We start from the raw sequence: 57,671 nt of genomic DNA, 5'->3' as shown, positions 1-57,671 counted from the left end.
ACGCGCACCGGCACCGGTGTCGATCTTGGCGAGAATTTCTTCCAGGCCCATGCGGCCCTGACCGAACAGCTCGCCATTCAGATAGATGCTGGGCACCGACATGATCTTGCGATCAGTCACTTCGTCCTGGAACAGTGCACCGTCGATAGCGACATGCTTGATGCCAGGGTTCAGTACTGCCATCAGGTTCAATGCCTGGACAACGTCCGGGCAGTTCTGGCAGGACTGCGAGAAATAGGTTTCGAAATGGAATTCGCCTTGAAGAGCGCGAACCTGTTCGATGGTTTCCGCACTGACCTTGGGTGGGTAACCGCCAACTTGCAGCAGCGCCAGGACCAGCGAGGTGAATTCGTGACCCATGGGGATACCGGCGAAACGCAGGCTGATATCGTGGCCAGGGCTGCTCAGCGAGAACGACGGCGTACGTGCGTCGGTGCCGCTGTCATTCAGGGTGACATCTTTGGAGACACTGATCACATCATTGAGCAGTGCAAGCATTTCCTGAGACTTCGCGCCGTCATCAAGGGACGCGACGATCTCGATGGGGCGAGTAACCCGCTCCAGATAGGATTTCAACTGGGCTTTAAGATTGGCGTCCAACATGTGGCGGCTTCCTGTTTACAAAGGGTAGAAATAACAACGCCCAGGCGATTACCGCCCGGGCGTTTTTTGGGGCGATGCGGTTTACTTGCTCAAGAGCTCAACGCCCCCAGCCGATTCATGCGACTCAGATCTTGCCAACCAGGTCCAGGGACGGAGCCAGAGTAGCTTCGCCTTCTTTCCACTTGGCTGGGCAGACTTCGCCCGGGTGAGCAGCAACGTACTGAGCAGCCTTGATCTTGCGCAGCAGCTCGGAAGCGTCACGGCCAACACCACCGTCGTTCAGCTCGACGATTTTGATCTGACCTTCAGGGTTGATCACGAACGTACCGCGATCTGCCAAGCCGGCTTCTTCGATCAGCACGTCGAAGTTGCGCGAGATAGTCAGGGTCGGGTCACCGATCATGGTGTACTTGATCTTGCCGATTGCAGGCGAAGTGTTGTGCCATGCAGCGTGGGCAAAGTGGGTGTCGGTCGAAACGCTGTAGATCTCGACGCCCAGCTTCTTGAACTCTTCGTAGTTGTCAGCCAGGTCTTCCAGCTCGGTCGGGCAAACGAAGGTGAAGTCGGCCGGGTAGAAGAATACGACAGACCACTTGCCTTTGAAGTCGGCGTCCGAAACGTCAACGAAAGCGCCGTTCTTGAACGCGGTAGCCTTGAACGGTTTTACTTGGCTGTTGATGATAGGCATCGGTATATCTCCTGATGGGTTGGATGGGTTGTTAATTCGATGGAGTGAAGCTTACGCATGATCAGTGACAATCGCTCATTGGCAAACCTGATGTCACTGATTGCTTTTCACTATGAAGGCAGCTTATCGATAGAAGAAACCTTCGACCCGTTCCCTGTCTCCAGGTTGCCCGGGAACGGCGCGGCGTCAATGTAGCGCATCGCCGACTTGATGTCCCTCCAGCCTACATAAGACATCATTGACTTGAGGTCCCAGCCGTTGCTGTGCGCCCAACTGGCGAAGCCTCGGCGTAGCGAGTGACTGGTGTAGTGCTCGGCGGCAATGCCTGCACGCTGGAGAGCCTGACGCAGCAACGGGATAACGCTGTTGGCGTGCAGCCCCTCCTCACCAAGATTACCCCATCGATCCACCGCCCGAAACACCGGACCGCGCACCAGCGCCGCGCAATTGATCCACTCTATATAAGCCTGCACCGGGCACAGCCGCTGCAAGGCAGGCGTCTGATACGTTCTGCCCAGGTTATCGCGATCACCCTTGCTGCGCGGCAGATAAAGGCTGATGCCCGAGCGGGCGATGGCCTTGACGTCCTGCACTTGCAGGCGACACAGCTCGTCGCTGCGAAAGCCGCGCCAGAACCCCAAGAGGATCAGCGCCGAGTCACGACGACAACGCAATAGCCGCGGCTGATCGTGTTGCGCCTCTGCATCACGTATCTCGATCTCCAGCCAGGCAATGACTTTCTCCAGGTCCTGCAACTGCAAAGGCTCGGCCTGCTTCTCTTGTGCCGGATGCAATGCACGAATGCCCTTGATGACCTTACGCACCACGGGTGCCTTGGTAGGATCGGCAAAACCCTGACTGACATGCCATTGCGCCAGTGCTGACAGGCGCAGTTTCAAAGTGTTGACCGATAGCTTTCCGGCATGGCTGGCCAGGTAACGCGCCACGCTTTCGCTGGTCGCCGGCAGAAACCCGCCCCATGTCACTTCGAAATGCTCGATGGCCGCCCGATAACTGCGGCGTGTGTTGTCACGGGTTGCGGCATCGATATAGCGATCAACGTCATTCATGGCTCGAACCTGGAAAGAGCGCCGAAAAAAGAACTGACAACGCCTGACAAGGGATAATACGCCAATATCCCGGGTTAATTAATTCAAAAAATGGCAAATTATTCCTAATAATATAGTATGTAATTACAGAGTACATACCACAGTACGAAATCGTAGGGGGACACATGGCTCGGGGCGGCGTAAACAAGGCGCTGGTGCAGAAAGCAAGGGTCTCCCTGCTGTCCAGAGGTGAAAACCCCAGCATTGATGCAGTACGTATCGAAATGGGTAATACAGGCTCGAAAACCACGATTCACCGGTACCTCAAAGAGCTGGACGCCACGCATACGCCAGCGCCGGACATCAACGAGGAGTTGAGCGGTCTGGTAGCTCATCTTGCCCAGCGTCTTCAGGAACAGGCTCAGGAACGCATTGATCAGGCCTGCGACACGTATCAGGCTGATCGCGCCACCCTGCAGCAACAATTGGCGACGACTCAACAACAGATCAGCGAACTGCAGGAACACGCGCAGCAACGTCACGAAGCTCTGGAACAGCAGGCTGCCGCCCTGCTTCGCACGCAAAATGCCCTGCAAACCGAACAGACCGAGCACGCCAGACTGCTTCAGGCCAACCGGGACCTGGAGTCGCGCCTGCACGACAAGGACGGTCAGATCCACTCGCTTGAGGAAAAACATCAGCACGCCCGTGAAGCGCTGGAACACTATCGCGACTCGATCAGAGAGCAGCGCGAGCAGGAACAGCAACGCCACGAAGGTCAGGTTCAGCAACTGCAAATGGAGCTTCGACAGGCACAGCAAGGCATCGCCATGCGCCAGGAAGACATCACACAGCTGAACCGTGACAACGAGAGATTACTGGCTGAAAACCGCAGCACACTGCGTGAGCTGCACGAACGAAAAGACCTGCTGAACCAGGCCACTACTCAGGCTGCCGCCCTGGCAGAACAACAGCATCACGCCCGCACCCAATGCGCTCTGCTGGAAGAACGGTTAGGCAGCCTGCAGGAAGAGAGCTCCACGCTCAAACAAGCCATGACAGAGGTTCGGCAGCAGAACCGGATGCTGGAACTGCTGCTGACCAAGAAGGAAGCAGCACTGGAAAACCTGCAGAACGGCCTCAGCCAGCCCGACAAACCCACGACCAATGGAAAAAAGCCAAAAGACAAGGCATGACAAGCAACGCTCAGACAGCCGTTACTGCGCAAGGCAAGAGCAGGTGGACATGAGTGCCCTGACCTTCATGGCTTTTTATCTGCACATGCCCGCCCGCCTGCTTGATGAAACCGTAGACCATGGACAAACCCAACCCCGTTCCCCGTCCTACGGGCTTGGTGGTGAAAAACGGGTCGAACGCCCGATCGATGACGTCTTGAGCCATTCCACAGCCGTTATCTTCTACGCTGAGCCTTACGTAATCGCCAGGTGCCAGCCCGTCTTTCTGAGCGGCAAGCGTTAACAGCTGGCTGCGCACCCGGAGCGCCCCTCCGACCGCAACAGCGTCACGCGCGTTGATCACCAGATTCAACAAGGCATTTTCCAGTTGATGCTCATCCGTATGCACGCAATTCAACCCCTCCTCCAGCTCGATGTGCAATTGTGCGCGAGCGCCGACCGTACCTCGCAGCAGCTCTTCCATAGACCGGACCATATGATTGATATCCACTGTCGTGACATTCAGCGACTGACGACGAGCAAATGTCAGCAGCCTCCGGGTCAACGCAGCCGCACGATTTGCGGAACTGGTCGCAGCATCCAGATAACGATCAACTTCCTCCACCCGGCCTGCCGCCACACGGAGCCTGATCATGTCCAGAGCACCCATCACGCCGGAAAGCACATTGTTGAAGTCGTGGACGATGCCGCCCGTCAACTGGCCAATTGCGTCCATTTTTTGCGCATGGCGCAAGACCTCTTCAGCCATTGCTCGCTCGACGATCTCGGCCTGCAACAATTCATTGGCAGTTGCCAGCTCGCGAGTGCGCTCGGCAACGCGCAACTCCAGACTTTCATTGAGTACGCGCAGCGCCTCTTCAGCGCTGACCTGAGCCGTAATGTCGGTATGAGTGCCCAGCCAGTGGGTGATGTGGCCCTGCGCGTCGCGCATGGGCAGTGCACGCGACAGAAACCAGTTGAAGACACCGTCCTTGCCGCGCAGTGGAAAGGTATCTTCCCAGATAGAGCCCGTCGAAAAGCAGTACTGCAAACGCGCCAGCACACGCTCGCGATGCTCGGGATGCAGTAACGAACGCCAGCCCAGAGCCTTCATCGCCTCGAGCGACGTCCCGGTGTATGCGTACCAGCGCTCGTTATACCAATGGGCCTGCCCGCGAGGACTTGCAGTCCAGGCCAGCTGACTCATGTTGTCAGCCAGGGTTCTGAACTGATGCTCGCTTTCCCGCAATGCATCAATGTGCTGCGCGATTTCACAATCCTGCCCGGCCAGATGCAGGCGCATTCCGGCCGATGATTTTTCTCTGTTCACGTCGGGTTCCGTCCTTTTCAAGCCTTGTCCCGGAGCTCTTCCTGACCTCCGGGTATTGCGCTGCCTGACGTTAGCGTTTGGCAGGCGTGCGCATGGTTACAAACTCTTCTGCAGCAGTCGGGTGTACGCCGATAGAGTCATCGAACACCTGTTTGGTCGCGCCAGCCTTGATGGCAATTGCCAGACTCTGGACGATTTCGCCCGCATCCGGCCCTACCATATGGCAGCCCAGTACGCGGTCGGTTTTCGCATCCACAACCAGTTTCATCAAGGTGCGTTCCTGATCGTCAGTCAGGGTCAGCTTCATAGGCCGAAAACGGCTTTCGAACACCTGCACATCGTGACCAGCCTTGATCGCGTCCTCTTCAGTCAGCCCGACTGTACCGATGTTCGGCAGACTGAAAACCGCCGTCGGAATGTGATTGTAGTCTACCGGGCGATACTGCTCCGGCTTGAACAGCCGACGTGCGACGGCCATGCCCTCAGCCAGCGCAACCGGAGTCAGTTGCACGCCACCGATGACATCGCCGATGGCCAGAATGGAAGGCTCGCTGCTCTGATAATGCTCATCGACCTTGATATAGCCATGCTCATCGAGCTTGATGTCGACACTGTCCAGCCCGAGGTTGTCGAGCATCGGCCGACGGCCAGTTGCGTAGAACACGCAATCGGTCTCGAGTGTGCCGCCGCCTTTCATGGACAATAGCAGGCTGCCGTCGGCCTGCTTGTCGATACGCTCGATATCGCTATTGAAGCGAATCGTCATGTGACGCTTGAGCAGTTCCTCATGAAGATGAGTACGGACCCCGCCATCGAAACCGCGCAAAAACAGCTCGCGACGATAGACCAGCGTGGTATCTGCACCCAATCCATTGAAGATCGAGGCAAATTCCACGGCAATGTAACCACCCCCTACGACCACAACTCGCTTTGGCAACGTCTTGAGGTAAAACGCCTCATTGGACGTAATGGCATGCTCGCGTCCTGGCACATCAGGCACCTGTGGCCAGCCGCCGGTTGCGATCAGAATGCGCTCGGCGCTGTAGGACTGGCCGTTGATCTCGACTCGCTGCGGGCCGACCAGCCTGGCGTGGCCTTCGAGCAGGGTAACGCCGCTGTCGACCAGCAGTTTGCGGTAGATGCCATTGAGGCGATTGATTTCGCGATCCTTGTTGGCGATCAGTGTGGACCAGTCAAAACTGGCCTCACCCAGCGACCAGCCGAACCCTTTGGCATGATCGAAATCTTCGGAAAAATGCGCTCCGTAGACCAACAGCTTTTTGGGCACGCAACCCACGTTGACGCAGGTTCCACCCAGATAGCGGCTCTCGGCCACGGCAACCTTGGCACCGAAACCGGCAGCAAAACGTGCCGCCCTGACGCCGCCGGAGCCGGCGCCAATTACAAACAGATCAAAATCAAAGGCCATCGATATCTCCTTGGCAGAGGCACAGCATAACCGCTTGGCGGCCAGTCAGAAATGACAAAGCCACCCGAAGGTGGCCTTGTCCCGAGCGTCATCAATCGAAAATCAATGCGCTTTGCCGGTTTTGTAAAAGTGTTCAAAGCAGAAGTTGGTAGCCTGGATGTAGCCTTCAGCGCCACCGCAGTCAAAGCGCTCGCCCTTGAACTTGTAGGCCAGTACGTTGCCTTCTGCAGCCTGCTTCATCAGGGCGTCGGTGATCTGGATCTCCCCACCCTTGCCTGGCTCAGTCTGTTCGATCTTCTCGAAAATGTCCGGAGTCAGGATGTAGCGGCCGATGATCGCCAGGTTGGAAGGCGCATCTTCAGGCTTCGGTTTTTCAACCATGTTGGTCACGCGAAACAGGCCCGGCTTGATTTCTTCACCGGCGATCACGCCATACTTGTTGGTTTCCTGCGGATCGACTTCCTGAATGGCAATGATCGAGCAGCCATAATGCTTATGCAGTTTGACCATCTGCGCCAGCACGCCATCACCATCAGGATTTACGCACAGGTCATCCGCCAGAACCACGGCGAATGCTTCATTACCAATCAGCGGACGACCGCTGAGAATGGCATGACCCAGACCTTTCATTTCAGTCTGGCGAGTGTAGGAGAAGCTGCACTCGTCGATCAGTTTGCGAATACCAACCAGGTACTTTTCCTTGTCCGTGCCCTTGATCTGATGCTCAAGCTCGTAGCTGATATCAAAGTGATCTTCAAGAGCACGCTTGCCACGACCGGTCACGATGGAAATTTCGGTCAGGCCTGCCGCGAGGGCTTCCTCAACACCGTATTGGATCAGTGGCTTGTTGACCACCGGCAGCATTTCCTTGGGCATGGCCTTGGTCGCTGGCAGGAAGCGAGTGCCGTAACCGGCTGCTGGGAACAAGCATTTCTTGATCATAAAAGTCCTTCGTAAGGGCTGTTGGTGTTAACGGCGCAGTCTAATCAGGAGGCGGTCACCTTACAATGCCCCGCCTTTGGCCGTACGATGCCATGATAGAGGAATCCTCAGGCAGATAGTTCCGCACTTCCTGGATATTGCCTACAGCCAATTGCAGACTGGACCACGCTCAAGTCACCGCCAAAGCCCGGCGTAACAGCCTTGTGCACGCTCTTTCGACGACCGAAGCATTTATGCTCTGCTCCCAGAGAGCTGCAACACTGGCCAGCAAACGACGAGCTATTTATCGAGCTATCTATGATGAAAAACATGGCGGAACGATGGCACTTGTTACCAGTCCAACGTCCGCATTTGTCAATTCTCTGACCTTATCTTGAAGCGAAAAACATGATCAGAATCCTTTCCCTACTGTCCATTATTGTTGCGCTGGGCCTGACCGGCTGCGCAACCGCCTCCAACACTTACCTGAAAAACGGCAGACAGGGCTTGAGCATCGACTGCTCCGGCGAGGCGATGTCCTGGGCCAGCTGCTACGAAAAAGCGGACGCTTCCTGCGCGGGTACAGGTTATGAAATTGTCGGTACGGACGGCACTCCGCAGCCTGCGGAAAGCGAGAAAACACTGGGTGTGGACGTAGGCAACTACAAGAGCCGCAGCGTGCTTGTAGTGTGCAAATAATCAAGCCTGCCGCCCTGTCCGAAGCGGACAGGGCCGGTTGAACCCGCCAGAGCGATCAGCCTGAAATGCACGCTTCGGCAGCGTTCTGAACATCCCTGAAGCGGATCGGCACGTTGGAAAGTCGTTCATAGACCTTGATCGTACTGCCACCCGAGCGGCTCTCGACATCGACGACCGCCGCAGGCGATTTGCTGAGCTTTTGCGCCACAATTACCCGCAGGCCATCATGGCGAGGCTCGATAAGCGGCGGCTTGCGACTGCTGGCGATCTTGCCGACGAAGCAATCGGCATACTCCTTGGGGTTCTTGCCCGACATCACGTTCATGGTGGGGGGTGTATGTTCGATGTCATTTACTGTGGCACAGCCAGTCATTGCCAGAGCCAGGACTACTACAGCCAGTTTCATACAAAGCCTCCAAATAAAGGTGCTACGACAAGCTCGCGCGCAATTAAATCCCTACTGAGGCAATATTTGCCAGAAACACGGCAAATTAGTGTCCACCGACGTCAAATTGCGGGCATCACATGCTATCGTTTTGATTTTTCAGAAAAACCCTCATTCGGAGCCCGTCATGAAATTCGTACACCAGCGTGAGCATCTCAACGAGGACGACCTGGTCGTTATCGAGTGCTCGCAAACCTACAATATTCGTCTGATGAACGATGCGAATTTTCGCAGCTTCAAAAATGGCGGTCGACACACCTATCATGGCGGTGCATTTGACACGTTTCCGGCCAAGATCGCCGCGCCGAGCACCGGTTTCTGGAACATCACCATCGATACCGCAGGCCGCAAGATAGATACCAATGCAGGCCGCAAACCGCCTTTCACCCACAAGATCAAGATCGTCCGGCGCTCGACCTCACGCCTGGGATGATGCAAGGAGTCACCGTGAACAATCCAGCCCCGCGCACCACCAAATTTGCTGTCAGCTACAAGCTCAATGGCGAACGCCGCTTCGAGTTCGCCCAACTGCAATCGGCCTCAACCGAAGAAGCCGAAGCCGCCTTGAAAAAAATGCACGGCCAGAGCGACGATCAGATCACCGACGTGAAGGTCAGCAAGGCGCTCTGATACCCGCAGGAGCTCGACCCGACCATGCAACGCAAAGGTGACACGCCCGCCAACCTGGATCTGTTTGCCGACCAGACGGCCCAGCCTGCAAGCAATGAGCTGATCGGGCCTGGGTCATGGCTGCTCAGAGGCTTTGCGCTGCCTGTCATGCCACAACTGCTGGACTCTCTTGAGGCGACACTGGGCCTCTCCCCGTTCCGACACATGCAGACCCCCAGTGGCTTGAGCATGTCTGCAGCGCTGAGCAGTTGCGGACAACTGGGCTGGATAACCGACCGTCATGGTTATCGATACACCGCAACCGACCCACAAACAGGGCAGGCCTGGCCGGCGATGCCGGATGCCTTCATGCAACTGGCTCAGGACGCCGCGCTCGCAGCAGGTTATGCCGGGTTCGTGCCTGTCGCCTGCCTGATCAATCGTTACATCCCTGGGGCGAAGATGTCTCTGCATCAGGACAGAAACGAACACGACCACCGCTGGCCAGTGGTATCGGTATCGCTGGGTATACCGGCCATTTTTCAGTTCGGCGGCATGCTGCGCAGCGACAAGACCCAACGGATCTCACTGTTTCATGGCGACGTGGTGGTCTGGGGCGGCGAGGACCGATTGCGCTTCCATGGCATCCTGCCCGTCAAACAGGCCGAGCACCCTCTGCTCGGCGAACAGCGGATCAACCTGACGTTTCGCAAGGCTGGCCGCGACGACTGATCATGCGCCTTCAAGCTCGCTCGATGTGCGAGCCAGTGCGGGACACACCGCTCGATGCAGATTCAATGCGGTGTTGATAATGCCGATGTGACTGAACGCCTGAGGGAAATTGCCCAGCATGCGGCCATCTTTCGGATCATATTGCTCCGCCAGCAGGCCGACGTCGTTGCACAGATCACACAGCCTCTCGAACAGCCGTGCAGCGTCATCAGCCCGACCCAGCAGCACGTACGCGTCAGCCAGCCAGAACGAACACACCAGAAACGTCCCTTCGCGGCCGGCGACACCATCAACACTGCGCTCGTTGTCGTAACGCAGCAACAGGCCATCCTGCATCAGCGTGCGCTCTATTTGCGCGACAGTGCCGGTGACACGAGGATCTTCCGGCGCAAGAAAACCGGTCAACACAATTTGCAGCAGACTGGCGTCGACCTCTTTGGAGCCATACGTCTGCACGAAACTGCCAAGATCAGCATCGAAACCGTTGCGACAGACATCAGCATGGATTTCGTCTGCCACACGCCGGTAGTGGCTCGCCAACGCATGATCCTCATCGTTTTCGGCAGCCTTGGCGATCTGAGTGGCGTTTCGGTCGAAGGCCACCCAGGCCATGACTTTTGAATGGGTAAAGTGACGTGGTTCTGAACGAATCTCCCAGATGCCCGCATCCGGCAGGTGCCAGATCTTTTCCAGATAGGGCATGACCACCTTGGAGATCGCCACACTGCGCGGATGCTGCGGCATGCCGCCTCTCAGCGCCTGGATCATGGCATCGGCAACCTCGCCATAAACGTCCAGTTGCACCTGAGTCGCTGCGCCGTTGCCGACACGCACCGGCAGCGAGTTCTCGTAGCCACTCAGCCACGGCAGCTCGTACTCCTGCAAACGTCGCTCACCGCCTACGCCGTACATGATCTGTATCTGTTCCGGGTTGCCGGCAACCGAGCGCAGCAGCCAGTCTCGCCAGGCGGTCGCCTCCTCGAAATAGCCCAGATTCATGAACGCCAGCAATGTCATGGTGGCGTCGCGCAGCCAGCAATAGCGATAGTCCCAATTGCGCTCGCCACCCAACTGCTCGGGCAATGAAGTGGTCACGGCGGCAACAATGCCACCGGTAGGAGCGTGGTCATGGCTTTGAGAGTGATCAGCGAGCGCTTTACCTGAGCCGTCCACGGCCCGACGTCAGGGCAGCGATCAGAAAACTCACGCCAGTAGGCAGCGGTGCTCTCCAGTGCCTGGTCGGCATCGATCTGCTCGAGCAAGGGTGCAAAGGATGCCTGATAGGCCAGCGTGAAGACCTTGCGCTCGCCCTCATCGACATGAAAGCGGCTGGCGGTGTGATGATCCTGCGGGTGCAAGGCCACAGGGCTGCGCAGCACCAGCATTTCCGGCCCGGCCACGGCAGTCAGCGTATGCTCATCCTTGCGCTCGACCCAAGGCACACTGCTGCCGTAATCGAAGCGAATGGCGAGGTCCACGCCGAACTCGACACGCCCGGACAGCCCGACCACGATGCGCACCACATGACCAGTCGTCTTCATGGGCATGAAATCGATCAGCATGGCGCGACCGTCACGGGTTTCGAAAACAGTTTCAAGAATCAGGGTGCCGTCGGGGTAACGGCGCTCGACAGCCATGACCTCTGCAGTCGGCGCAATCTTCCAGCGGCCCTGATCGTCGTTACCCAGCAACGCGGCGAAACAGGCAGTCGAGTCGAAACGGGGGAAACACAACCAGTCCAGCGAACCATCACGGGCGACGAGCGCCGCTGTCTGACAGTTGCCCAGCAATGCATAGTCTTCGATCAGTGCAGCCATTCAGAAATGCCCGTCGTGATGATGATTCGTCCGCATGCGCAAACCGCTCGATCAAGCTGGAAGAATGTAACGCTCGATGGCGACAGCAACGCCGTCCTGCTCATTGCTATCTGTAACATGATCAGCCTGTCCCTTGACTGTCTGCTCGCCCTGCCCCATCGCAATCGACAAGCCAGCCTTGTGGAACATCGCCACGTCGTTACCACCGTCGCCAATGGCCGCCGTGCGAGAAAGATCGACTCCCAGATACTTCGCCAATGTAACCAGCGCGGAGCCCTTGTTGGCCTCCAGCGCAGTCACGTCGAGGTAGTATTTTTGCGAACGCGCAGCCAGGGCCAATCCTTCGATCTGCGGGTTGATGCGAGCTTCCAGAGTCTTCAGCAGCTCAAAATCAGCGCTGGCCGCAACGATCTTGTCGACGCGATCAAGGTATGGCTCGAAACTCTCGACCTGAACATAGCGGTACCCCAGCGCGTCGAGCTCATGATCGACGTAATCGGCGTGAGGATCGAGCAACAGCCATTGATCGTCGGCAAACACCCAGATCGCAACGTTCTGGCCGGTGAACAGCTCAAGACACATCCTGACCGCTTTGGGGTCAATGCGATGAGCCACCAGCAGGCTGCCATCGGGATGAGTGATGGTGCCGCCATTGAATGCCACGGTGGGCAAATCCACACCCAGCGCTTCGATCACCTGACGCATGGCCCTGGGCGGGCGACTGCTGGCCAGCGAGAAGTGAACGCCAGCATCACGCAGGCGCTTGATGGAGTCGATATTGGCCTGGCTAAGGCTGTGATCACGGCGCAGTAACGTGCCGTCGATGTCGGACAACAGGAACTGTACGGGCAGTTCAGACATTCAATTCTCTCCATTCGCGGCCATCACGGCTCAGCAGCTCCTCACCTGCTTGCGGGCCATCCTTGCCAGCTTCGTAAAGCTGCACTTGCGGCTGCGCGGCCCAGGCGTCGAGGAACGGCTGCACGGCACGCCAGCCGTTCTCGATGTTGTCGGCCCGCTGGAAGAGCGTCTGATCACCGGTCAGGCAGTCATAAATAAGGGTTTCGTAACCTGTGGAGGGCTGCATCTCGAAGAAATCCTTGTAGGCGAAGCCCAGCGCGATATCTTCCATTTTCAGTTCCGGGCCAGGACGCTTGGCAAACAGATCGAACCACATGCCTTCGTTGGGCTGGATCTGAATCCTCAGGTAGTTGGGCTTGAGGCGGTCGACTTCGGTGTCGCGAAATTGCGCATACGGCGCGGGCTTGAAGCAGATGGCGATTTCCGTGCTGCGAGCACTCATGCGCTTGCCGGTGCGCAGATAGAACGGCACCCCGACCCAACGCCAATTGTCGACCATGACCTTGAGCGCGACATAGGTTTCGGTCGTGCTGTCGGGCTCCACGCGATCCTCCTGACGATAACCGACAACCTCCTTGTCACCCATCGCGCCTTTCGCATACTGGCCACGCACCGAGTTTGCCAGAGCTTCCTCCTGACTCCAGGGCCGGATCGCTCCAACCACCTTGGCCTTCTCGCCGCGAACGGCATCGGCACCGAAAGCGGCCGGCGGCTCCATGGCAACCATAGCCAGCAACTGGAACAGGTGATTGGGCACCATGTCACGCAATGCGCCGGTGTGTTCGTAAAAACTGCCACGGGTTTCGACGCCTACGGTCTCCGCCGCCGTGATCTGTACGTGGTCGATGTAGTGGTTGTTCCAGAACGATTCGAACAGGCCATTGGAGAAACGGCTGACCAGAATATTCTGTACCGTTTCCTTGCCCAGGTAGTGGTCGATGCGGTAGATCTGCTTCTCGCTCATGACCTTGAGCAGGCAGCCATTGAGCTCGACCGCACTGGCCAGATCGGAACCGAACGGTTTCTCGATCACTACCCGGCGAAACCCGTCGCCGTTTTCCTGCAACAAACCTGACGAGCCCAGCCGCTTGGCTACTTCGCTGAAAAACCGGGGTGCGGTGGCCAGATAAAACACCGCGTTCGCGGTGCCGGTGCTCTCGATCTTGCTGGCGATGTCCTGATAGGTGGAGTCGTCGAGGAAATCACCCTGCACATAACTGATGCGCCCGGCCAGCTTGCTCCACAGCGCAGGATCGAGTGGATCCTTGCCGCCACCGGCAACCTTGCCGGCGGCTTCGTCGCGAATGAAGTTCTCGAGCTTTTTCGCAAAGTCGGCATCGCTGATCGCATTGTGATCGACGCCAACGATGTGCAGCCCTTCATCCACCAGACCGTCGCGTGACAGGTTATAGAGTGCCGGCATCAGCAGGCGCTTGACCAGATCTCCATGGGCACCAAACAGAAACAGGGTCGTGGGGGGCGCAACTTCGGCTTTTTGCTCGGCGCTGCCGCGCGACAGGCCCATTACTTGGGTTCCTTGTGGCCACCAAATCCGAAGCGCATGGCCGACAGCATTTTATCTGCGTAGGAACTCGCCTGACGTGAGCGGAAGCGCGCAAACAACGCACTGGACAGTACAGGAACCGGAACCGCCTGCTCGATGGCGGCTTCGATGGTCCAGCGCCCTTCGCCACTGTCGGCAACCGAACCGGAAAACGCATCCAGTTGCGGGTCTGTCGCCAGGGCATCAGCGGTAAGGTCCAGCAGCCAGGAAGACACCACACTGCCACGACGCCAGACCTCGGCGATATCAGCCGTGTTCAGATCAAACCGCTGCTCAGCCGGCAAATGCTCGGAGTTTTTCTGCTTGAGAAGATCGAAACCCTCAGCGAAGGCCTGCATCATTCCGTACTCGATACCGTTATGGATCATCTTCACGAAATGACCGGAACCCGCTGGGCCGGAATGGATATAGCCACGTTCGGCGCGATCGTCGGTCGAGGTACGGCCTTTGGTGCGCTCGATCGAGCCAAGACCTGGTGCCAGCGTTGCAAACAGCGGATCCAGGCGCTCGACAACAGCAGCCTCGCCTCCAATCATCATGCAATAGCCGCGCTCAAGCCCCCAGACCCCGCCTGACGTGCCGACATCGACGTAGTGCAAGCCTTTTTCGGTGAGCTCCTGAGCTCGCCGAATGTCATCCTTGTAGAAGGTATTACCGCCGTCGATGATCACATCATCGGCGTCAAGCAACTGGCTGAGGGTCTGAATGGTCTCTTCGGTCGGCGCACCTGCCGGGAGCATTACCCAGATGGCGCGTGGCTTGTCGAGCGCATCGACCATTTCCTTCAGGCCTGCGACTGCAACCGAACCGTCATTGGCCAGGGCGTTGCGTGATGCCTCATCGCGGTCATACACAACAGTCGTGTGGCCGTTCAACATCAAGCGGCGTGCGATGTTGCCGCCCATGCGGCCCAGTCCAATAATCCCAAGTTGCATGAAGGTGCTCCTTAAATCGTAAAAAAGGTGCCGCACTTGCTGTCCAGCTCATCGACAGGTTGCGAGCATGCTGGTTAGTCAAGCGAGGCGGAACGTCGGTTCCCTTGCGAGAAGATGAAGGCGTCTACGCCCTCCTGTGGTGCATTTTGTCGCGATTAATAAACATTCGCGACAATTAAAAATAAAAAAGTTCCAAAATCATGCAAAAGAAATCAAAATCAGTGCCGATAGAGAGGGTAAGCAGCGGCGCTCATGGATTGAAAGTCATTGCCACGGACCTTTCTGAGGTTGAATCCGCCATTTGCGAGGTGAGCAATGGGCACTGTACTACCAGCACTTGCACCACAAACCCTGTATGTCACGATCCGCCGCGACGAATTGCGTGCATTGAAAGAAGAGCGCGAGCAGTTGCAGAAAAAGGTCGCTCATTTGAGCTCGATGCTGCAGCAACCCCACTTGTCTGCACCCGGCAAGATGCTTCAAGCCTGACTGCCATTGCATCACCCCTTAAAACGCTTCAGGGCAAGCCCGATATTCTGGCTTGCCCACCTGATCTGCTCTTACAGTCTGCCAGTCTGCGCCCCTTCCCTGTCCGATTCTGCTGAACATTTTTCCCTTATACCCGACACGGCTGCACACAAACCTGCTGCGTACTTTATAGCGCCTTCTGCCAGAACATGGCACGCCCCATTTCAGCGCTCAACTGGTAATTGTCGAAACCGAGCTTCCTGTAGGCACCTTGAGCTACCTCATTGCCCTCCAGAACCTCAAGTGTCAGTTTGCAGCAACCTCGCTGGCGTGCAATCTCTTCCACCTTGAGCAACATTTTCTGGCTGATGCCCATGCCGCGGTATTGAGCGACGACCGCAACGTCGTGAATATTGACCAGCGGACGACAGGCAAAGGTTGAAAAACCCTCAAAGCAATTGACCAGCCCTACCGGCTCTCCGGAAATGAACGCCAACACACTGAAAGCGTAGGGACGTTTGGCCAGCTCGATAGCCAACTGCTGACGCGCATCGCTCGACAGCGGCCGACCTGTGCCCATGACATCCATCGAATATTCGTTCAGCACAAATCCAATTGCATCAGCGTGCACGGGATTCGTGTAACTCGCTTGCAGTACCAATACCTCGCGGGCTTCCATTTCCATCCTCGTCAATTCAATAAAAGTGATTCTGTAAAATCAGTCAAAGGGTAACTCTTTAAGGCCAGCACGTTATTTCAAGCCAGCTCTGTGACTAGAGCGTCTAGCCCGATTCTATCCTGCCTCGCTGCAAAATGTTCCAGCGCGGATGTAGGAATTTTCTCGCCACGCCCACATATTGACCGCCAGACGCACCCAGAAAAGGCGCGACGCACCGATCGGGCTCATGAGCGGCTCCACTCACCCGTTTTTTTCGATAAAAAAGAAACGCATGACCTCGATTGTCGAACGATCCGACGACCGGTCATGCGCCCTCGGGACTCGAATTTAACCCATAAAAAAGCGCAACGACTGCCGGGCTGGCCCTTGCAGCGTGCCAACAAGCGCGGCTTCAAAGCCCTTGCCAGACATTCGCGCAGAAAAAAGTCGAAACTTCTCCAAAACGCCCCGGTCAGGTGAATGGAGCATCTATGCTATTGGCTGACATCCGGTAATGGCGACATCACGCGGCTTTGTCACTACGCATGGTCCAAACGGGTATTGATCTTGCGTAGTGCACGTATGTGTACCCGGCCATAGGAAATGGCCAATAAAAATCAAGTGATGCACCAAGACTGTTTTAAGGGGAAAAATCGATGATTAGCGCCGCTGTCAAAATCCAGAAGGGAGAGAGTTTTAACCAGCCTGTCGGCGAGCTGACTCATCTGCCAGTCTTCTCTACCAAGAGCGTTCCTTTGCTGCAATTACCAACCTCAACAATTCAGCCTACGCCGACCATGTCTCAGGTCAGCAGACGCAAAGTGTTGTTCGTGACCTCGGAATTGGCCGACCTGGTGAAAACCGGTGGGCTGGGCGACGTATCCGCCGCATTGCCACGAGCAATGCGCCACCTGCATGACGTGCGGGTTCTTATTCCAGGTTATCCGCAGGTCATCAACAGCGGAAACCCGATCCATATCATCAGCCAGTTGGGCGGGCATGCTGCACTGCCACCTTGCAAGGTGGGTCGCATGGACATGAAAGATGGCCTTGTGATCTATGTGTTGATCTGCCCTGAGCTTTACGAGCGTGAAGGCACGCCTTACGCCGACAGCGATGGCCGCGACTGGTCCGATAACCATATTCGTTTTGCCCGTCTGGGGCTCGCGGCTGCCGAATTTGCGGCTGGCGAAGTGAAAAGCCAATGGTGCCCCGAGCTGGTCCATGCCCATGACTGGCCTGCCGGCTTGGCGCCTGCCTACATGCGCTGGCGCGGGCAGTCCACGCCAAGCATCTTTACTATCCACAATCTGGCCTATCAGGGGACCGTGAGTACCGCTTCGAGTCGTGAACTGGGCATTCCAGATGAAGCGATCACCCCGGAAGGCATGGAGTTCTACGGCAAGCTGTCCTTCATCAAGGCAGGCATGGCCTTCGCGAGCCACATTACGACCGTGAGTGCCACCTATGCTCGGGAAATCACCACGCCAGAGTTTGGTTGCGGCCTGGAAGGTTTTCTGCAGAGCAAGGCTAACAAGGGTCAGCTCAGCGGCATCCCTAACGGAATCGACGAAAGCTGGGATGCAGCGACCGACGAACACCTGATCTGCCACTTTGCGCCCAACGAATGGACGCGCAAGGAAATCAACGCCGACTATGTGCGTGAGCTGTTTGAGCTGGATGCCTCGACCGGGCCCTTGTATGCAGTGGTTTCGCGCCTTGTGTATCAAAAAGGCCTGGACCTGACCATCGGGGTTGCCGAGCACATCGTCAACAACGGCGGACAAATCGCAATTATCGGTCGCGGCGAGCCCGAGGAAGAAGATGCCATGCGCGAGCTGGCCGCACGCTTCCCGGGGCGCATTGGTGTACGTATCGGCTTCAATGAAACCGACGCTCGACGCATGTTCGCCGGCAGCGATTTTCTGTTGATGCCATCGCGCTATGAACCCTGCGGTCTGAGCCAGATGTACGCGCAACGCTTCGGCTCCCTGCCTGTCGCACGCAACACCGGGGGCCTGGCGGACACAATCGAGGACGGCGTGACCGGCTTCCTGTTCAAAGAATCAACCATCGAAAGCTACACCGAAGCCCTGAACCGCACGTTTCAGGTATTCGCCCACCGTGAGCTGCTCAACGCCATGCGCTGCCGTGCAATGGCTGCTCCCTTCAACTGGCATCAGGCAGTAGAGCCCTACGCAGATCTCTACCGCGACCTGTTGAAGAAAAACGTGAGCATTTCCAGCAACTACTAGTTTAAGGATCAATGGATGCCACTGCGTACAGACGATAACTGGCGCCACGGCGCCGTCTTGCTAGACCCCGAACACACCCGGTTTGCCCTCTGGGCACCGGATGCCAACTACGTAAATGTCGAACTCCAGGATGGCCAGGGTGTTCAGTCACTGGCCATGCTGCCCCAGCCGGAAGGCTGGTTCGTCCTTGAGGCCCGCTGCGAAGCGGGCACTCGATACCGCTTCAAAATCGACCATGAACTGGAAGTGCCTGACCCCGCCTCCCGCGCGCAGGTCGACGATGTCCATTCTCAAAGCTTCGTAGTGGACCCTCTGGCCTATTCATGGCAAAACACCTCATGGCAAGGTCGGCCGTGGCATGAGGCGGTGATCTATGAGCTGCACGTAGGTGCGATGGGCGGCTATGCTGCCGTGGAAAAACACCTGCCGCGCCTTGCGCAAATGGGCATTACCGCGATCGAGCTGATGCCGCTTGCGCAGTTTCCCGGTGATCGCAACTGGGGCTACGACGGCGTTCTGCACTACGCCCCGCAATCTTCCTATGGCACACCGGAAGAGCTCAAGCACCTGATCGATACAGCTCACGGTCTTGGCCTGATGGTGATACTGGACGTGGTGTACAACCACTTCGGCCCGGACGGCAACTACCTGGGAAGTTACGCCAAGGAGTTTTTCCGCAGCGATCTGCATACCCCGTGGGGCGATGCCATTGATTTTCGCCGCCCGCAGGTGCGCGACTTCTTCGTCGACAATGCGCTGATGTGGCTGCTGGAATACCGCATCGACGGCTTGCGCATGGACGCTGTGCATGCCATTCGCGATAAAACGTTCCTGCCAGAATTCGCAACTCGCGTACGCGGCCAGATCGAGCCGGGCAGGCACGTGTGGCTGAACCTTGAGAACGAGTTCAACCAGGCCGGTCTTCTGGAGAAAGGCTTCGATGCACAATGGGACGACGACGGGCACAACACTTTGCACGTGCTGCTGACCGGTGAAACCGACGCCTATTATTCCGACTTCGCTCAGCAGCCTACGCAAAAGCTTGCGCGCCTGCTCAGCGAAGGGTTTGTCTATCAGGGCGAACAGACGCGGCATGGACACACGCGAGGAGAGCCCAGCGGCCACCTTGCGCCGACTGCCTTTGTATTGTTCCTGCAGAACCATGACCAGATCGGCAACCGCGCACTCGGTGAGCGTTTGCCGCAGCTGTGCACGCCTGCTGTGCTGAGGGCCGCTACCGCCCTGTTGCTGCTTTCGCCGATGATTCCGCTGATGTTCATGGGCGATGAGTGGGCGGCCAGCGAACCGTTTCTGTTCTTCACCAGCCACCATGGCGAACTGGCCGATGCGGTGCGCGAAGGACGTCGCAAGGAGTTCGCCGACTTTGCCGCATTCGCCGATCCGGAAAAGCGCGAGCACATTCCCGACCCGAACGACATCAAGACATTCGAGGCATCACGTCCGGCGTTTTCGGCAGTTGATCTGGAGACCGACAAAGGCTTGGATCACCGCAGCTGGGTCGACTTTTATACACAGTTGCTGGCTTTGCGGCACAAGGAAATCGTGCCACGCCTGCCCGGTGCACGCTTCCTGAAAACCGATATTCTCGGCGACAAGGCAGTCAGTGCACGCTGGGTGCTGGGCGATGGCAGCGAGCTGCGTATCGACCTGAACCTCAGCGAGCAGGCTGTCGATGCCCCGGCGCAGAAAAATGCCCGGCAGATATTCTCCAGCGCCGCAAAATCGTCCGAACTTTCCCCGCAGGCCATCCTCAATCCTTACACGGCCATTGTCAGCCTGACAGCAAGTGATGTTCTGGAGGAACAGGATGAACAATGAGCAATTGGAGAGGCTTGCGACCGAGGCAGGGCTATCGGTGCATTGGGTCGATGCCAACGCTCGGCCGCAGACTGTCAGCCCTGATGTACTGCGCAAGGTTCTGGAAGCACTGGGCTATCCGGCCGAAAACGGCGAGGCTATCGATGCCAGCCTGTTAAGCCTGCAAAACGCCAGCCACGGCAAAAGCGCCCCGCCGCTGCTGACGGTCGACGCGGACAGTAATCTGGATCTGTCCGAGTGGTTTGCGCCGCAAACGCCATTCACGCTGCACCTAGAAGACGGTTCATCGCTGGACGCCAGGCTAACCGCGTCCGGCGAACTTCCAGCGCTGGCACCGCCCGGCTATCAACAGTTGGAGATTGCCGGTCAACATCTGACCATCGCTGTCGCCCCTAAAACCTGTTTCAGCATGGCAATGGCCACCGATGCGCCGAAGCCACATGGCTGGGGTCTGACTGCTCAGCTTTACAGCCTGCGCCGCGAGGGCGATGGCGGTTTTGGCGATACGGAAGCACTGGAGAAGGTTGTTCGCGCTGCCGGAGAGCGCGGTGCCGATGCGCTGGGCATCAGCCCGATCCATGCAATGTTCGCCAATGATCCACACCGTTACAGCCCTTATTCGCCGTCCAGCCGACTGTTTCTAAATAGCCTGTATGCGTCGCCCGGTGCCATTCTGGGTGAACATGCATGGCGTCAGGCGATAGAAGACGCGCGCGTCGGCGACGAAATGAAGCAACTGGAAGCGCAGCAGTTGATTGACTGGCCTGCTGCTGCCCAAGCCAAGTGGAAAGCGCTGCACAAGCTGTACGAAGGGTTCAGTGCGGGTGATCACCCCTTGCACGAAGACTTCAACAGCTTCCGCCACAGCGGTGGCGAGGCCCTGGAGAACCACTGCCGCTTCGAAGCGCTGTGTGCCGAATCCGAAACGTTGAATATCGGCAACAATTGGCATGAATGGCCGGAAGAGTTCAAAGACCCTCGTAGTGACGCCGTCGCAGCATTTACCGAAGCGCACAGCGAGCACATCAGTTTTCATGCATTCGCTCAATGGCTCATCGCCCGCGGCCTGGAGCGTGCGCAGTCTGCCGCACGCAGCAGTGGCATGCGCATCGGCCTGATCGCCGACCTGGCAGTGGGTGCCGATGGTGCCGGAAGTCAGGCCTGGAGTCGTCAGGACGAGTTGCTGTCGGCTCTGACTGTTGGCGCACCACCTGACATTCTCAACCGTGCCGGCCAGAGCTGGGGGATTTCCGCGTTTTCACCGGACGGCCTCAAGCGTAATGGTTTTCGCGCGCTCATCGAGATGCTGCGGGCCAACTTCGCCCATGCCGGCGGGTTGCGTATCGACCATGTTATGGGCTTGCAGCGGCTATGGGTCATTCCTCAGGGGGCGCCTCCAAGTGAAGGCGCGTATCTGAATTTCCCGTTGGACGACATGCTTCGCCTGCTGAGTCTGGAATCCTGGCGGCACAAGGCGATCGTGCTCGGTGAAGACCTTGGAACTGTGCCTGAAGGTCTCAGCGACAAGCTCAGCGCTCGGGCGATTCTGGGCATGCGTGTGCTGCTCTTCGAACAGAACAACGGTCAGTTCAAGCCCATCCTTGACTGGTCGGACCAGGCACTGGCCACCACCAGCACCCACGATTTGCCGACACTGGCAGGCTGGCTCAGCGAGCTGGATATCGAGTGGAATGCCCAGCTGGGTCACATCGACGAGCAACATGAATCGCAATGGCGTGAAGAACGCGGGCGCGAATATGCAAGCCTGTGCCGAACCTTGAGTCAGAACGTCGACAGCCTGCCGTCCGAAAGCGAAGACCCTGAGCAGATCATCGACGCGAGCATTCGCTATCTGGGTCACACGCGCGCTCCACTGGTGCTGCTACCGATGGAAGATGCGCTGGGCGTCAAGGAGCAGGCCAACCTGCCCGGCACCATTGACAGCCACCCGAACTGGCGCAGACGCCTCCCCGGCGATGCGGCCTCCTTGCTTGATAACCCGAATGCTGCTCGACGACTGGAATTGCTCTCCCAATCCCGGCTGCAAGCTGCGGAGCGTGACCAATGACCCGTCCATTACAGCCTTTGCGCGCTACCCAGCGTTTACAATTTCATAAAGATTTCACGCTCGACGATGCGGTGCCGCTGGTGCCCTACTTCGCCAGTCTGGGGATCAGCCATGTCTATGCCTCGCCGCTGCTCAAGGCGCGTGCTGGCTCAATGCATGGTTACGACGTCGTCGACCCGACCGTCATCAACCCGGAACTGGGTGGCGAGCCTGCCCTGCTGCGTCTGGTATCGGCCTTGCGCGAACACGGCATGGGGCTGATCCTCGACATCGTCTCCAACCACATGGCCGTCGGTGGTGCAGACAATCCCTGGTGGCTGGACCTGCTCGAATGGGGTCGGCGCAGCCCGTATGCCGAGTTCTTCGACATTCAGTGGAATTCGCCGGATCCGTTGCTGGAAGGCCAGTTGCTGCTGCCGTTTCTGAGCAGCGATTACGGCACCGTCCTGCAGGCCGGAGAAATCCCGCTGCGCTTCAACGCCGAGCGCGGCATGTTTTTTATCGAGCACTACCAGCATCATTTCCCGATCTGCCCGCTGACCTATGATTCATTGCTTCAGGCAGTCGAACACCCGCAATTGAAGGAAATGGGCCAGCGCTTCACTGCGCTTGCTCAATACCCGCAAGCCTACGAACGTGCACGTCAGGCCAGAACCGAGCTGGCCGAGCTGGCGAAAGATCCGCAGGTGCTCAAAGGCATCGAGCAGATCCTTGCGCACTTCGACTCCAGCAAGCCGGAAGGCTTTCAGCGTCTGCATCAGTTGCTGGAACGTCAGCACTATCGTCTGGCCAGCTGGCATACTGCCGGTGATGACATCAATTGGCGGCGCTTCTTCGACATCAACGAGCTAGGTGGTTTGCGTGTCGAACGGCCGCAGGTATTTGAAGCCACCCACGGCAAGATATTCCAGCTGATTGCCGACGGCCTGGTTGACGGGTTGCGGATCGATCATATCGATGGGCTGGCCAACCCGCGCGGCTACGGCCGCAAGCTGCATCGCCGGGTAAAAAGCCTGCTCAAGCTGCGTCCTGCCGAGGCGCGCATTGATCATCTGCCTATTTTCGTCGAGAAAATACTGGGGCCGGATGAGCCGTTGCGTGAAGACTGGAGCGTGGACGGTACAACTGGCTACGAGTTCATGAATCAGGTCTCGCTGCTGCAACACGATCCCAAGGGCAAAGAGCCACTTGGAGAGCTGTGGAGTCGACTGACAGAACGTACCGCTGACTTCGATCAAGAAGTGCTGGTGGCCCGGGACCTGGTCCTGCACGGCACACTGGCGGGCGATTTCGAGAACGTCGCGCAGTCGTTGCTGCAAGTTGCACGCAGCGACCTGATGAGCCGTGACCTCACGCTGGGTGCAATTCGCCGTGCCCTGCTCGCGCTGATCGTCAATTTTCCGATTTATCGCACCTATATCTCGGTATGCGGCCGCTCGGCGCAGGACGACAAGTATTTCCAGCAGGCAATGGAAGGCGCTCGCACCACTTTGAACGAAGGCGACTGGCCAGTGCTGGATTATCTGGCACGCTGGCTGGGTGGCGAAGCGTGGCGCAAACTGCCACGCGGACCGTTGCGCAAGCTGTACAAGAATGCGTGTGTACGGTTCCAGCAACTGACCTCCCCGGTTGCCGCCAAGTCGGTTGAGGACACCTCGTTCTATCGCTCTGCAGTGCTGTTGTCGCGCAACGATGTAGGCTTTCATCCGCAGCATTTCAGTGCGCCGGTGGAAGACTTCCATCAGGTCTGCCTGGAGCGTCTGGAAAAATTCCCTGACAACTTGCTGACCACTGCAACGCACGATCACAAGCGTGGCGAGGACACACGTACACGCCTTGCGGTCCTGAGTGAATGTGCGCCGTGGTACGCCGAACAGGTAGAACGCTGGAGACAGCTGGCAGTGCCCCTGAAAGGCGAAGAACCGGCCATCAGTGCGGGTGACGAGCTGATGCTTTATCAGGCCTTGCTGGGCAGCTGGCCGCTGAGCCTGGAGGGCGAAGAAGCTCACCAGGAATACGCGAAGCGCATGGTGCAGTGGCAAGAGAAAGCCCTGCGCGAAGCCAAGCTGCAAAGCAGCTGGAGCGCGCCGAATCAGCCTTACGAAACGGCTTGCCGCGAATTTCTTGAACGTTTGCTGTTGGCTCCTGAAGCGCTGGCGTTGCGCCAGTCACTGAGTGCAACGGCCAATCGTATCGCGACCGCCGGGGCACTCAACAGTCTGGCGCAAACCTTGCTACGCTTGACCGTACCCGGTGTTCCCGATTTGTATCAGGGCACCGAGTTCTGGGATTTCAGCCTGGTGGATCCGGACAACCGGCGACCGGTTGATTATGCAGCCCGACAGAAAGCGCTGGCAGAAGATGCAAGCGCTTCCGACCTGCTCGATAACTGGCAGGATGGCCGCATCAAACAGGCGCTGATTGCGAAGGTTTTGAACCTGCGTGCCAAGCACCCAACGCTGTTCAGCGAGGGGCGTTATCAGCCTCTGGAAATAAAGGGTAGCCACGCCGGGCACGTGATGGCTTTTGCCCGGGAGACACAAGGAGTGCGCGCTATCATCGTAGTCCCACGCACAAGCAGTGAACTATTGGGTACTGCGCAAACTCCATTGATTAATGCTGCCAATTGGGGCGACACACGGATTATGCTTCCGTGTGCCGACTCTGGATCTGACTGGAAAGGACTCTTTTCCGACGGTGTCGCAACACACGTTCGGGAGATACCGCTCAGTGCAGCGCTTGAAAGATTTTCCGTCAATTTGCTTATTCAAACTATGTAATAGCTGGGAGTCTCAAGATGAGTGCCGACAGCTGGGAGTCTCAAGATGAGTGCCGACGAAAAAAGAATTCGCGATTTTGCTTACCAAATCTGGGAGTCCGAGGGTAAGCCCTCCGGACACGACGAGCGTCACTGGGAGATGGCGCGCAAGCTTGCAGAAGCAGAAGCCCTGGCACCTGACAAGTCCAGCGTGCGCAAGTCGAGCAAGCCCAAGCTGCCTGAACCTGAAGTAGACAGCGCCAAGGCGCCTGCCAAGGGCGCGGCCAAGCCTGTGGCGAAGTCAGCACCAGCAGCAAAGCCAGCGGCCAAGCCCGCAGCTGAAGCCAAGCCAAAGCCAGCGGCCAAGGCGGCTCCCAAGCCTGCTCCCAAAGCCAAGCCGGCTACCGCTGCGCCAACTGATGCCCCAGCCAAGCCTGCTGCCAAGAAGCCACGCAAACCGTCGAATTCTTGAAACTCTTCTGGCCGGGCGCCAGTCCATTGTTGCAGGTCGCACTCTGATCGGAGATGAGGCCTGCTACACCCCCATACTTTATCGTCAATATTGAAGCCTTCGTGGCTTCGATAGCGGCCTTGGCCGCTCAGAAAATCATTCGACGTCAGGAAGTCATCATGAATACGAATTCCACTACAACGGCAGAAGATAATTCAGCCCCGCAAGACAATCCAGGCAGCACCCCGTCTCGCATTCGTGAAGGACTTCCCTTTCCTCTCGGCGCTAGCTGGGACGGCCTGGGTGTCAACTTTGCCCTGTTTTCGGCCAACGCCACCAAAGTAGAGTTGTGTCTGTTTGACTCGACCGGTGAAATCGAACTGGAACGCATCGAACTTCCGGAATACACCGATGAGACGTATCACGGCTACCTGCCCGATGCGCACCCGGGCCTGATCTATGGCTATCGCGTCTACGGCCCTTATGACCCTAAAAACGGTCATCGCTTCAACCACAACAAACTGTTGATCGACCCGTATGCCAAGCAACTGGTCGGCGAATTGAAGTGGTCTGAAGCATTGTTCGGTTACACCATTGGTCATCCTGACGGCGACCTGAGCTTCGATGAACGTGACAGCGCGCCCTTTGTACCGAAGAGCAAGGTGATCGACGAGGCTTACACCTGGGGCCGCGATCAGCGCGTCGGTACGCCTTGGGACAAGACCATTTTCTATGAAACCCACGTGCGCGGCATCACCATGCGCCACCCGGAAGTTGCCGAAGAGCTGCGCGGCACGTTTGCCGGTCTGGGATCAGCCCCCGTTGTCGACCACATCCGCAAGCTGGGTGTGACCTCCGTCGAGCTGCTGCCGATACACGCCTTCGTCAACGATCAGCATCTGCTGCAAAAAGGAATGACCAACTACTGGGGCTACAACAGTATTGCGTTCTTTGCGCCAGACCCGCGTTATCTGGCGAGTGGCAAGATTGCCGAGTTCAAGGAAATGGTTGCGCACCTGCATCATGCCGGGCTGGAGGTCATTCTTGATGTGGTTTACAACCACACGGCCGAAGGCAACGAGCTTGGCCCTACCCTGTCCATGCGCGGTATCGACAACGCCTCCTATTACAGGCTGATGCCGGACGACAAGCGTTATTACATCAATGACTCAGGCACCGGCAACACCCTCGACCTGAGCCACCCGTGTGTACTGCAGATGGTCACTGACTCCCTGCGTTACTGGGCTTCGGAAATGCATGTCGACGGGTTCCGCTTCGACCTGGCAACCATTCTGGGTCGCTACCACGATGGTTTCGACGAACGTCACAGCTTCCTGGTCGCCTGCCGTCAGGACCCGGTGCTGCGTCAGGTCAAACTGGTCGCCGAGCCATGGGACTGTGGCCCAGGTGGCTATCAGGTCGGCGGTTTCCCGCCAGGCTGGATGGAGTGGAACGACAAGTTTCGTGACACCGTACGTGCCTTCTGGAAAGGCGACGAAGGCCAATTGGCAGACTTCGCGGCACGCATGACCGCCTCCGGCAACATGTTCAACCAGCGCGGTCGGCGTCCACAGGCGTCGGTGAACTTCATCACCGCGCACGATGGTTTCACGCTGCACGACCTGGTGTCGTACAACGACAAGCACAACGAAGCCAACGACGAAAACAACCAGGACGGCAGCAACAACAACCTGTCCTGGAACCACGGCGTCGAAGGCCCGACCGAAGACGCGGAAATCAACACCCTGCGTCTGCGTCAAATGCGTAACTTCTTCGCTACTTTGCTGCTGGCGCAAGGTACGCCGATGATCGTCGCCGGTGACGAGTTCGCCCGTACCCAGCACGGCAATAACAATGCCTACTGTCAGGACAGCGAAATTGGCTGGATCAACTGGGATCTGGACGAGGACGGCGCAGCATTGCTCAAGTTCGTGACCCGCGTGATCAAGCTGCGTCAGACCTACCCGATTCTGCGCCGCAGTCGCTTCCTGGTGGGCGATTACAACGAAGAAATCGGCGTCAAGGACGTAACCTGGCTCGCTCCGGATGGCAACGAGATGAGTGTCGAGCAATGGCACGATGCCAATGGCCGTTGCCTGGGCATGTTGATGGATGGCCGTGCACAGGAAACCGGTATCCGTCGTCCAGGTGCCGACGCTACGCTGCTGCTGGTCGTCAACGCGCACCACGACGGGGTCAACTTCACCCTGCCGGAAGTGCCTGAAGGCACCCATTATGAGTGCCTGATCGACACCAATCAGGATGATGCACGCAGCAAGGAGCACTTTGCGTTCGGTTCGCAATATACCGTCACGCCGCGCTCGCTGCTGCTGTTCGAACTGAAGCGCGAAGACCAGCAATGATTGATGCCTTGAGTGAGTTTCTCGACTGGCGCAAGCACGGTTATGCCGATACGCGTGCGCTGGGCGAGTGCTTGCAGGCATTGGTCAACGAAGGTCTTGATCAGCTCCCCCTGCCTGCCAGCGGTCAGACACTTGAGCGCTGGCGGGCGCTGGCCTGCATTGCAGGCCATGACCTGGGGTTGTGCAAGTTGTACGAGGGGCATACCGACGCCTTGGCGATCATGGCGGAACTGGGTGCCCCGCCCCCCGAACAATTCAGCACCTGGGGCATGTGGGCGGCAGAGCCGCCGCAGGCACGGGTGAATATCAGCGGCACTGGCGATTCACTTCGTCTGAATGGCCGAAAAGCGTGGTGTTCCGGTGCTACTGCCTTGAGCCATGCATTGATCACCACATGGGATGAAGAACATCGCCAGCAACTGGTGGCGGTGCAACTCGACCAGCCCGGCGTGCATATGACCAGTGATGGCTGGCGCGCAGTTGGCATGGGCGCCACCGGCAGCGTCGAAGTCGTGTTCGAGCACGCTACCGGGCAAGCGATTGGAGCGCCGGGCGGCTACCTGGAACGGCCTGGCTTCTGGCAAGGCGGCATCGGCATCGCGGCGTGTTGGTATGGTGCCTCCCGGGCGATCGCCCAACGCTTGCTGGCACAGGTCGGCAAACACGAAGAGCAACACGCTCTTGCGCACCTGGGTGCTGTAGATGTCGCGTTGCACGCCGCAATCGATGTACTGCGTGCCGCCGCTGCGCATCTGGATCAGGCCACGGCTGAAAATGCCGAGGTGCTCGCCAGACGCTGTCGTGCCTACGTGGAGCACGCTGCGGAACTGGTCATTCAGCACGTGGGCCGCGCGGTAGGTGCGGGTCCTTACTGCAAGGACCCGCACTTCGCTCGACTGATCACCGACCTGCCGGTTTTTCTGCGCCAGAGTCATGCCGAGCAAGACCTTGCTGCACTGGGTCAATTGACGGGTAAACGGCTGCCAGCTGTACGCACGTGGTCACTATGAGAGCGTATCTATCATGAGCAAAGGCTTTCTAGTCAGCGACGACGAGTCTGGCCAGGGCACGCCTCTGGCTGCCTGGAACGCCTCCGGCAAACTGCGCAGCGTACCTGCGATTACTGCAGACCTGCTGGTGCCGAACAATTGCAGGGCGGTCATCATCGCCCCGCATCCGGACGATGAAGTACTGGCATGCGGCGGTTTGATGAGCCAGTTGGCGCAGCTGGAACGCAATCTGTTGTTGATCTCGGTCACTGACGGCACTGCCAGCCATCCGGGCTCCACGCTCTGGCCTGTCGAGCGACTTTCTGCAATCCGGCCCCAGGAAAGCGCCGAAGCCTTGAATCGTCTCGATATTCCCCTCGAGCGTCTTGAGTGGCTGCGCTGCGGCTTGCAGGATGGGACTTTGGCCGAATCCGAAGATCAGCTGACAGAGTTTCTTGAACGTCATCTGGGCCCTGCCGACGTGGTGTTCGCCACCTGGGCAGAAGATGGTCATGGCGACCACGAAGCCGTTGGCCGCGCCAGTGCAAGAGCCTGTGCGTCTACCGGAGCGCAGCTTTGCGAAGTACCGATCTGGGCCTGGCACTGGGCTGACCCTGAAGATGAGCGTCTGCCATGGGACCGCGCACGCAAGTTGCTGCTGGACCCGGCGACCCTTGCTCGTAAACGTAATGCCGCTCAGGCGTTCGTCAGCCAATTGCAGGGTGACCCGGCCATCGGTCTTGCGCCCGTTCTGCCAGCCGTTGTTCTGGAAAGACTGCTGCAACCGTTTGAACTGGTGTTTGTATGAGCGTCGAAGACGGCTATTTCGATGAGCTGTTTCGCAACAACGATGACCCGTGGGCGTTCAAGCAACGCTGGTATGAGCGGCGCAAGCGTGCGCTGACACTGGCCGCGCTGCCCCGTGAACACTATCGCTCGGTATTCGAGCCTGGCTGTGCCAATGGCGAACTCAGTGCCGACCTTGCCGGGCGCTGTGACGCACTGGTGTGCTGCGACACGTCAAACCTGGCGGTAGAACTGGCACGCAAGCGTCTGGCAGGCCTGCCCCATGTGCGCGTGCTGCAGGCCCGTTTGCCACAGCAGTGGCCGCAGGGACAATTTGATCTGATCGTCTTCAGCGAGCTGGGTTACTACCTAGACGTCGATGACCTGCACCGCCTGATCGACTGCATTCTATCCTCGCTTTCACCCGATGGTCAGTTGCTCGCCTGTCACTGGCGCCCTGATATCGAGGGCTGCCCGCTGAACGCACAGGCTGTACACGACATCCTTGCCGAACGCTTGGCCATGCACCGTCTTTTCAGTCATCACGAACAGGATTTCCTGCTGGACCTGTGGAGTCGTGATGGAACCTCCGTAGCAGAACAGGAACTCTCCGATGATCGGCATTCTGATCCCGGTGCACAATGAAGAGCAGCTACTCGATTTGTGCCTCGAAACGATAAAGCAGGCGGCTGAACACCCGGATCTCAAGGGTGAGCGAGTAGAGGTGCTGGTGGTTCTAGACAGTTGCACCGACAGCTCGGCAGACATCGCGCGAGCGCACGGGGTGATGGTCCTTGAGGTCTCGGCCCGCAACGTCGGACAGGCACGCGCCGAAGGAGCAGCTTTTCTCCTCGACCGAGGTGCGCGCTGGCTGGCCTGCACCGATGGCGACAGCACCGTGGCGAATGACTGGCTTGCCGAGCAACTGGCACTGGATGCCGATGCGGTATGCGGGACCGTCATGCCCGGCGATTGGAACAAGGATATCTCCGCGGCTGCGCAGGCGGCTTACCTCAAGCATTACCAGCACCGGGACGGCCATCGGCACATTCATGGTGCCAACCTGGGTGTCAGCTCAATTGCCTATATCAGTGCAGGCGGGTTTCCGGCACTGGCCTGCCACGAAGACGTGCATCTGGTTCGCCAGCTGGAGCTGATCGGCGCGCGGATCGCCTGGAGCTGCCGCCCGCGGGTCACGACCAGTACCCGCCTGGACTCAAAAGCAAGAGGCGGGTTTGGCGACTTTCTGAGTTCGCTGAACGCCTGAAAAGCGCTTATTCGTGATGCGCTGTCTGCATACCTGAATGGTCAGAGTCGGCAGAATTGAGCGCCGTGCTGAAGAAGCGCACAGCTTCTGCGCTCAGGTTGCGGTGAATGTCTTCGCGGTCCACTCCGTCAGGGTCATTGCACAGTAACGGTGCGCTCGAACGCTGTTCGTCACTGCACGGTGCCATAAAGACAAAGTGCCCTGCCCCCGCCAACAACTTATAATCCGGTGCCTGCGGCAGTTTGCGCGCCAGCGCGTCGGCGTTGCGGTCGATGGCCAGCAACTGGTCGTCATCCCCGGCATACATCAGCACCGGTACATGCACATCGCCCAGCGTGTGACGGCCGAACATCAGGCTCAACGGGGCCATCAACATCAGCGCACCGACCCTGGGGTCAGCCTGGGCATGCAGGTCATCGCGGTCAGCGACCAGCTCCCCTTGAGTCTTGCAGGCGTCACGGTCTGTGGGGCGTTCGAGGCAATACTGGCGCAGGCGCTGTAGATCAGGCTGCGCGCCCGCAAGAATAAGCGCAGTTTCGCCACCCGCCGAATAGCCGATCACGCCCACCTGACGAGCATTGAGATAAGGGGCAAGCATAGGGTCGAGCAAGGCCGTGCTGATCGCTTCAGAGATCTGCAGCGGGCGACCATACAGGTTACTCAGGCTGCCCAACCGACTGTGATCACGATCATTGTCGCCAGGATGAACCACAGCAACCACCACAAACCCCTGGCGCGCCAATGATGTGGCCAGGTCATGCAACGCCAGCGGTGTACCGGTATTGCCATGAGACAGCAGCAGCAACGGGAACCGGCCCATTGCAATCGGCGCATTTTCGCCGGCCTCGACGCGATAGCCGTGCAGGGTGCTCCACTGCTCACTGGCGGTCGACGGGTAAAAAGCGATGGCCTGCACCGGCTGTGAATCCAGCGGGTCGGGGAAACTCAGCTCGTGATAGCCCGCGCTCCAGGCGTCATCGGCCTGAGCGTGAACCGCAATCAGGCTGTCGAGCAAGCAAACCAGCATCACTGCACAAAGACGTACCATCGAAAGGCCCAACCTTTGCAAATCCTGAGGCTCGCCCGGATAGTCCATTCAGCGCTTGTGTCGAGCATCGTGCTCCAGCGCGCCGCTCTCACCCAGATGAGAGTGTGTAAAACAGAAATAGTGCACAAGCCGGGCCATAAACCGCCCGCTCTTTTCAGCAATCGTGAAAAACACCACAAAACCGCAAACACAGTGCCGCGAAGATGCAGTTTAGTCCTTGAATAGCCCGCTTACCTGTAAGGAAGCTGTCAAGGTTGAGTACGCTCAAAACTGCGTGCATTTATGCGGCGCACAAAAAAACTCCACAACCCGGCGCACGTTGCTCGCGCAAGTTGTGGAGTCTTGTTCAGACCATCACCTACTCAGGCGGCGAACAGCTCGCTCTAGATATGTTGCTGCGCGGCTGTCATGGCGTTGGCACGCGGCTCTTCACCATAGGCCAGGCCGTGCGCACGAACAAATTGCAGGTCGGTGATACCGATGAAGGCGAACAGCGCCTTGAGCAGTTCTTCGTGGCCAGCGCCGGTTGGCTGCCCGACGTGCAGGCCACCGGAAGTGGAAACGATAATAACCTTCTTGCCGCCACACAGGCCTTCAGGGCCGGTTTCGGAATAACGGAACGTGCGGCCGGCAACCATGATCCGGTCAAACCAGGGTTTTAACTGGGACGGGATAGTGAAGTTGTACATCGGCGCACCGATCACCAGCACGTCGGCGGCAAGAAACTGCTGCAAGGTGGCTTCATTAGTGTCGACTTCCTGTTGCTGGGACGCATCTCGGGCTTCTACAGGGGTACCCGCTGCGGCAAGACTGGCAGCAGAGAAATGCCCGAGGGCTTCGCTGGCGAGGTCGCGGTAGGTTACCTGGCTGTCGGCATGCGAGCGCTGATAGGCCTGAACGACCTCATGGGTCAACTGACGCGAAGCGGAATGATCGCCGAGGATGCTGGAATCGAGGTGCAATAAATTCATAACGTAGCTCCTTAAAGAAAATCGCCACTTAGCGATGAAGTGGCGAGCATCCTATCCTTGATCGCAATAGATGATTAGGGTTTGTCTGAAAAGTCAGCCCGCAAGCATCTTTCGATGCAAGCCAGTGTGACCATCGCTTTAAAGCTACTTGCCAGCTTGTCGTAACGCGTGCAGATCCGACGTTTTTCCTTGAGCCAGCTGAACAACCGCTCAATAACGTTGCGTNTAGGGTTTGTCTGAAAAGTCAGCCCGCAAGCATCTTTCGATGCAAGCCAGTGTGACCATCGCTTTAAAGCTACTTGCCAGCTTGTCGTAACGCGTGCAGATCCGACGTTTTTCCTTGAGCCAGCTGAACAACAGCTCAATAACGTTGCGTTTTTTGTACTGAGGCCCGTCAAACAGCCGAGGCAGGCCAGGTCGAGGCTTGCGTTAGGGTTTGTCTGAAAAGTCAGCCCGCAAGCATCTTTCGATGCAAGCCAGTGTGACCATCGCTTTAAAGCTACTTGCCAGCTTGGCGTAACGCGTGCAGATCCGACGTTTTTCCTTGAGCCAGCTGAACAACCGCTCAATAACGTTGCGTTTTTTGTACTGAGGCCCGTCAAACAGCCGAGGCAGGCCAGGTCGAGGCTTGCGATGCATCTTGCGCAGAGGAATCACCGGCTGCATGCCGTAGCGATCGCAGTACTGACGCAAGATTTGGCTGTCATATCCCTTGTCGGCAAGCACATAACGGCAACGCTTGCGTGGGCGACCCTTGCTGCCAGGAAGGCTGATCTGATCCAGCAACGGCTTGAAGTAACACGAGTCAGCTTGTTCGCCAGGCGACAGCATGATGGCCAGCGGGAAGCCATGACTGTCGCAGGCGAGGTGTATTTTGGTAGTTAGCCCGCCCCGGCTTCGGCCGAGGCAGTGGTGTGGCGGTTCCTGCGGGGCCCTTTTTTTCCAGCGCCGTTGGCTGCTCGGGTGGCCCGGATTGACGTGGAATCAACCATCCAGGTGTCCAGATCGATGAAACCGTCTTCTCGCAAACGATTTTTTTCCAGCGCCGTTGGCTGCTCGGGTGGCCCGGATTGACGTGGAATCAACCATCCAGGTGTCCAGATCGATGAAACCGTCTTCTCGCAAACGAAGATGAAGGTGGCGCAGAACCTGCTCGAACGTGCCGTTATCACGCCATTGCCTGAAGCGCTGGTAAACGGTCTTCCAAGGCCCGAAACGTTCTGGAAGATCCCGCCATTTGGCACCAGAGCACAAAATCCAGAAGATCCCATTAAGCATCTGACGATCATCGCGTCTTGGCCGCCCCATGCGTTGAGGAGGGGAAACAATGGCTTCAATGATCGCCCAACGATCAGATGAAATTTCATAACGGTCAGTCATGATGGCCCTCTTGGCAACCAGAGGACATCATTTTAACCAAGGCGACTTTTCAGACAAACCCTAGGGCTGGATTCGGCGCTAAAGCATGATGCAGCAGGTTTCGCCCTGTATTATCAGCAGCGCGCCGAGCGGCTTGGCATGCTTCAGACCGGGTTTATCCGCGTGACTGTGCGGGTCGAGCCGGTCGCAGCGGGTGGTCGGCTGACCCTCAGCGTGGAGGACAGTGGTCAGGGATTTGATATTGAAAAAGTCCGGATGCAGATACCTGCGGGCAATGAGCTGTATGGTCGCGGGCTCCGCCTGGTGTGTGAATTGAGTCGTGAGGCTCGATGGTCAGCGGATGGCAGGACGGCCTGCGTGGAATTTTCCTGGGAGGGAGTGGCATAATCCCCCCTGGAGTCTTGATCAAGGAGTGAACAAGTGTCGATTCATCTGGATTACAGCGTGCTGAATGCCTTGCAGGAAGTCATGGAGGACGAATATCCGACCTTGCTGGATGTGTTCCTCAAGGATTCCGAGCAGCGTATCGCGCAACTGCGTCTTGCTGTTCAAGTCAGCCATCCTGACTTTCAGGAATTGAGCCTCACCGCGCACAGTTTCAAGGGCAGCAGCGCCAATATGGGTGCCTTGCAACTTTCCGAGTTGTGTCGTCAGTTGGAAGAGCAGTCCCGTCAGCAGTTGTTCACAGGTCTGACAGAGTTGATCGGTAAAATCGACAGCGAATACATGACTATTCGCGGTTTGTTTAACGCTGAGCGGCAGTTGTTTGTCAGCTGATCACTGATTTCCAGATCCCCGATCTTCCTTTATTCGGCAACCTTTGAAGTGGTTGTGGAAGGTTGGCCCGCATATTGCTCAGTGTTCTGGTAAGGCGATAACCAGCAGCTTATGCGGAGACCGAAATGCCCCTCGCTACCAATGCGCTTCTTCAGGCCACAAGCACTGCGACCTCAAGGTCCGGTACGGCCAATAATGCGGTCAAGTCTGCTGACAGCAGCAAAGACGGGGCCTCCAGCTTTTCCAATGTCTATGCCAAACAGGCGAAGGATGCCGTTCCGTCGCGTGATGATGCGCCGGTCAAGCCGGCTCGCGACAAGGCTGCGCCTGACAAGGACAAGGTTGCCGCCGGCAAGGACAAGCCTGCCAGTGATCAGGCCAATGCCGCTGACACGTCGAGTGTTGCCGATAGCGGCAATGATTTGCCAACCCGATCGACTGCCGCTGAGGATGATGCTGCCAGTGCCGGTTCAAAGCAGGATGATGCACAGGCATCTGCCGACTCTGCATTGACTGAAGGGCTGGCGATTGTCGATCCGGTGCTTGACCCGGCGTTGCAGGCGATGGCTGCTCAAGCGCCTGCGTTGCCGGTCGCCAGACCACAAAGCCCTGACGTCACGGCTGCGCCCGTAGCTACCGTGCTCACGGTCACTCAGGCTGCTCCGCCCGCAGCGACTGAAGAAGCATTCAATCCGGACGCCGATCCGCTTGATGGTCTGGATGCAGTGCAATTGGCGCTGGAGAATGCCAACGCCAAAACGCAGCTGGCTGCGCAGAATACCCATGCTGCCAACAAAGCAACGCCGACCAACGCAGAGGCCGATCCAAACCAGAATCTCGTCAATAACCTGTCGGCCCTGAGCGAGCAGCTTCCCTCGGAAGAGAGCAGCACGGAAAGCAGTGACAAGTCGTTCAGCGGCTTGATCGGCGAAGGACTGAAGGATGTCAAAAGCGCCGCGGGCGACACGCGCGTCGACAACTTTGCCGATCGCCTCGCTGCGCTGAGTCAGGCCGCGCAACCGGCCCGTGTTGCGGCAGCACCTGCCGCAGCGCCGTTGATGAATCAGCCGTTGGCCATGCACCAAAGCGGCTGGACCGAAGGCATTGTCGACCGCGTCATGTACCTGTCGAGCCAGAACCTCAAAACCGCCGATATCAAGCTGGAGCCCGCCGAACTCGGACGTCTGGACATTCGCATCAACATGGCACCTGAGCAGCAGACCCAGGTAACGTTCATGAGCGCCCATATGGGCGTGCGTGACGCACTGGAAAGCCAGATGTCGAGGTTGCGTGAGTCGTTCGTTCAGCAGGGGCTTGGCAACGTCGACGTCAACGTTTCCGACCAGTCGCAACAGCAGGCCCAGCAACAGGCTCAAGAGCAGGCCAGCCGTGCCCAGCGCAACGGTCGTGGCAATGGCGTGAGCTCAGGCGACACTTCGGATGAGATTGCAGGCTTCGATGCCGCTGTTCCGGTCAGCCAGCCGGCTGCGCGCGTGATCGGCAGCAGCGAGATCGATTATTACGCGTGATGCTCCTTGCCTCACATGGCAGCCGCGACGCGAAGTCATGCCTTGTCTGCTAGTTGTTAAGGCAGAAATGATTTTCGATCCCGATGGTACAGACGACGCAAATTGCGACCTTAGTGACGGCTGAGTCCTGGCGCTGATCCGGGGGTAGCCTGGCAGGACGCCAGGCTAGCCGCACCGGGCCATGGATGGCCCGTTGCGGCGACCCCCGGATCAGTGACAGGGCGAAGGAACCCGACGAAGTCGGGCCGGAAACAGGAGCGAGGGGATTTGCCTACTTTGGCCCCATCAAAGTAGGTCGCCGAGGGGCGAAAAGGTAACCTGAGCCGGACACAAACATAACTGACATAGCAGAACCGCTGTGTGACGCGGAGCGTCACGAAAGGCATTACCACGCGGAGCGTGGGAACGAGAATCTGGGCCGAACGCCAATCCACCTGATCTCGCAGGACCGCTGTGTGACGCAGAGCGTCACGAACGGCATTCCTACGCGGAGCGTGGGGACGATAGTCATCAGCTCCCGGGTCGGGCTGATTCGGCACTGACACAAGCATTACCATCCCTCCGCGCCCAGCCGCGTAACCGGTTGTGTCCAATACATCTCCATCTCGTACAACTCTGGCATAACACTTGCTCTGCCTCTGTCACGTATTGAAGAACCTCTTGAATAGTGACGGATTATTGGCATGGCGAAGAGCGAAGAAGTTAAAGACCCGGCAACCAAAGGCAAACTCAAGCTCATCATCCTCGCCGTTGTGGCGTTGCTGCTGGCGGTAGGTTTGTCGGTGGGCGCGACCTGGTTCCTCATGCACAAGAGCGAAAGCACACCAGACCCGGCTGCTGCCGCTGCCGCAGCTAACGTCAAGCCAGTGGCGGTGTTCGAACCCATGACCCCGGCCTTCGTGGTCAACTTCAACTCCAATGGTCGCCAGCGCTATATGCAGGTCAGTATCACCATGCTGGCGCGCAATGCCGCCGATATGGAAGCGCTGAAGGCGCATATGCCGCTGATCCGCAACAAACTGGTCATGCTGTTTGCTGCTATACCCTTTGAGTCGCTGGCCTCGCCGATCGGCCAGGAAATGCTGCGTCAGAAAGCGACCGCGAGCATTCAGGAAGTGGCACAGAAAGAACTCGGCAAGACTGTGATTGAACAGCTGCTCTTCACTAACTTCGTATTGCAGTAGGACTCTCACATGGCCGTGCAAGACCTGCTCTCCCAGGATGAGATCGACGCGCTGCTGCATGGCGTCGACGACGGGATGGTCCAGACCGACACCGTCAGCGAGCCTGGCAGCGTCAAAAGCTACGACCTGACCAGTCAGGACCGGATTGTCCGCGGGCGCATGCCGACGCTGGAAATGATCAACGAGCGATTCGCCCGCTACACGCGTATCAGCATGTTCAACCTGCTGCGCCGCTCGGCGGACGTGGCGGTGGGTGGCGTTCAGGTCATGAAGTTCGGCGAGTACGTGCATTCGCTGTACGTGCCGACCAGCCTCAACCTGGCCAAGATCAAGCCGCTGCGTGGTACTGCGCTGTTCATCCTTGATGCCAAGCTGGTGTTCAAGCTGGTGGACAACTTTTTCGGTGGCGATGGCCGTCACGCCAAGATCGAAGGCCGTGAGTTCACGCCGACCGAACTTCGCGTCGTGCGCATGGTGCTGGATCAGGCGTTCATCGACCTCAAGGAAGCCTGGCAGGCCATCATGGAAGTGAACTTCGAGTACATCAACTCGGAAGTGAACCCGGCCATGGCCAACATCGTCGGGCCGAGCGAGGCCGTGGTGATTTCCACTTTCCATATCGAACTGGATGGCGGTGGCGGCGATCTGCACGTGACCATGCCGTACTCGATGATCGAGCCGATCCGCGAAATGCTCGATGCCGGTTTTCAGTCGGATCTGGACGATCAGGATGAGCGCTGGATCAACGCGCTCAAGGAAGACGTTCTTGATGTCAATGTGCCGCTCACCACGACCATCGCTCAGCGCCAGTTGCCGTTGCGGGACATCCTGCACATGCGTCCTGGTGACGTTATCCCGGTGGAACTGAGCGAGTCGCTGGTCATGCGTGCCAATGGCGTACCGTCATTCAAGGTCAAGCTTGGCTCGCACAAGGGCAAGATGGCCCTGCAAGTAATCGAACCCATAGCGCGACGCTGACCTGTCTGGTCAACGTCGGAAATTGTTGCGTAACTGAAATACTGCGTGCAGAGGACAACTGATGGCTGATGAAAACGATATGACGTCTGCTGAAGATCAGGCGTTGGCCGACGAGTGGGCTGCTGCATTGGGCGAAGCTGGCGACAGTCAGGCTGATATCGATGCGTTGCTGGCGGCGGATGCGGGGAATTCGGGTAGCCGGATGACCATGGAAGAGTTCGGCAGCGTGCCGAAAAGCACGGGTCCGGTTTCTCTGGACGGTCCCAACCTGGATGTGATTCTCGACATTCCGGTGTCGATCTCCATGGAAGTGGGCAGCACCGATATCAATATTCGTAACTTGTTGCAGCTCAATCAGGGCTCGGTGATCGAGCTGGATCGCCTGGCTGGCGAACCGCTGGATGTGCTGGTCAACGGCACGCTCATCGCGCATGGCGAGGTGGTGGTGGTCAACGAGAAGTTCGGCATCCGTCTGACCGACGTGATCAGCCCGAGCGAACGCATCAAGAAGCTGCGCTAAATGAGGCGCTGGCTAAGTGTTCTGCTAACCCTGCCGTCGCTGGCCTGGGCTGCCGAGCCCGCTGCTCAGGCCGCACCTGCGCAGGTAGCCAATACGGTATCCGGCGGTATGGGCGGGCAGTTGGTGCAGCTGCTGTTCGGTCTGATATTGGTGATCGGTCTGATTTTCGTGCTCGCATGGCTGATGCGCCGCGTGCAGCGCGTGGGGCCGAACAATGGTCAGGTCATCGCATTGGTGAGTTCGCGCGCGCTCGGTCCGCGTGATCGGTTGGTGCTGGTGCAGATCGGCAGTGAACAGATCTTGCTGGGTATCACGCCAGGGCGGATCACGCCCCTGCATGTGCTCAAGGAACCGGTACAGGTGCCAGTGCGTGAGCAGGCGACCCCTGAATTCGCTCAGCGCCTGATGGAGCTGATGGGCAAGGATAAGGACAAGAAGTGATGGGCGCGCTGCGTTTCGTGATACTGCTGTTGCTGGTCATGGTGACGCCTGCTGTACTGGCAGCCGATCCGCTATCGATACCGGCGATCACGCTGTCCAATGGTGCGGATGGTCAGCAGGAGTATTCGGTCAGTCTGCAGATCCTGCTGATCATGACTGCGCTGAGCTTCATTCCGGCGTTTGTCATGCTAATGACCAGTTTCACCCGGATCATCATCGTCTTCTCGATTCTGCGTCAGGCCCTCGGTTTGCAGCAGACACCTTCCAACCAGATCCTGACGGGCATGGCGCTGTTTCTGACCATGTTCATCATGGCGCCGGTTTTCGACCGTGTGAATCAGGATGCGCTGCAGCCTTACCTGGCTGAAAAGCTCACTGCACAGGATGCAGTCGCCAAGGCGCAGGTGCCGATCAAGGATTTCATGCTGGCGCAAACCCGTACCAGTGACCTTGAGCTGTTCATGCGCCTGTCCAAGCGTACCGACATCCCCACCCCGGATGCCGCGCCGCTGACCATTCTGGTTCCAGCGTTCGTGATTTCGGAGCTCAAGACGGCGTTTCAGATCGGCTTCATGATCTTCATTCCGTTTCTGATCATCGATCTGGTGGTGGCCAGTGTGCTGATGGCGATGGGTATGATGATGCTGTCGCCGCTGATCATTTCGCTGCCGTTCAAGATCATGCTGTTCGTGCTGGTGGATGGCTGGGCGCTGATCGTCGGCACCCTGGCTGGCAGTTTTGGTGGCGTATGAGCCGTTTCACTGAGGAGTCTGCCCGATGACGCCGGAAGTAGCTGTCGATCTGTTTCGCGAGGCGCTGTGGCTGACCACCGTGCTGGTCGCGATTCTTGTGGTGCCGAGCCTGTTGTGCGGTCTGCTGGTGGCGATGTTTCAGGCGGCCACGCAGATCAACGAACAGACCCTGAGCTTCCTGCCGCGCCTGTTGGTCATGCTCGTGACCCTGATTGTCATCGGCCCCTGGCTGCTGAAAATTTTCATGGAATACATGCTGTCGTTGTACACCAGTATTCCGACGCTGATCGGCTAGCGCCGCATGCAGCCGATGCTTGCGCTGACCGATATCCAGATCAGTACCTGGGTAGCGAGCTTCATGCTGCCGATGTTTCGTATCGTCGCGTTGCTGATGACCATGCCGGTGATCGGCACCACTCTGGTTCCCCGACGCGTGCGTCTTTACCTCGCATTTGCCATCACTGTGGTGGTCGCTCCAGCGCTGCCAGCCATTCCGCCGGTTCAGGCGCTTGACCTCAGTGGGCTGTTGCTGATCGGCGAGCAGATCATCATCGGTGCCGGCATGGGGCTGTCCCTGCAGATGTTTTTCCATATCTTCGTGATCGCCGGGCAGATCATCTCGACGCAGATGGGCATGGGCTTTGCCTCGATGGTCGACCCTACCAACGGCGTATCTTCGGCTGTTATCGGCCAGTTTTTCACCATGCTGGTCACGCTATTGTTCTTGTCCATGAACGGCCATCTGGTGGTGTTGGAAGTGCTTGTCGAAAGCTTCACCACGATGCCGGTGGGTGGTGGTCTGCTGGTCAATAATTTCTGGGAGCTGGCGAACGGGCTAGGCTGGGCGTTGAGTTCCGGACTCAGGCTGGTGTTACCTGCTATTACTGCGTTGCTGATCATCAACATCGCTTTTGGCGTCATGACCCGTGCAGCGCCGCAACTCAACATCTTCTCGATCGGTTTCCCGCTGACTCTCGTGCTGGGCATGGTCATCCTGTGGATGAGCATGGGCGATATTCTCAATCAGTATCAGCCGATTGCCAGTCAGGCACTGCAATCGTTGCGCGACATGGTGAGGGCTCGTTGAGATGGCAGAAAACGAGAATGGCCAGGACAAGACAGAAGACCCCACGGAAAAAAAGGTCAAGGACTCCAGAGCGGATGGGCAGATTGCGCGCTCCAAGGAGCTGACCACGCTGGTGGTCATGCTGATGGGGGCGGGCGGGTTGCTGATGTTCGGCTCAGGCATTGCGCAGATGATGTCCGAGCTGATGCGCGACAATTTTACGATCAGCCGCGAAACGCTCATGGATCAGTCATACATGGGCAAGGCGTTGCTCAGCTCCGGCCTGCACGCGCTGGTCGTGATGCTGCCGTTTCTGATCGCCATGCTGGTGGCGGCGCTGGTGGGGCCGATCATGCTTGGCGGCTGGTTGTTCGCAACCAAATCGCTGATGCCCAAATTCAGCCGGATGAACCCGGCGGCAGGGCTCAAACGCATGTTTTCACCGCATGCGCTGGTCGAGCTGCTCAAATCCTTCGGCAAGTTTTTGATCATCCTCGCCGTTGCGCTGGTGGTCTTGAGCAACGAGCGCAATGATCTGGTGGCCATCGCTCATGAGCCATTGGAACAGGCGATGATACACAGCCTGCTGGTGGTCGGCTGGAGCAGCTTCTGGATGGCCTGTGGTCTGATATTCATTGCTGCTGCCGACGTGCCCTTTGTACTGTATGAGGCGCACAAGAAGTTGCTGATGACCAAGCAGGAAGTGCGCGACGAGCATAAGAACAGCGAGGGCAGCCCCGAGGTTAAACAGCGTATTCGCCAGTTGCAGCGCGAAATGTCCCAGCGGCGGATGATGGCGTCGATTCCGGAAGCGGATGTCATTATTACCAACCCGACGCACTTTGCCGTAGCCTTGAAATACGATCCCGAGCAGGGCGGGGCGCCGATGTTGCTGGCCAAGGGTACGAACCTGGTGGCGCTGAAGATTCGCGAAATCGGCGCGCATAACCAGATACTGATTCTGGAATCTGCGGCGTTGGCCCGCTCCATCTACTACAGCACCGAGCTGGACCAGGAAATCCCTGCCGGGCTCTATCTGGCCGTGGCCCAGGTGCTGGCCTATGTCTACCAGATCCGCCAATTCCGCGCCGGTCAAGGCAAGCGCCCAGACCCACTGGGTGACATCAAGATCCCGCCCGACCTGCAGCGCGATGCGTAGCCCTTTGCTTTGTCGCCAGCAGACCACCCTCGCGCCCGTGCTCCGCATGGGTATACGGTTCCTGAAGCTCTGCGTCCGCTCTTGGGCGTGTGGTGCGGCGCAGATTTGTGACGCAGAGCGTCACCCACGGCATTCCCACGCTGGAGCGTGAGGAACGATCATCTCAACTATCGTGCGACGCTCCGCGTCGCATGCCGTTCTGGACGCTCTGCGTCCGCTCTTGAAGATTTTCTGACTGCGCAAGGTATGCCGGTTTCCCATTACTTCTGTCTCTAAAGCCTTACCAGCACTGGCTTTGTAAAAGTTGGACAGCTTTTTGCAACAGGGTCGATACAGGTCGCCATCGGCGTCAATGTTTTGATCTAGTGCGCAGGTAAACAATCAGTGGATCGTTCTCAGATATTCAGTAGCGCACGCAGCAATATCACTGGCCTGGGCCGTGGTCAGTTGGGCGTTCCGCTGTTGTTGCTGGTCATGATGGCAATGATGATGTTGCCTATGCCGCCGTTCCTGCTGGACGTGTTCTTCACGTTCAACATTGCACTGTCCATCGTCGTGTTGCTGGTGTGTGTTTACGCTCTGCGGCCGCTGGACTTCTCGGTGTTTCCAACCATTCTGCTGGTCGCTACGCTGTTGCGTCTGGCACTGAACGTTGCTTCCACGCGAGTGGTCATGCTTCACGGTCAGGACGGTCACGCCGCTGCGGGCAAGGTGATTCAGGCCTTCGGTGAGGTGGTGATCGGTGGTAACTATGTTGTCGGTATCGTGGTGTTCGCGATTCTGATGATCATCAACTTCGTAGTAATCACCAAAGGTGCCGGCCGTATTTCCGAGGTCAGCGCGCGTTTCACCCTCGACGCGATGCCAGGCAAACAGATGGCAATCGACGCGGACCTCAACGCCGGTCTCATCGATCAGCCAGAAGCCAAGCGCCGCCGTGCTGAAGTCGCTCAGGAAGCCGAGTTCTACGGTTCCATGGACGGTGCCAGCAAATTCGTGCGCGGCGATGCAATTGCCGGTTTGCTGATTCTGTTCATCAACCTGATCGGCGGCATGCTGGTCGGTATTCTGCAACACAACATGACATTCGCTGATGCAGGCCGCGTTTATACCCTGCTGACCATCGGTGACGGTTTGGTGGCGCAATTGCCATCACTGCTTTTGTCCACTGCCGCAGCGATCATGGTGACCCGCGCTTCCGGTTCGGAAGAGATGGGCAAGCTGATCAATCGTCAGATGTTCGCCTCGCCCAAGGCACTGGCAGTTTCCGCTGCGATCATGATCGTAATGGGGCTGGTGCCGGGCATGCCGCACTTCTCCTTCATCAGCCTCGGCCTGGTGGCTGCGGGTGGTGCGTATCTGCTCTGGAAGAAAGAGAACCAGGTGAAAGTCGAGGCGCTGGCCGAAGTGCAACGCCAACAGGACCTGCTGCCTTCGCCGACCCGTGTTCAGGACGCCAAGGAGCTGGGTTGGGATGACGTCACCCCTATCGACATCATCGGCCTGGAAGTGGGTTATCGCCTGATTCCGCTGGTGGACCGCAATCAGGGTGGTCAACTGCTGGCGCGTATCAAGGGCGTGCGCAAGAAGCTGTCGCAAGAGCTGGGCTTCCTGATGCCGACCGTACACATCCGTGACAACCTTGATCTGGCACCCAGCGCCTACCGTCTGACGCTGATGGGCGTGATTCTGGCCGAGGCCGAGATTTATCCGGATCGCGAGCTGGCGATCAACCCCGGTCAAGTGTTCGGCACCCTGAACGGCATCACCGCCAGAGACCCGGCGTTTGGTCTGGAGGCCGTTTGGATCGAAATCAGCCAGCGCAGCCAGGCGCAGTCGCTGGGTTATACCGTGGTGGACGCCAGTACTGTGGTGGCAACCCACTTGAACCAGATTCTCTACAAGCACTCTCATGAACTGATTGGTCACGAAGAAGTCCAGCAGTTGATGCAATTGCTGGCCAAAAGCTCGCCCAAACTGGCTGAAGAGCTGGTCCCTGGTGTGCTGTCCCTGTCCTCGTTGCTCAACGTGCTGCAAGCGCTTCTGGCTGAGCATGTACCTGTGCGTGATATTCGCAGCATTGCAGAAGCTATCGCCAACAACGCCGGCAAGAGTCAAGATACCGCCGCTTTGGTGGCTGCCGTGCGAGTGGGTCTGAGCCGCGCAATCGTCCAAAGCATTGTAGGTGTTGAGCCGGAGCTGCCTGTTATCACTCTGGAACCAAGGTTGGAACAGATATTGCTCAATAGTTTGCAGAAGGCTGGTCAGGGTCAGGAAGAAGGCGTTCTTCTTGAGCCAAGCATGGCTGAGAAGCTCCAGCGTTCGTTGATTGAGGCCGCCCAGCGTCAGGAGATGCAAGGGTTGCCGGTAATTCTTCTGGTAGCAGGGCCTGTCCGGGCGATGCTGTCACGATTTGGACGATTGGCTGTACCGAACATGCATGTTCTGGCGTATCAGGAAATTCCGGACAACAAGCAAGTAACCATCGTAGCGACTGTCGGGCCGAACGGCTGAGGTAGTGAGTCATGCAAGTTAAGCGATTTTTCGCCGCCGATATGCGTCAAGCCATGAAACTGGTTCGCGATGAGCTGGGCGCCGAGGCGGCCATCATCGGTAACCGGCGCATTGCCGGTGGCGTAGAGCTGACTGCCGCTCTGGATTACAAGCTGTCCGCCCTGGCACCGCGTGTGCCGAACATGGAGCTCGAAGACGAGCTGCGCAAGACCCAGTCGCGCATCGTCTCTGCTCAGGCCGAATTGAACAACCGCAGCGACAGTGACGCGTCGATCAATCTTCAGCTGTTTTCCGGCAAACCGGTCAGCGCTGTCGATACGCACATCGAGCCGACGCTCGAAGAGCCGCCACGACCATTCGCGTACACGCCGCCTGCGCCCGCAGAGCCTGCTGTCGGCCAGCGCGCCTATGATTCGATGCGCTCCGAATTGAACGGCTTGCGCGAGCTGCTGGAAGTCCAGCTTGGCTCCCTGGCCTGGAACCAGCTGCAGGGCAGTCGTCCGCAGCAGGCCAATCTGTGGCGCCGCCTGCAACGTGTCGGTTTGTCCGGCCCGCTGTCGCGCGATCTGCTGTCGATGATCCCGGAGATTGACGAGCCTCGTCAGGCCTGGCGCATGTTGCTGGCCCATTTGGCGCGCATGATTGCCGTGCCGGACATCGAGCCGCTAGAAGAGGGTGGAGTCATTGCCATGGTCGGGCCTGCCGGCATGGGCAAGACCACCACGCTGGCCAAGCTGGCGGCACGTTACGTGTTGAAGTACGGTCCGCAGAATATCGCTCTGGTCAGCATGGACAGTTTCCGCATCGGCGCACAGGAGCAGCTCAAGACCCTTGGGCGCATCCTCAACGTGCCGGTTACCCATGTCGATCCTGGCCAGTCGCTGGTCCAGGCGCTGGAGCCGCTGCTGCGCAAGCGCGTGGTGTTGATCGATACCGCCGGGCTGCAAGCCAGCGATCCCGCGCTGCGCATGCAACTGGAAAGTCTGGCAGGGCGTGGCATCAAGTCGCGTAACTACCTGGTACTGGCGACCACCAGCCAGAAGCAGGTGCTGACCGCTGCTTATCACAGTTACAAGCGTTGTGGCCTGGCCGGATGCATTCTGACCAAGCTTGATGAAACAGCCAGCCTTGGCGAAGTCCTGAGCCTGGCGATCAGTCATGAATTACCTGTGGCCTACCTCACGGACGGACCCCGTATTCCTGACGACCTGCACACCCCGCGTCGTCATCAACTGGTGAGCCGTGCGGTGAGTGTGCAGATGCAGGATGAGCCGAGCGAGGAAGCGATGGCTGATATGTTTGCTGACCTCTATCACACCCCTGGCAAGAGAGTGGGTTAAGTGATGGATATTATTGGAATGTCCCTGCGTCAACGGTCTGCCATGCGGTGTTCATTTGCGAACGTGCAGCCCTCGATGTGGTTTCGGTCTACGCAAGACAAGGTAAAGAAATAACATGGGCAGCATGCATCCCGTACAGGTTATCGCGGTGACCGGTGGCAAAGGTGGCGTCGGTAAGACTAACGTGTCAGTGAATCTTTCACTGGCCCTTGCCGAGCTTGGCCGTCGTGTCATGCTGCTGGACGCCGATCTGGGTCTGGCCAATGTCGACGTTCTGCTTGGGCTGACGCCTAAACGTACACTTGCCGATGTGATAGAGGGCCGTTGCGAGTTGCGCGACGTTCTGTTGCAGGGGCCGGGTGGGGTGCGTATCGTGCCTGCCGCCTCTGGCACCCAGAGCATGGTGCATCTGTCCCCGGCCCAGCATGCGGGTCTGATCCAGGCGTTTAGCGAGATTGGCGACAACCTTGATGTGCTGGTGATTGACACGGCTGCCGGTATCGGCGAATCGGTGGTCAGCTTCGTGCGCGCCGCTCAGGAAGTGTTGCTGGTGGTGTGCGACGAGCCCACGTCGATCACCGATGCCTACGCCCTGATCAAACTGCTCAACCGCGACTACGGCATGAACCGCTTCCGGGTGCTGGCCAACATGGCGCAGAGCCCGCAGGAAGGGCGCAACCTGTTCGCCAAACTCACCAAAGTGACGGACCGTTTTCTTGATGTCGCGCTGCAGTATGTAGGTGCCGTGCCGTACGACGAGTGCGTGCGCAAGGCCGTACAGAAACAGCGCGCCGTCTACGAAGCATTCCCGCGATCCAAATGTGCGCTGGCGTTCAAGGCCATTGCCCAGAAGGTTGATACCTGGCCGCTGCCAGCCAACCCGCGGGGTCATCTCGAGTTCTTCGTTGAGCGACTCGTTCACCAGACCAGTGCAGGGCCTGTGCAATGACTGCGAGCGGCTACCAGATGTACAGCAAGGCTTCCCGTAATTCGCAATACGAGTTGATCGAGCGTTATGCGCCATTGGTCAAGCGTATCGCTTATCATCTGCTGGCGCGCTTGCCGGCCAGCGTGCAGGTCGAGGATCTGATCCAGGCTGGCATGATCGGTCTGCTTGAAGTCTCCACCAAATATGATTCAACCAAAGGTGCGAGTTTCGAGACCTACGCCGGCATTCGCATTCGTGGTGCGATGCTGGATGAAGTGCGCAAGGGCGACTGGGCACCACGCTCAGTGCACCGCAATACCCGAATGGTCAGTGACGCAATTCGTGCAATTGAAGCTAAAACCGGCCGTGACGCTAAAGATCACGAGGTTGCGGCCGAACTCCAGTTGAGTCTTGATGATTATTACGGGATTTTGAATGACACCTTGGGCAGCCGCCTCTTCAGTTTCGACGACCTGCTTCAGGACGGGGATCACGAAGGGCTGCATGAGGATGGCGCAAGCGGTTCGCTTGAGCCGTCGCGCGACCTGGAAGACGAGCGCTTCCAGGCAGCGTTGGCCGATGCAATTGCCAATTTGCCAGAGCGTGAGCGTCTGGTGTTGGCGCTGTACTACGACGAAGAGCTGAACCTCAAGGAAATCGGAGAGGTTCTTGGGGTCAGCGAATCTCGGGTCAGTCAGTTACACAGCCAGTGCGCAGCTCGTTTGCGGGGGCGTTTGGGGGAGTGGCGAGCGCGTTGACGGCAGTGCGCGACGTTTGTCGTGCGTTGTCTGCATGCCGGCTGTGCAAAGCGTTACGTGGTAGCAGGATAGACGAGGCAAGGGCCTGTCGGGCAATGTCTCGATGGGCTTTAGTCGCAGTCTTGACTGTCGTTGTGCCAAGCCCGTCGTCGTTTCGTATAGCTGGGGGTGTGCTGTGCCAGTATTGAGTGAACAGCGTGTTCAGGTGCTGAACGCGTTAAAGACTGCTTGGAGGTCGAATTGGACAAGAACATGAAAATCCTCATCGTTGATGACTTCTCAACGATGCGGCGGATCATCAAGAATCTGTTGCGTGATCTGGGATTTACCAACACATCTGAAGCGGATGACGGTCTGACCGCATTGCCGATGCTGCAGAGCGGTGCCTTTGACTTTCTGGTGACGGACTGGAACATGCCTGGCATGACCGGTATCGACTTGTTGCGTCAGGTCCGTGCGGACGAGCGTCTCAAGAGCCTTCCTGTACTGATGGTTACTGCCGAAGCGAAGCGTGAGCAGATCATTGAAGCTGCCCAGGCCGGGGTGAACGGTTATGTAGTCAAGCCATTCACGGCTCAAGCGCTTAAAGAGAAGATCGAAAAGATCTTTGAACGCGTCAATAGCTGATGCATGCCGCGAGGGCGCTATGGATAACAATGATTCGATGGCCGACTTTGAGTCGACCTTAAAGAGACACGCGCAGGAACTCGTCACCAGCCTTGAAAAGGGCCGCTTCGGTGACGCTGTGCAGCTGATCCATGAACTCAACCAGACACGCGACCGCGGCCTTTATCAGGAAGTGGGCAAGCTGACTCGTGAGCTGCACAGTGCAATCGTCAACTTTCATATTGATCCGCACATGCCTCAAGCCGAGGAAGTGTCGCAGATCACCGACGCGACCGAACGCCTGTCGTATGTGGTGAGGCTGACCGAGAATGCGGCCAACCGCACTATGGACCTGGTCGAGGAAAGCACACCGCTCATGAGCGGTCTGAGCTCCGATGCCAAGGCATTGAGTGACGACTGGGGGCGTTTCATGCGCCGCGAAATCGGTGCTGAAGAATTCCGTGAGCTGGCCAAGCGGGTCGATGGTTTTCTGACGCGCACCGAGCAGGAGGCAGATAGGGTTTCCGGGCATCTCAACGATATTTTGCTTGCCCAGGATTACCAGGACCTTACGGGGCAGGTTATCAAGCGCGTGACGCAATTGGTTACGGAAGTCGAGAGCAATCTGCTCAAACTGGTGCTCATGGCCAGCCATGTCGATCGCTTCGCAGGCATCGAACATGACGAAGAATCCATCCTTGCTGAAAAAGATCCTAAAAAACATCTCGCCAAGGGTGAAGGTCCGCAGATTCATGCCGATAAACGTGAAGACGTCGTATCCGGACAGGATGATGTAGACGATCTGCTATCGAGCCTCGGCTTCTAAGATCTGTTGACGGTTAATTTTAGGGAGCACCCCATGAGCTTCGGCGCCGATGAAGAAATCCTTCAGGATTTTCTGGTAGAGGCCGGCGAAATTCTGGAGCAGTTGTCAGAGCAATTGGTCGAGCTGGAAAGCCGACCGGATGATGCTGATCTGCTCAATGCAATTTTTCGCGGTTTTCACACTGTAAAAGGGGGCGCCGGCTTCCTCCAGCTCCATGAGCTGGTGGAGTGCTGCCACATCGCCGAAAACGTGTTCGACATCCTTCGCAAGGGTGAGCGTCGCGTTGATTCCGAACTGATGGATGTGGTCCTGGAAGCTCTGGACACCGTCAACAGCATGTTCGGTCAGGTACGTGAACGGACTGACGTAACTGCGGCGACGCCAGAACTGCTGGCTGCGCTTTCGCGACTGGCCGAGCCACAATCTGCCGACGAAGTCGCAGCGCCCGAGCCCGAGCCGGTGGTTGAAGCCGAGGCTCCGGCTCCGGTTGCCGAGCAAGCGGCCAGCGATGACATTACCGATGATGAGTTCGAGCAACTGCTCGATTCGCTGCACGGCACCAGTCCGGTGTCTGCGGCACCATCAGCGGCACCTGCGGTCGCGCCAGCTGGCGATGAAATTACCGATCAGGAATTTGAATCCCTGCTTGATCAGTTGCATGGCAAGGGCAAGTTTGCGGCCGATGCTGTAGCCGCTCCAGCCCCGGCACCTGCTGCACAGAGCAAGGGTGCAGCGTCTGCCGGCGATGAAATCACCGACGACGAATTCGAAGCCTTGCTTGATCAACTGCATGGCAAGGGCTCGTTTGACGGTGCCATAGCCGCTACGGCTGCTGCTGCACCTGCATCTGCGGCCGTTCCTGCCAAGGCACCCTCTGCTGCAGCGGCATCGGACGAAATTACCGATCACGAATTTGAAAACCTGCTCGACGAACTGCATGGCAAAGGCAAGTTCGAGCCTGATGCGGTCGTTGCCAAGGCACCTGCTCCGGCAACTGCCATAGCTGCTGCTCCGCCACCGGCTGCCAAGCCTGCTGCGGCGCCTGCACCTGCGGCAAAGGCCGAGCCCGCCAAGCCTGCTCCAGCACCTGCACGCGCTCCTGCGCCCACTGGTGAAAAGCCGGTTGCGACTGAAGCCGAAACCACGGTTCGTGTGGATACCGCCCGACTGGACGAGATCATGAACATGGTCGGCGAACTGGTGCTGGTACGTAACCGCCTGGTGCGTCTGGGTCTCAACAGCGGCGATGAAGCCATGTCCAAGGCGGTTTCGAACCTGGATGTGGTCACTGCCGACCTGCAGACCGCGGTCATGAAGACCCGTATGCAGCCGATCAAGAAAGTCTTTGGTCGCTTCCCGCGTCTGGTACGTGACCTGGCTCGCCAGCTCAAGAAAGAGATCAATCTGGAACTGGTCGGCGAAGAAACCGACCTCGACAAGAACCTCGTAGAGGCGCTTGCCGACCCGCTGGTCCACTTGGTGCGCAACGCGGTCGACCACGGTATCGAAACGCCGGAAGAACGCGAAGCCTCGGGCAAGTCCCGCGGCGGCAAGGTAATTCTTTCGGCAGAGCAGGAAGGTGACCATATCCTGCTGTCGATTTCCGATGACGGCAAGGGTATGGACCCCAACGTGTTGCGCTCGATTGCGGTCAAACGTGGTGTCATGGACAAGGATGCAGCCGATCGGTTGAGCGACACCGATTGCTACAACCTGATCTTTGCACCGGGCTTCTCGACCAAGACCGAGATTTCCGATGTGTCAGGTCGCGGTGTGGGCATGGACGTGGTTAAAACCAAGATCTCCCAGCTCAACGGCTCGATCAACATCTACTCGACCAAGGGCCAGGGTTCCAAGATTGTCATCAAGGTCCCGTTGACCCTGGCGATCATGCCGACCCTGATGGTGATGCTGGGCAACCAGGCTTTTGCCTTCCCGTTGGTCAACGTCAACGAAATCTTCCACCTGAACCTGTCCACTACCAACGTGGTTGACGGTCAGGAAGTGGTGATCGTACGTGACAAAGCCTTGCCGCTGTTCTATCTCAAGCGCTGGCTGGTCAGTTCGGCGGCTCATGAAGAGCAGCGAGAAGGGCACGTCGTGATCCTGACGGTCGGCACCCAGCGCATCGGCTTCGTTGTCGATCAACTGGTCGGCCAGGAAGAAGTGGTTATCAAACCGCTGGGCAAGATGCTGCAAGGTACGCCAGGCATGTCGGGCGCCACCATCACCGGTGACGGTCGCATCGCCTTGATTCTCGATGTACCCAGCATGCTCAAGCGTTACGCCGCACGGCGTATCTGAACCCGGGGGTGCGGGCAGCCTGGCTGCCTGCAACACCTATTGGAGTGTTTATGGCAGTCAAGGTCCTGGTGGTGGATGATTCCGGTTTTTTCCGCCGCCGTGTTACGGAAATTCTTTCTTCGGACCCCAACATTGTAGTGGTTGGCACCGCCACCAACGGCAAGGAAGCGATTGAGCAGGCGCTGGCGCTCAAACCTGATGTCATCACCATGGACTACGAAATGCCGATGATGGATGGCATTACGGCAGTTCGTCATATCATGCAGCGTATCCCCACCCCGGTATTGATGTTCTCGTCGCTGACGCACGAAGGTGCGCGCGTGACGCTGGACGCTCTGGACGCCGGTGCCGTGGATTTCCTGCCCAAGAATTTCGAAGATATCTCGCGCAACCCGCAGAAGGTCAAACAACTGCTGTGCGAGAAAATCAACAGCATTTCGCGCAGTAACCGCCGTTCAAGCGGGTTTGGTGCGGCCAGCGCTGCATCGGCGGCTGCACCGGCAGCGCCGACGTCGTCCAGCCGTGCACCTGCGCCCACCACCGCGCCAGCCCGTGCCGTGCCGACGCGCACTGCAGCGCCTGCCACGGCCCCTGCGGCTCATGCTCACCATGCTCCGGCACACCCGACCACCTCAGGCACGCCCAAGCGCAAGGCATACAAACTGGTGGCCATCGGCACCTCAACCGGTGGCCCGGTTGCGTTGCAACGGGTACTTACCCAGTTGCCAGCCAGCTTCCCGGCACCGCTGGTGCTGATTCAACACATGCCTGCGGCCTTCACCAAGGCCTTTGCCGAGCGTCTCGACAAGCTGTGCAAGATCAGCGTCAAGGAAGCAGAGGACGGCGACGTTCTGCGCCCTGGTCTGGCGTTGCTGGCACCGGGCGGCAAGCAGATGATGGTGGATGTGCGCGGTACGGTGAAGATTCTGCCGGGTGACGAGCGCCTGAATTACAAACCTTGTGTAGATATCACCTTTGGCTCTGCCGCCAAGTCCTACGGTGACAAGGTGCTGTCGGTGGTATTGACCGGCATGGGTGCCGATGGCCGTGAGGGCGCGCGCCTGCTCAAGCAGGCGGGCAGTACCGTATGGGCGCAGGACGAAGCGAGCTGCGTCATTTACGGCATGCCGATGGCAATCGTCAAGGCTGAGCTTGCAGATGCGATCTACAGTCTGGATGACATAGGTCGCCACCTGGTAGAGGCCTGTCTCTGATGGATGTACTCAGTCTTATCGGCCTGATCCTGGCGTTTGTCGCGATCATTGGCGGCAACTTTCTTGAAGGCGGACACCTCGGTGCGTTGCTCAATGGCCCGGCAGCCCTGATTGTACTGGGCGGCACACTGGGTGCGTCGCTGTTGCAGTCACCGATGAGCGCGTTCATGCGTGCCATGAAAATCATCCGCTGGATCATTTTCCCGCCTCGTATCGATCTGCCCGGCGGTGTAGACCGGGTGATCGGCTGGAGCATGACCGCCCGCAAGGAAGGCTTGCTCGGTCTGGAAACGGTCGCTGATTCCGAACCTGACAGTTATGCCCGCAAAGGCTTGCAACTGTTGGTCGATGGCGCCGAGCCTGCAGCGATCCGGAGCATTCTTGAAGTGGATTTCATCACTCAGGAAACCCGCGATATTCAGGCTGCCAAGGTATTCGAAAGCATGGGCGGCTATGCGCCGACCGTGGGCATCATCGGTGCGGTAATGGGGCTGATTCACGTCATGGGTAACCTGGCCGACCCGAGCCAACTGGGCAGTGGGATTGCGGTGGCTTTTGTTGCCACCATTTATGGCGTTGCAATGGCCAACCTGATTCTGTTGCCGGTGGCCAACAAGCTTAAAGGCATTGCCCACCGTCAGTCGCGTTACCGCGAAATGCTGCTTGAAGGCTTGCTGTCCATCGCCGAAGGTGAAAACCCGCGCTCCATCGAACTCAAGCTGCAAGGCTTCATGGAGTAACAGCGCATGGCTCGCCGACGTCAGGCCGAAGAACACGAAAATCATGAGCGCTGGCTGGTGTCGTATGCCGACTTCATTACCCTGCTGTTCGCCTTTTTCGTGGTGATGTACTCGATTTCCTCGGTCAATGAAGGCAAATACAAGATTCTGTCCCAGGCACTGGTTGGCGTATTCAACGATACCGAGCGCACTATGAAACCGATCCCTATTGGTGAGCAGCGCCCGGTCTCGATAAAGCCCGCCGAGCCGCTGGTCAAGGACAGCGAACAGACCGATGCCGGAATTGGCCAGGCTTCTGATGATCCGCTGCAGACCATCGCTCAGGATGTTCGCGATGCGTTCGGCGACCTGATCAAGTCCGATCAGATGACGGTGCGCGGCAACGAGTTATGGATCGAGATCGAACTCAACTCCAGCCTGTTGTTCGTCAGCGGCGACGCCATACCCAGCGACAAGGCTTTCACGATCATTGAAAAGGTTTCCGGAATCGTCAAACGCTTCGACAATCCCATACACGTTGAAGGCTTCACTGACGATCAGCCGATCAGCACTGCGCAGTTTCCGACCAACTGGGAACTGTCTTCGGCTCGATCTGCCAGCATTGTGCGCATGCTGGCGATGGACGGTGTCAATCCCGCGCGACTGGCCTCTGTGGGCTACGGTGAGTTTCAACCGATCGCGCCCAATACCACTGCCGCCGGACGCGCCAAGAACCGCCGCGTAGTGCTGGTCATCTCGCGAAATCTGGATGTGCGTCGCAGCCTGACCAGTTCAGGGTCGGCCAATGTGCAACCGGATGCTGCACTGAGGCGTGCTGGCACACAAACTGCACCGGTGCCAGCAAAGCCGCCGGTACGTGCGAACGCCGTCAATTCTCCGTCACCTGCCCCCTAACATTGTATCGGTATGGTCGTTGCTGTACGCAAGGAAAAACATCAATGAGAGTCTGGGCAGTAGCCAACCAGAAAGGTGGAGTCGGAAAGACCACCACGACCATCGCCCTGGCCGGCCTGCTGGCCGATGCGGGCAAGCGTGTGGTCGTGGTCGATCTGGACCCCCACGGCTCCATGACCAGCTATTTCGGGCATAACCCGGACGAACTGGAACACAGTGCCTTCGATCTGTTTCTCCACAAGGGTGCGGTTCCGGAGGGGCTTCCGGGCCAATTGCTGCTGCCGACCAGTGACCAGCGTATCTCGCTGATACCCTCCAGCACGGCGCTGGCCACACTGGAGCGTCAATCCCCTGGCCAGAGCGGCCTGGGCCTGGTGATCGCTAAAAGTCTGGCGCAGTTGTGGCAGGATTTTGACTATGCGCTGATCGACAGTCCGCCGCTGCTGGGCGTTCTCATGGTCAATGCGCTGGCGGCAAGCCAGCAGTTGGCGATACCGGTACAGACTGAATTTTTGGCCGTGAAAGGCCTGGAGCGTATGGTCAATACCCTGACCATGATCAACCGTTCGCGCAAGGTGCCGTTGCCTTACACCATCGTGCCGACCTTGTTCGACCGTCGTACCCAAGCGTCGATGGGCACATTGAAATTATTGCGCGACAGTTTTCCCGATCATGTCTGGCAAGCCTACGTGCCGGTCGACACGCGGCTGCGCGATGCGAGCCGTCTGGGGCTGACGCCGTCGCAGAATGACAGTAAGAGTCGCGGTGTGATTGCTTATCGGGCATTGCTCAAGCATATGCTCGCCGAGCAGCTCAATGCTCAGGTGGCCTGACGTGAACGTCCATTCTTTCTACACAGTTTGCTCAAGTGATGCCTCAATGCGGCCGATAACTCTATCAGGTTGCACATGCTCCATTTTTTGTTGGGCCCCGGTATGAACCGCCCTGTAGAAGTAGCAACACGACCCAAGCTGGCGTTGCAGTCCTATCTGGACGCATTGCTGTACGACGCGACTGAGGTGCTTGAAGAGCCTGTCAGCAGCATCGATGAATTTCAGGCGGCTGTGCTCGAAGAGCAAGCCTTTGATGCGCGGATGCAAGCGCAGATCAAACCGCTGGCGGTTGCGGTGGCCGCGCCGGCTCCGGTGGCTGTAGCGGTAAAGGTTGAAGCGCCTGCGCCGGTGATTGAAGTCGCTCCGGTGATTGTTGCCGAAGTGGTGAAGGTTGAAGAAGCAGTTTCGACCGTTGAGCTGGTCGAGCCGGTCGCTGAGTTGAGCACACTGGTGACCCAGCGCACGCCGACGCCGCCGCCTACCAGTGATGGTCGCCCGGCATGGGCCGCCGAGCCGTTCGAATGCCTGTTGTTCGACGTGGCCGGGCTGACGCTGGCAGTGCCGCTGGTATGCCTAGGGTCGATTTACCCGCTGGCAGGGCAGGAGCTGACGCCACTGTTCGGTCAACCGGACTGGTTTCTCGGGATCCTGCCTTGCCAGGCGGGCAACCTGAAAGTATTGGATACCGCGCGCTGGATCATGCCTGATCGATACCGCGACGATTTTCGCCAGGGATTGCAGTACGTGATTTCTGTGCAGGGATACGAGTGGGGACTGGCGGTGCATCAAGTCAGCCGTTCGTTGCGTCTTGATCCGAATGAGATCAAATGGCGCACGCAGCGAGGTCAGCGCCCATGGCTGGCGGGCACGGTTATCGAGCACATGTGCGCGTTGCTGGATGTTGCAGAGTTGGCCGAGCTGATAGCCAGTGGCGCGGTCAAGCAGTTGAACAAGTCGAAATAATCATGGGTCGATGCCAGTGGCATCACCTGCAAAGAACACACGTGAGGGGTTGGGGTTATGAATAAGTCGTCTGCACAAGGTTCCGAAGATCCTATCCTGCAATGGGTTACGTTCCGCCTGGACAACGAGTCCTATGGCATCAACGTGATGCAGGTGCAGGAAGTGCTGCGCTACACTGAAATCGCCCCGGTCCCGGGTGCGCCAAGCTACGTACTGGGCATTATCAACCTGCGCGGTAACGTGGTCACCGTGATCGATACCCGTCAGCGCTTTGGTCTGGCTCCGGTTGAAGTCAGCGACAATACGCGTATCGTGATCATCGAAGCCGACAAGCAAGTGGTCGGGATTCTGGTCGATAGCGTGGCTGAAGTGGTTTACTTGCGTCAGTCTGAAGTCGAAACTGCGCCAAATGTGGGTAACGATGAGTCGGCCAAATTCATTCAGGGCGTTTGCAACAAGAACGGCGAACTGTTGATTCTGGTTGAACTGGACAAAATGATGTCCGAAGAAGAGTGGTCCGAACTGGAGAACATCTGATTGATCTTTGAGGTAGCTGTCTTCTTCCTGGGCATTCTCTGGGTAGTCACCCTGTTTATGTTCCTGGCCCATACCAGGCGTCAGCGCAAGCTCGATGCCGAGCGTGATGAGGCGGCTGCCTTGCGTGATCAGCGGATCAAGGAGTTGGCCAGACGCCTGGACAACTACCAGAACGGCACGGTGCGCATGGGCGAAGCGTTGCACGAGCTGCGTGCCATCGTTGCGCCGTTGCCGGACAAGCTCACTGCACTGGAACAGCGCGATCCCTCCACGCTGTCCTTTGCCCAGGCTGCACGCCTGGTCGGCATGGGTGCCAGCATCGATGAGCTGACCCAGTCCTGCGGCCTGACCCAGGCCGAAGCGCAACTGATGACCAAACTGCACAGCAATACTGCGAGCTAGTTTCTCTTCGGTACACGCCTGCGCTGCCCATTCAAGGTCGGACGCAGAGCGTCCAGAACTGCAACGATAATCTCAACTATCGTGCGACGCTCTGCGTCGAATGCCGTTCTGGACGCTCTGCGTCCGATTTTGAGTATGATTCCCGTTCCCACGCTCTGGTATGACCCCCGAAGGTTGGACGCAACCTTTGGAGGCGTCATGGGTAAATATACAGTGCAGGCAAAACTCGCAGCCGTGAAAGAATATTG

The 57,671-nt window shown here is 58.0% G+C and carries 55 protein-coding genes and 3 pseudogenes (1 of these 58 running past the window's edge); 41 read left to right on the top strand and 17 right to left on the bottom strand.

Features of this window, described 5'->3' with window-relative positions:
* The 3 genes from ahpF to AO277_RS10170 all read right to left on the bottom strand — a co-directional run.
* On the bottom strand, positions 1-603 hold the start of the coding sequence (gene ahpF / locus AO277_RS10180; protein WP_002553299.1) for an alkyl hydroperoxide reductase subunit F. Its footprint begins 960 nt before the window's first position; only the first 603 of its 1,563 coding nucleotides appear in the window; its start codon is at positions 601-603; the stop codon falls past the left edge of the window.
* Positions 604-727: 124 nt separating this feature from the next.
* Complete coding sequence (gene ahpC, locus AO277_RS10175) at positions 728-1,291, bottom strand: alkyl hydroperoxide reductase subunit C (RefSeq protein ID WP_044317396.1); 564 nt, start codon at positions 1,289-1,291, stop codon at positions 728-730.
* 110 nt (positions 1,292-1,401) lie between these two features.
* Entirely contained in the window at positions 1,402-2,361 is a 960-nt protein-coding gene (locus AO277_RS10170) for a site-specific integrase (RefSeq protein ID WP_044317397.1), read from the bottom strand.
* Between the two features lie 164 nt (positions 2,362-2,525).
* Between AO277_RS10170 and AO277_RS10165 the strand changes: the two genes are divergently transcribed.
* Positions 2,526-3,536 carry a DNA-binding protein gene (locus tag AO277_RS10165; RefSeq protein WP_044317398.1) on the top strand — a complete coding sequence of 337 codons (1,011 nt, stop codon included), beginning with the start codon at positions 2,526-2,528 and terminating at the stop codon, positions 3,534-3,536.
* A 10-nt stretch (positions 3,537-3,546) separates the two neighbouring features.
* On the opposite strand, the gene AO277_RS10160 is transcribed toward AO277_RS10165, so the two are convergent.
* From AO277_RS10160 to galU, 3 genes are all read right to left on the bottom strand, one after another.
* Entirely contained in the window at positions 3,547-4,818 is a 1,272-nt protein-coding gene (locus AO277_RS10160) for a hybrid sensor histidine kinase/response regulator (protein ID WP_044317399.1), read from the bottom strand.
* A gap of 97 nt (positions 4,819-4,915) precedes the next feature.
* Positions 4,916-6,274, bottom strand: a complete 1,359-nt coding sequence (gene gorA / locus AO277_RS10155) for a glutathione-disulfide reductase (RefSeq protein WP_044317400.1) — start codon at positions 6,272-6,274, stop codon at positions 4,916-4,918.
* 102 nt (positions 6,275-6,376) lie between these two features.
* Complete coding sequence (gene galU, locus AO277_RS10150; protein WP_002553293.1) at positions 6,377-7,216, bottom strand: UTP--glucose-1-phosphate uridylyltransferase GalU; 840 nt, start codon at positions 7,214-7,216, stop codon at positions 6,377-6,379.
* A gap of 396 nt (positions 7,217-7,612) precedes the next feature.
* On the opposite strand from galU, the gene AO277_RS10145 reads away from it, so the two are divergent.
* Positions 7,613-7,894 (top strand): hypothetical protein, encoded by a 282-nt coding sequence (locus AO277_RS10145; RefSeq protein WP_029240846.1) that lies wholly within the window; start codon positions 7,613-7,615, stop codon positions 7,892-7,894.
* A gap of 55 nt (positions 7,895-7,949) precedes the next feature.
* Here AO277_RS10145 and AO277_RS10140 read toward each other — a convergent pair whose 3' ends face one another.
* Positions 7,950-8,300, bottom strand: a complete 351-nt coding sequence (locus AO277_RS10140) for a hypothetical protein (RefSeq protein ID WP_002553291.1) — start codon at positions 8,298-8,300, stop codon at positions 7,950-7,952.
* Positions 8,301-8,466: 166 nt separating this feature from the next.
* Here AO277_RS10140 and AO277_RS10135 point away from each other — a divergent pair, with 166 nt between their 5' ends.
* The 3 genes from AO277_RS10135 to alkB are packed head-to-tail and all read left to right on the top strand — an operon-like array spanning position 8,467 to position 9,680.
* Entirely contained in the window at positions 8,467-8,772 is a 306-nt protein-coding gene (locus AO277_RS10135; protein WP_044317415.1) for a DUF1883 domain-containing protein, read from the top strand.
* Between the two features lie 14 nt (positions 8,773-8,786).
* Positions 8,787-8,969 (top strand): hypothetical protein, encoded by a 183-nt coding sequence (locus tag AO277_RS10130; protein ID WP_080393744.1) that lies wholly within the window; start codon positions 8,787-8,789, stop codon positions 8,967-8,969.
* A gap of 24 nt (positions 8,970-8,993) precedes the next feature.
* Positions 8,994-9,680: a DNA oxidative demethylase AlkB gene (alkB, locus tag AO277_RS10125; protein ID WP_044317402.1), complete on the top strand. Its 687-nt coding sequence runs from the start codon at positions 8,994-8,996 to the stop codon at positions 9,678-9,680.
* Here alkB and AO277_RS10120 read toward each other — a convergent pair.
* From AO277_RS10120 to gnd, 4 genes and pseudogenes are all read right to left on the bottom strand, one after another.
* Positions 9,681-11,497 (bottom strand): annotated as a pseudogene (locus AO277_RS10120) (glycoside hydrolase family 15 protein).
* Positions 11,498-11,548: 51 nt separating this feature from the next.
* The gene (locus AO277_RS10115) at positions 11,549-12,358 is read right to left on the bottom strand and encodes a Cof-type HAD-IIB family hydrolase (protein WP_002553286.1); all 810 of its coding nucleotides are present in this window, start codon (positions 12,356-12,358) and stop codon (positions 11,549-11,551) included.
* Positions 12,351-13,883 carry a glucose-6-phosphate dehydrogenase gene (gene zwf / locus AO277_RS10110; RefSeq protein ID WP_044317403.1) on the bottom strand — a complete coding sequence of 511 codons (1,533 nt, stop codon included), beginning with the start codon at positions 13,881-13,883 and terminating at the stop codon, positions 12,351-12,353. The genes AO277_RS10115 and zwf overlap by 8 nt, the downstream gene beginning before the upstream one ends.
* A complete protein-coding gene (gene gnd, locus AO277_RS10105; RefSeq protein WP_004664947.1) occupies positions 13,883-14,857 on the bottom strand; it encodes a phosphogluconate dehydrogenase (NAD(+)-dependent, decarboxylating) in 975 nt (324 codons plus the stop codon). The genes zwf and gnd overlap by 1 nt, the downstream gene beginning before the upstream one ends.
* Before the next feature lie 315 nt (positions 14,858-15,172).
* Between gnd and AO277_RS10100 the strand changes: the two genes are divergently transcribed.
* Positions 15,173-15,346, top strand: coding sequence for a DUF6026 family protein (locus AO277_RS10100; RefSeq protein ID WP_002553283.1), 174 nt, complete (start codon positions 15,173-15,175; stop codon positions 15,344-15,346).
* A gap of 166 nt (positions 15,347-15,512) precedes the next feature.
* On the opposite strand, the gene AO277_RS10095 is transcribed toward AO277_RS10100, so the two are convergent.
* On the bottom strand, positions 15,513-16,004 hold the full coding sequence (locus AO277_RS10095; RefSeq protein ID WP_044317416.1) for a GNAT family N-acetyltransferase: 492 nt from the start codon (positions 16,002-16,004) through the stop codon (positions 15,513-15,515).
* A 635-nt stretch (positions 16,005-16,639) separates the two neighbouring features.
* Between AO277_RS10095 and glgA the strand changes: the two genes are divergently transcribed.
* From glgA to AO277_RS10045, 10 genes are all read left to right on the top strand, one after another.
* Complete coding sequence (gene glgA / locus AO277_RS10090; RefSeq protein WP_044317404.1) at positions 16,640-18,238, top strand: glycogen synthase GlgA; 1,599 nt, start codon at positions 16,640-16,642, stop codon at positions 18,236-18,238.
* A 15-nt stretch (positions 18,239-18,253) separates the two neighbouring features.
* Positions 18,254-20,077: a malto-oligosyltrehalose trehalohydrolase gene (gene treZ / locus AO277_RS10085; protein WP_044317405.1), complete on the top strand. Its 1,824-nt coding sequence runs from the start codon at positions 18,254-18,256 to the stop codon at positions 20,075-20,077.
* Entirely contained in the window at positions 20,067-22,145 is a 2,079-nt protein-coding gene (malQ, locus tag AO277_RS10080; protein WP_044317406.1) for a 4-alpha-glucanotransferase, read from the top strand. The genes treZ and malQ overlap by 11 nt, the downstream gene beginning before the upstream one ends.
* Positions 22,142-24,925, top strand: a complete 2,784-nt coding sequence (locus AO277_RS10075; protein ID WP_044317407.1) for a malto-oligosyltrehalose synthase — start codon at positions 22,142-22,144, stop codon at positions 24,923-24,925. Before malQ ends, AO277_RS10075 begins: the two co-directional genes overlap by 4 nt.
* Positions 24,926-24,970: 45 nt before the next feature.
* Positions 24,971-25,375, top strand: coding sequence for a DUF2934 domain-containing protein (locus AO277_RS10070; RefSeq protein ID WP_044317408.1), 405 nt, complete (start codon positions 24,971-24,973; stop codon positions 25,373-25,375).
* 158 nt (positions 25,376-25,533) lie between these two features.
* A complete protein-coding gene (glgX, locus tag AO277_RS10065) occupies positions 25,534-27,717 on the top strand; it encodes a glycogen debranching protein GlgX (RefSeq protein WP_044317417.1) in 2,184 nt (727 codons plus the stop codon).
* A complete protein-coding gene (locus tag AO277_RS10060) occupies positions 27,714-28,727 on the top strand; it encodes an acyl-CoA dehydrogenase family protein (RefSeq protein ID WP_044317409.1) in 1,014 nt (337 codons plus the stop codon). The genes glgX and AO277_RS10060 overlap by 4 nt, the downstream gene beginning before the upstream one ends.
* Positions 28,728-28,740: 13 nt before the next feature.
* Positions 28,741-29,514 carry a PIG-L deacetylase family protein gene (locus AO277_RS10055; RefSeq protein ID WP_044317410.1) on the top strand — a complete coding sequence of 258 codons (774 nt, stop codon included), beginning with the start codon at positions 28,741-28,743 and terminating at the stop codon, positions 29,512-29,514.
* Positions 29,511-30,137 carry an SAM-dependent methyltransferase gene (locus tag AO277_RS10050; RefSeq protein WP_044317411.1) on the top strand — a complete coding sequence of 209 codons (627 nt, stop codon included), beginning with the start codon at positions 29,511-29,513 and terminating at the stop codon, positions 30,135-30,137. The genes AO277_RS10055 and AO277_RS10050 overlap by 4 nt, the downstream gene beginning before the upstream one ends.
* Entirely contained in the window at positions 30,106-30,759 is a 654-nt protein-coding gene (locus AO277_RS10045) for a glycosyltransferase family 2 protein (protein ID WP_002553273.1), read from the top strand. Before AO277_RS10050 ends, AO277_RS10045 begins: the two co-directional genes overlap by 32 nt.
* Before the next feature lie 7 nt (positions 30,760-30,766).
* Here the strand turns inward: AO277_RS10045 and AO277_RS10040 are convergent, their stop codons facing one another.
* The 5 genes and pseudogenes from AO277_RS10040 to AO277_RS10020 form a co-directional block, all read right to left on the bottom strand.
* Entirely contained in the window at positions 30,767-31,807 is a 1,041-nt protein-coding gene (locus AO277_RS10040) for an alpha/beta hydrolase family protein (protein ID WP_044317418.1), read from the bottom strand.
* 383 nt (positions 31,808-32,190) lie between these two features.
* Positions 32,191-32,778, bottom strand: a complete 588-nt coding sequence (locus tag AO277_RS10035) for an FMN-dependent NADH-azoreductase (protein WP_044317412.1) — start codon at positions 32,776-32,778, stop codon at positions 32,191-32,193.
* 74 nt (positions 32,779-32,852) lie between these two features.
* Positions 32,853-33,026, bottom strand: a complete 174-nt coding sequence (locus AO277_RS28475; RefSeq protein ID WP_099258960.1) for a transposase — start codon at positions 33,024-33,026, stop codon at positions 32,853-32,855.
* The gene (locus tag AO277_RS28470) at positions 32,989-33,180 is read right to left on the bottom strand and encodes a transposase (RefSeq protein ID WP_371411878.1); all 192 of its coding nucleotides are present in this window, start codon (positions 33,178-33,180) and stop codon (positions 32,989-32,991) included. The genes AO277_RS28475 and AO277_RS28470 overlap by 38 nt, the downstream gene beginning before the upstream one ends.
* Positions 33,181-33,207: 27 nt before the next feature.
* Positions 33,208-34,158, bottom strand: a pseudogene (locus AO277_RS10020) (IS5 family transposase).
* Between the two features lie 60 nt (positions 34,159-34,218).
* On the opposite strand from AO277_RS10020, the pseudogene AO277_RS10015 reads away from it, so the two are divergent.
* The 25 genes and pseudogenes from AO277_RS10015 to AO277_RS09885 all read left to right on the top strand — a co-directional run.
* Positions 34,219-34,545 (top strand): annotated as a pseudogene (locus tag AO277_RS10015) (fused response regulator/phosphatase); the annotation flags it as partial.
* A 33-nt stretch (positions 34,546-34,578) separates the two neighbouring features.
* Entirely contained in the window at positions 34,579-34,935 is a 357-nt protein-coding gene (locus AO277_RS10010) for an Hpt domain-containing protein (RefSeq protein WP_005731569.1), read from the top strand.
* Positions 34,936-35,060: 125 nt separating this feature from the next.
* Positions 35,061-36,464 carry a flagellar hook-length control protein FliK gene (locus tag AO277_RS10005; protein ID WP_044319127.1) on the top strand — a complete coding sequence of 468 codons (1,404 nt, stop codon included), beginning with the start codon at positions 35,061-35,063 and terminating at the stop codon, positions 36,462-36,464.
* Positions 36,465-37,147: 683 nt separating this feature from the next.
* Positions 37,148-37,648, top strand: coding sequence for a flagellar basal body-associated protein FliL (fliL, locus tag AO277_RS09995; protein ID WP_044319126.1), 501 nt, complete (start codon positions 37,148-37,150; stop codon positions 37,646-37,648).
* A gap of 9 nt (positions 37,649-37,657) precedes the next feature.
* Entirely contained in the window at positions 37,658-38,626 is a 969-nt protein-coding gene (gene fliM, locus AO277_RS09990; RefSeq protein ID WP_002554281.1) for a flagellar motor switch protein FliM, read from the top strand.
* A gap of 61 nt (positions 38,627-38,687) precedes the next feature.
* On the top strand, positions 38,688-39,146 hold the full coding sequence (gene fliN, locus AO277_RS09985; protein ID WP_002554280.1) for a flagellar motor switch protein FliN: 459 nt from the start codon (positions 38,688-38,690) through the stop codon (positions 39,144-39,146).
* Positions 39,147-39,587 carry a flagellar biosynthetic protein FliO gene (fliO, locus tag AO277_RS09980; RefSeq protein ID WP_044319125.1) on the top strand — a complete coding sequence of 147 codons (441 nt, stop codon included), beginning with the start codon at positions 39,147-39,149 and terminating at the stop codon, positions 39,585-39,587.
* Entirely contained in the window at positions 39,587-40,339 is a 753-nt protein-coding gene (gene fliP / locus AO277_RS09975; protein ID WP_002554278.1) for a flagellar type III secretion system pore protein FliP, read from the top strand. Before fliO ends, fliP begins: the two co-directional genes overlap by 1 nt.
* A 25-nt stretch (positions 40,340-40,364) precedes the next feature.
* Positions 40,365-40,634 carry a flagellar biosynthetic protein FliQ gene (locus AO277_RS09970; protein WP_002554277.1) on the top strand — a complete coding sequence of 90 codons (270 nt, stop codon included), beginning with the start codon at positions 40,365-40,367 and terminating at the stop codon, positions 40,632-40,634.
* A gap of 6 nt (positions 40,635-40,640) precedes the next feature.
* On the top strand, positions 40,641-41,426 hold the full coding sequence (gene fliR / locus AO277_RS09965; protein ID WP_044319124.1) for a flagellar biosynthetic protein FliR: 786 nt from the start codon (positions 40,641-40,643) through the stop codon (positions 41,424-41,426).
* 1 nt (position 41,427) lies between these two features.
* On the top strand, positions 41,428-42,564 hold the full coding sequence (gene flhB / locus AO277_RS09960) for a flagellar biosynthesis protein FlhB (RefSeq protein ID WP_044319123.1): 1,137 nt from the start codon (positions 41,428-41,430) through the stop codon (positions 42,562-42,564).
* A 384-nt stretch (positions 42,565-42,948) separates the two neighbouring features.
* A complete protein-coding gene (gene flhA / locus AO277_RS09950) occupies positions 42,949-45,078 on the top strand; it encodes a flagellar biosynthesis protein FlhA (protein WP_002554274.1) in 2,130 nt (709 codons plus the stop codon).
* 11 nt (positions 45,079-45,089) lie between these two features.
* Positions 45,090-46,418: a flagellar biosynthesis GTPase FlhF gene (gene flhF / locus AO277_RS09945; protein ID WP_002554273.1), complete on the top strand. Its 1,329-nt coding sequence runs from the start codon at positions 45,090-45,092 to the stop codon at positions 46,416-46,418.
* 115 nt (positions 46,419-46,533) lie between these two features.
* Complete coding sequence (gene fleN / locus AO277_RS09940) at positions 46,534-47,367, top strand: flagellar synthesis regulator FleN (protein WP_003412391.1); 834 nt, start codon at positions 46,534-46,536, stop codon at positions 47,365-47,367.
* On the top strand, positions 47,364-48,104 hold the full coding sequence (fliA, locus tag AO277_RS09935) for an RNA polymerase sigma factor FliA (RefSeq protein ID WP_002554271.1): 741 nt from the start codon (positions 47,364-47,366) through the stop codon (positions 48,102-48,104). The genes fleN and fliA overlap by 4 nt, the downstream gene beginning before the upstream one ends.
* 252 nt (positions 48,105-48,356) lie before the next feature.
* Positions 48,357-48,731, top strand: a complete 375-nt coding sequence (locus tag AO277_RS09930; protein WP_011169086.1) for a chemotaxis response regulator CheY — start codon at positions 48,357-48,359, stop codon at positions 48,729-48,731.
* 19 nt (positions 48,732-48,750) lie between these two features.
* Positions 48,751-49,536 (top strand): protein phosphatase CheZ, encoded by a 786-nt coding sequence (locus AO277_RS09925; RefSeq protein ID WP_002554269.1) that lies wholly within the window; start codon positions 48,751-48,753, stop codon positions 49,534-49,536.
* 33 nt (positions 49,537-49,569) lie between these two features.
* Complete coding sequence (locus AO277_RS09920; RefSeq protein ID WP_044319122.1) at positions 49,570-51,840, top strand: chemotaxis protein CheA; 2,271 nt, start codon at positions 49,570-49,572, stop codon at positions 51,838-51,840.
* Between the two features lie 50 nt (positions 51,841-51,890).
* Positions 51,891-53,054 carry a protein-glutamate methylesterase/protein-glutamine glutaminase gene (locus tag AO277_RS09915; protein ID WP_044319121.1) on the top strand — a complete coding sequence of 388 codons (1,164 nt, stop codon included), beginning with the start codon at positions 51,891-51,893 and terminating at the stop codon, positions 53,052-53,054.
* Positions 53,054-53,794: a flagellar motor protein gene (locus AO277_RS09910; protein WP_002554266.1), complete on the top strand. Its 741-nt coding sequence runs from the start codon at positions 53,054-53,056 to the stop codon at positions 53,792-53,794. Before AO277_RS09915 ends, AO277_RS09910 begins: the two co-directional genes overlap by 1 nt.
* Positions 53,795-53,800: 6 nt before the next feature.
* Positions 53,801-54,688: a flagellar motor protein MotD gene (gene motD, locus AO277_RS09905; protein ID WP_002554265.1), complete on the top strand. Its 888-nt coding sequence runs from the start codon at positions 53,801-53,803 to the stop codon at positions 54,686-54,688.
* A gap of 44 nt (positions 54,689-54,732) precedes the next feature.
* The gene (locus AO277_RS09900) at positions 54,733-55,521 is read left to right on the top strand and encodes a ParA family protein (RefSeq protein WP_002554264.1); all 789 of its coding nucleotides are present in this window, start codon (positions 54,733-54,735) and stop codon (positions 55,519-55,521) included.
* A gap of 75 nt (positions 55,522-55,596) precedes the next feature.
* Positions 55,597-56,484 carry a CheW domain-containing protein gene (locus AO277_RS09895; protein WP_005731582.1) on the top strand — a complete coding sequence of 296 codons (888 nt, stop codon included), beginning with the start codon at positions 55,597-55,599 and terminating at the stop codon, positions 56,482-56,484.
* Between the two features lie 57 nt (positions 56,485-56,541).
* The gene (locus tag AO277_RS09890) at positions 56,542-57,021 is read left to right on the top strand and encodes a chemotaxis protein CheW (RefSeq protein ID WP_003370201.1); all 480 of its coding nucleotides are present in this window, start codon (positions 56,542-56,544) and stop codon (positions 57,019-57,021) included.
* Complete coding sequence (locus AO277_RS09885; protein WP_002554261.1) at positions 57,022-57,423, top strand: DUF2802 domain-containing protein; 402 nt, start codon at positions 57,022-57,024, stop codon at positions 57,421-57,423.
* Positions 57,424-57,671: the final 248 nt, after the last annotated feature.

This window comes from Pseudomonas amygdali (genome assembly GCF_002699855.1).
Lineage (GTDB): Bacteria > Pseudomonadota > Gammaproteobacteria > Pseudomonadales > Pseudomonadaceae > Aquipseudomonas > Aquipseudomonas amygdali.
This window is presented reverse-complemented; position numbering and strand designations above follow the sequence as displayed.

Excerpts from the sequence above, each read along its gene's own strand:
- AO277_RS09915 (WP_044319121.1), top strand. The coding sequence starts at position 51,891 with ATGGCAGTCAAGGTCCTGGTGGTGGATGATTCCGGTTTTTTCCGCCGC.
- AO277_RS09920 (WP_044319122.1), top strand. The coding sequence starts at position 49,570 with ATGAGCTTCGGCGCCGATGAAGAAATCCTTCAGGATTTTCTGGTAGAG.
- AO277_RS10070 (WP_044317408.1), top strand. The coding sequence starts at position 24,971 with ATGAGTGCCGACGAAAAAAGAATTCGCGATTTTGCTTACCAAATCTGG.
- AO277_RS10140 (WP_002553291.1), bottom strand. The coding sequence starts at position 8,300 with ATGAAACTGGCTGTAGTAGTCCTGGCTCTGGCAATGACTGGCTGTGCC.
- ahpC (WP_044317396.1), bottom strand. The coding sequence starts at position 1,291 with ATGCCTATCATCAACAGCCAAGTAAAACCGTTCAAGGCTACCGCGTTC.
- AO277_RS09970 (WP_002554277.1), top strand. The coding sequence starts at position 40,365 with ATGACGCCGGAAGTAGCTGTCGATCTGTTTCGCGAGGCGCTGTGGCTG.
- AO277_RS09910 (WP_002554266.1), top strand. The coding sequence starts at position 53,054 with ATGGATGTACTCAGTCTTATCGGCCTGATCCTGGCGTTTGTCGCGATC.
- AO277_RS09890 (WP_003370201.1), top strand. The coding sequence starts at position 56,542 with ATGAATAAGTCGTCTGCACAAGGTTCCGAAGATCCTATCCTGCAATGG.
- AO277_RS10060 (WP_044317409.1), top strand. The coding sequence starts at position 27,714 with ATGATTGATGCCTTGAGTGAGTTTCTCGACTGGCGCAAGCACGGTTAT.
- glgX (WP_044317417.1), top strand. The coding sequence starts at position 25,534 with ATGAATACGAATTCCACTACAACGGCAGAAGATAATTCAGCCCCGCAA.
- fliO (WP_044319125.1), top strand. The coding sequence starts at position 39,147 with ATGAGGCGCTGGCTAAGTGTTCTGCTAACCCTGCCGTCGCTGGCCTGG.
- zwf (WP_044317403.1), bottom strand. The coding sequence starts at position 13,883 with ATGGGCCTGTCGCGCGGCAGCGCCGAGCAAAAAGCCGAAGTTGCGCCC.
- flhB (WP_044319123.1), top strand. The coding sequence starts at position 41,428 with ATGGCAGAAAACGAGAATGGCCAGGACAAGACAGAAGACCCCACGGAA.
- fliM (WP_002554281.1), top strand. The coding sequence starts at position 37,658 with ATGGCCGTGCAAGACCTGCTCTCCCAGGATGAGATCGACGCGCTGCTG.
- fliP (WP_002554278.1), top strand. The coding sequence starts at position 39,587 with ATGGGCGCGCTGCGTTTCGTGATACTGCTGTTGCTGGTCATGGTGACG.
- flhF (WP_002554273.1), top strand. The coding sequence starts at position 45,090 with ATGCAAGTTAAGCGATTTTTCGCCGCCGATATGCGTCAAGCCATGAAA.
- AO277_RS09930 (WP_011169086.1), top strand. The coding sequence starts at position 48,357 with ATGAAAATCCTCATCGTTGATGACTTCTCAACGATGCGGCGGATCATC.
- malQ (WP_044317406.1), top strand. The coding sequence starts at position 20,067 with ATGAACAATGAGCAATTGGAGAGGCTTGCGACCGAGGCAGGGCTATCG.
- AO277_RS10100 (WP_002553283.1), top strand. The coding sequence starts at position 15,173 with ATGGGCACTGTACTACCAGCACTTGCACCACAAACCCTGTATGTCACG.
- AO277_RS10135 (WP_044317415.1), top strand. The coding sequence starts at position 8,467 with ATGAAATTCGTACACCAGCGTGAGCATCTCAACGAGGACGACCTGGTC.
- fliL (WP_044319126.1), top strand. The coding sequence starts at position 37,148 with ATGGCGAAGAGCGAAGAAGTTAAAGACCCGGCAACCAAAGGCAAACTC.
- AO277_RS10095 (WP_044317416.1), bottom strand. The coding sequence starts at position 16,004 with ATGGAAGCCCGCGAGGTATTGGTACTGCAAGCGAGTTACACGAATCCC.
- fleN (WP_003412391.1), top strand. The coding sequence starts at position 46,534 with ATGGGCAGCATGCATCCCGTACAGGTTATCGCGGTGACCGGTGGCAAA.
- motD (WP_002554265.1), top strand. The coding sequence starts at position 53,801 with ATGGCTCGCCGACGTCAGGCCGAAGAACACGAAAATCATGAGCGCTGG.
- AO277_RS09925 (WP_002554269.1), top strand. The coding sequence starts at position 48,751 with ATGGATAACAATGATTCGATGGCCGACTTTGAGTCGACCTTAAAGAGA.
- galU (WP_002553293.1), bottom strand. The coding sequence starts at position 7,216 with ATGATCAAGAAATGCTTGTTCCCAGCAGCCGGTTACGGCACTCGCTTC.
- AO277_RS10075 (WP_044317407.1), top strand. The coding sequence starts at position 22,142 with ATGACCCGTCCATTACAGCCTTTGCGCGCTACCCAGCGTTTACAATTT.
- gnd (WP_004664947.1), bottom strand. The coding sequence starts at position 14,857 with ATGCAACTTGGGATTATTGGACTGGGCCGCATGGGCGGCAACATCGCA.
- fliR (WP_044319124.1), top strand. The coding sequence starts at position 40,641 with ATGCAGCCGATGCTTGCGCTGACCGATATCCAGATCAGTACCTGGGTA.
- glgA (WP_044317404.1), top strand. The coding sequence starts at position 16,640 with ATGATTAGCGCCGCTGTCAAAATCCAGAAGGGAGAGAGTTTTAACCAG.
- AO277_RS10055 (WP_044317410.1), top strand. The coding sequence starts at position 28,741 with ATGAGCAAAGGCTTTCTAGTCAGCGACGACGAGTCTGGCCAGGGCACG.
- AO277_RS10115 (WP_002553286.1), bottom strand. The coding sequence starts at position 12,358 with ATGTCTGAACTGCCCGTACAGTTCCTGTTGTCCGACATCGACGGCACG.
- AO277_RS10005 (WP_044319127.1), top strand. The coding sequence starts at position 35,061 with ATGCCCCTCGCTACCAATGCGCTTCTTCAGGCCACAAGCACTGCGACC.
- AO277_RS10035 (WP_044317412.1), bottom strand. The coding sequence starts at position 32,778 with ATGAATTTATTGCACCTCGATTCCAGCATCCTCGGCGATCATTCCGCT.
- AO277_RS10040 (WP_044317418.1), bottom strand. The coding sequence starts at position 31,807 with ATGGTACGTCTTTGTGCAGTGATGCTGGTTTGCTTGCTCGACAGCCTG.
- AO277_RS09895 (WP_005731582.1), top strand. The coding sequence starts at position 55,597 with ATGCTCCATTTTTTGTTGGGCCCCGGTATGAACCGCCCTGTAGAAGTA.
- AO277_RS10160 (WP_044317399.1), bottom strand. The coding sequence starts at position 4,818 with ATGCGCCTGCATCTGGCCGGGCAGGATTGTGAAATCGCGCAGCACATT.
- treZ (WP_044317405.1), top strand. The coding sequence starts at position 18,254 with ATGCCACTGCGTACAGACGATAACTGGCGCCACGGCGCCGTCTTGCTA.
- gorA (WP_044317400.1), bottom strand. The coding sequence starts at position 6,274 with ATGGCCTTTGATTTTGATCTGTTTGTAATTGGCGCCGGCTCCGGCGGC.
- fliA (WP_002554271.1), top strand. The coding sequence starts at position 47,364 with ATGACTGCGAGCGGCTACCAGATGTACAGCAAGGCTTCCCGTAATTCG.
- AO277_RS10170 (WP_044317397.1), bottom strand. The coding sequence starts at position 2,361 with ATGAATGACGTTGATCGCTATATCGATGCCGCAACCCGTGACAACACA.
- AO277_RS10165 (WP_044317398.1), top strand. The coding sequence starts at position 2,526 with ATGGCTCGGGGCGGCGTAAACAAGGCGCTGGTGCAGAAAGCAAGGGTC.
- AO277_RS10050 (WP_044317411.1), top strand. The coding sequence starts at position 29,511 with ATGAGCGTCGAAGACGGCTATTTCGATGAGCTGTTTCGCAACAACGAT.
- alkB (WP_044317402.1), top strand. The coding sequence starts at position 8,994 with ATGCAACGCAAAGGTGACACGCCCGCCAACCTGGATCTGTTTGCCGAC.
- fliN (WP_002554280.1), top strand. The coding sequence starts at position 38,688 with ATGGCTGATGAAAACGATATGACGTCTGCTGAAGATCAGGCGTTGGCC.
- AO277_RS09900 (WP_002554264.1), top strand. The coding sequence starts at position 54,733 with ATGAGAGTCTGGGCAGTAGCCAACCAGAAAGGTGGAGTCGGAAAGACC.
- AO277_RS10045 (WP_002553273.1), top strand. The coding sequence starts at position 30,106 with ATGATCGGCATTCTGATCCCGGTGCACAATGAAGAGCAGCTACTCGAT.